We start from the raw sequence: 57,671 nt of genomic DNA, 5'->3' as shown, positions 1-57,671 counted from the left end.
TACAGCGCAGTTGCTCGCCGCACTGGAGGCGGAGCCACTGCTCTCCGGGCTCGCGGACGCAGACTGGGAGCTGCAAAGCCGCGGCAATACGGCGGCTGCGCTGGTTCAGAATCTCCAGGGGCCGCTCAACCTGACCACACGCAATGTAGTGCTGGAACAGTTCGGGGTCGAGCGGATGCTGTGCGAAGTGGTTGCCCAGGTCAATCAGGAAGCACTGGCGGCGGAGCTGCCGCAGCAGAGCAACTTCCAGGACCTGAGCGCCCGCGTCACGCTCGGCGAAGGCAAGGCACGGCTGGACCCCCTGCAGGCCGATCTCGCACACATGGCACTGCGCGGCACGGGGAACCTGCAGCTCGACAGCTACGCGTTCAACGCCGAGTTCCGCGCGCGCCTCTCACCGACGCTGGGCGAGCTTGATCCTGCCTGCCGGGTGAACGAACGCCTCACCGCCATCAGCTGGCCGGTGCTGTGCAGCGGTACACTGGACGACAGCCCCGCCAGCTGGTGCCGCGTCGACAGCAAGGAGATCATCGCGTCACTGACCCGCAACGAGCTCGAACGCAAAGCCAAGGAAGAAGGCGGGCGCTTCCTGCAGCGCCTGTTCAAGGGCAAGGACTGATTTCAGGCAGCGCGCAGTGCGCGTCCGAGGCGGCGGCTGCCCAGCACTTCGGTAAAGTCGCCGTCCTGCCACACAGGCTCACCGTGAATCAGCACCCGCGTCACCACGCCATCTGAGCGGTTTACCATCTGCTTGTGGTCAAACAACTCGCGGTGGATAAAGGCGCGGTGATCGTTGCTGTCCCAGCCCTGCAGCGCCGCCGGATCCAGCATGGTGATATCGGCCTGCGCACCGATCTCGAGGCTGCCGACGTCCAGGCCGAAAAATGCCGCGGGCTCGCGGGTCAGGCGCCGCACCATGGCGGCCACGGTACCGAGCCCCTCCGCCTGGGCCAGCTTCAGCGACATCAGGTTGCCGTCAAAGAATGCCATATTGGTCAGGTGGGCACCGGAATCGTTGAAGCCGGGCAGGGCACTGGGATGCAGCAGATAGCCCAGCGTGGCACGGTTGTCCTTGTTGCCGACATCCACCCACCAGCGGAACGACTTGTCGTATTCGCGCAGCAGATGCAGCATGAAATTGACCTCATCCTCCGTGGGTGAGGGAAATTTGGCGAAGGCCTCCCGCTCTGCCTCGGACCGGGCCTCGGCAGCCTGGCCGCGCTGCACGCGCCGCAAACGGTCGAACACCTGCTGCATGCTTTCGCCGTCCCAGTCCGCGACCGGCGCACCGTCGAAGATCATGCGCTCCAGGTCGCGAATCACCAGCTTGTCAGGGAGCCCCAGCTTTGCCTTGAGGCGCGCGAGATTGCGTCCCTTGCGGCCGTGCTCCCAATCGTGACGAAACTCCTCCACGAAGGCCGGATCGTCCAGCAGCGCGCGGCGGCCGGCGACATCGTCATACTCCTTCGCAATCAGTTTGCAGGTGGAAGGCAGCTCCTCGAATACCGGGCTGACGATACCGTCCGACCAGAGACGGAAATTGGTGCCCAGCGCCTGAAAATGGATGCGCCCCTTCAGCAATGAACTGTTGATCAGCTTCGCCAGCCCCAGAAACGCGTTCGAGGCCCTGGGCGCCAGCACGAACTCCATCACCGACAGCGCAGACGTTTTCAGTGGCTTGCCGAACAGGCGCCCGCTGCTGAACAGAAAATACAGCAGGCCCTTCACCCGGTTCTCGATCAACGGCGTGGTCTGCCATACCCTGCCGCGCCGACGCACAACACCCAGCAGGCGCTTGAGCTCGCTGTAACCCGCGAATTGTGTGGGAATGCGCTGGTCCGTGTGGGGCTCGTTGGCCAGGTAATGGAACGGCAGACCGTCGGTGCTCAAGCCCAGATAGCCCTGCTCCATGGCTGTGTCCAGCAGGTTTTCCATGCGGCTCAGCTCGGCCGCAGTGGGTTTGCGACTGATGCTGTCCTGCAGCCCCATCACTTCGACGCGCAGCATGGAGTGGGGCACAAAAGCACCAATATTCGGGCCGAGCGCCAGATTGTCAAAGTGATCCATGTAATCCCCGGTGTTGTCCCAGGTGATTGCCTCAACGCATTTGCTGAGGACTTTCTTCGGGATGTTCTCCACGCGGGTAAAACAGTCGACAATCGGGTTCTGTTCACCCTCCACCTGCTGTCCGAAGCAGGTACCCAGGCTGCAGTTGCCCACCAGCACAGTCGTGGTGCCGTGGCGGACCACCTCGGGCAGCCTTGGATCCAGATCCACCTCCAGGTCGAGGTGCGTGTGGATATCCAGCAGGCCCGGCATCAACCACTGGCCGCTGCCATCAATGACGCGCCCGGCCTCGGCCCGGGGCAGACCCGCCCCGCGCGCCGCTATCCTGCCGTCACGAATGGCGATATCCAGTACCTGCGGCGCGTCGCCGCTACCGTCAAATACCAATGCGTCAGTGATCAGGGTGTCCCAGGTTGTGCTCATGCGGTTCGCTCTCCATGGCTGTGTGCTGGTGTTATTGCATCAGGCCTCAATCTGCCATCCGCCGGCGGTGCAGTAAAGCGCTTCCGCACTGCGGTGGCAGGACCGCATCGGGCAGAATCGCGACTTGCCAATTTAATAAGCATACTTATAATAAACAAACCTACGAACAGCGGGAACCTGACGTGAGCCGCGCGCGCAACGACGCCACCGACCAGCTCAGCTTTGAACTGCACACCACGGCGCGCCTGCTGCGGCGCAATTATGACCGGCGCGCCCGCGCCCACGGCCTGACCCGTGCCAAGTGGCAGGTGCTGTGGTCGCTGTCGCGGGAACAGGGGGTAAAACAGGCCGAGCTCGCCGAGCGACTGGACGTTGCCCCCATCAGTCTCACCCGTCAGCTGGATGTGCTCGAGCAGGAGGGCCTGCTGGAGCGGCGCCGCGACGAACAGGATCGACGCTGCTTTCGCATCTACCTGACCGATGCGGCGCAGCCGGCACTGACCACGCTGCGCGAGCTGGCGGAATTGACCCGCGGTGAGGCGCTGGCGGGGCTCAGCCATGAAGAGATCGTGCAGCTGAAATCACTGCTGGAGCGCATTCGCCAGAACCTGGGCAGAGAGGAGTAGAACCACTGTGTCACTGCTATTGCAAAGACGTCTGCTGATGGGTGCAGGGCTGGTCGCCGGCGCGCTGGCGGTTGCCTGGTTCCTGCTCGGTGGGCAGGGCAGCATCAGCACCGAGAACGCCTACGTCAAAGCCAACAAGCTGGCGCTGTCCAGTGAGGTGAACGCCATCGTCAAGGCGGTGCTGGTACAGCCCAATCAGCCGGTCGAGGCAGGACAGCTGCTGGTACAGCTGGAGGACCAGCCGTTCCAGCTGGCGGTGGCGGAAGCCGAGGCACACCTCGCGCAGGTGAAAAACCAGATCATGGTGCGACGCGCCGACTACGCCGAAGTCGAGGCCGAACTGCGCCAGGCCGAGGAAGATGCGGCGTTTTACCAACGTCAGCTGGCGCGCAACCAGCGCATGGGGCCGTCGGCGATTTCCGAAGCCGACCTCGACGAGTCACGGCAAGAGCTGGCGCGCTCACAGGCCCGGATCGCCATCAACCGGCAGAAGCTGGCAGGCCTGCGTGCCGCACTGGGTGGCAACCCCGACACCCCTCTTGAGGCCCAGGCTGACATACAGGTCGCACAGGCGCAGCTGGATCGCGCCCGCTATCAACTGTCCCGCACCCGCATCACCGCACCCACCGCAGGCACCGTCGCCAACGAAGTGCCCCAACTGGGCGAAATGACCATGGCAGGCTTTGCCGTGGTCACCCTGATGGCGACCGACGACATCTGGATTGAAGCCAATCTCAAGGAAACGCAACTGACCCACGTGCGCCCCGGCCAGACCGCCGAGGTGACCATCGACGCCTACCCCGGGCAGGTACTGCGAGCACGGGTCGACACCCTGAGCCCGGCCAGTGGATCAGAATTCGCCATGATTCCGGCACAGAACGCCAGCGGCAACTGGGTCAAGGTCGTGCAGCGGATTCCCGTGCGCCTGCGACTGGAGAGCAGACCGCAGGACGCCGTGCTGCGGGCCGGCATGAGCGCCGAGGTGCGTATTGCGACGGAGAGTCCTGCACCGCTGGCCAGTGCAGGTGTGAGCCCCACTCCCGGCGCCGACCAGGTGGCTGCCAGCTCCCTGTGAGTCCGCGCACCGCAGCACCCTGGCTGGTGGCCGCCAGCGTCATGCCGGCCACCATTATCCAGGTGGTGGATACCACGATCGCCAATGTGGCACTGCCGCACATGCAGGGCAGCCTGGGCGCAAGCAGCGACCAGGTCATCTGGATCCTGACCTCGTACATTGTGACTGCGGCAATCATGACCCTTCCGGTGGGCTACATGGCTCAGCGCTTCGGCCGCCGCTCAGTGCTGCTCTGGTCGGTTGCCGGCTTCACACTCACGTCCATGCTCTGCGGCCAGGCCACCAGCCTGAATGAAATGGTCATCTGGCGCATTGCCCAGGGCGCCTTTGGAGCGTCACTGGCACCGCTGTCGCAGTCCATCCTGCTGGACACCTTCCCCAAGGAAAAACACGCCTCTGCCATGAGCATCTGGGGCATGGGCATCATGATAGGTCCGATCCTGGGCCCCACACTGGGTGGCTGGCTCACCGACAGCTACTCCTGGCGCTACGTTTTTTACATCAACGTGCCGCTGGGCGTCGCGTCGCTGATCGGCATTTACTGCTTCGTACCCAAAACCCCGACCCTGGAGAAGCGCTTCGACCTGCTCGGCTTCGGCCTGCTGGCAGTGGCGGTGGGCGCACTGCAATTGCTGCTGGACCGCGGCGAGCACGTGCTGTGGTTTGAGTCGCTGGAAATACAGCTGTACGCAGTGATGATCGGCCTTGGGCTGTACCTGTTCACCGTGCACACCCTCACCAGCGACCAGCGTTTTGTATCGCCGGCGCTGTTCCGGGACCGCAATTACGTGACCGGTGTGCTGTTCATTTTCCTGGTGGGCATTGTGCTGCTGGCCACCATGGCCCTGCTGCCGCCCTTTCTGCAGATCTGGAAGGGTTACCCGGCGGTTACCACGGGGCTGGTGCTGATGCCCCGCGGCGTGGGAACCATGCTCGGCATGATGGTGGTGGCGCGGCTGATGCGCCACTTCGACCCGCGCATACTGATCATCCTCGGCATGTGTACGGCCAGCGCGACGCTGGCGGAGATGGCGCGCTTCACCCTGGAAGTGGGGCAAACCACCCTGGCCATGACCGGCTTCGTGCAGGGACTCGGACTCGGGCTGGTGTTCATTCCCACCACCACCCTGGCCTATGCGACCCTTGCCCCGCAGCTGCGCGATGAGGGCGCGGCCCTGTTCAGCCTGTCACGCAACCTGGGCAGCAGTATCGGTGTCTCCCTGATCATGGCATTATTGAGCCGGAATATGTGGATCAACCAGCAGGAACTGGCCGCACGTCTGACGCTGGAAGCGGGCCTGCCACAGGGTCTCCGCGACCCGTCCGCACTGGCGGCCTTACCCGGTGAGCTGATCGCCACCGTCAGCCGGCAGGCTGCCGAGATCGCCTATGTGAATGACTTCCATCTGCTCATGTGGGTCAATCTGGCAGCCATCCCGATGGTACTTCTGCTGCGCGTTCCGAAAGACCTGCATGAGGCCAGCGCTCCGGCCACGGAGGCTTGAGCCCGGAGAGACGACCCCTGATGAACCGCACCGGCACCACCCCCGCCCTTGAGCATACCTTTGCCGACCTGCCCGAGCGCTTTTACCAGGCCCTTGCTCCCACACCAGTGGCGGCACCGCAGGCAATCCGCGTCAACGACGATCTCGCCCGACGCCTGGGCCTGGATCCCGACTGGCTGAACTCGGCTGCAGGCACTGAATGGCTGGCCGGGAACACCGTCGCAACCGCGTCACGCCCCCTGGCAGCGGCCTACGCAGGTCATCAGTTCGGCGGTTTCAATCCGCAGCTGGGCGATGGACGCGCCATACTGCTGGGCGAATTGCGGGATGCACAGGGCAGGCTTTTTGACCTGCAGCTGAAAGGTGCCGGCCCTACCCGCTGGTCGCGCGGCGGGGACGGGCGCTCGCCGCTGGGTCCGGTCCTGCGCGAGTATCTGGTCAGTGAGGCCATGGCCGCTCTGGGCGTGCCCACTTCCCGGGCGCTGGCCGCGGTCAGCAGCGGCGAGACCGTCATGCGCGACCGACCGCTGCCCGGGGCGATTCTGGCGCGGGTTGCCAGCAGCCACCTGCGCATTGGCAGCGTGGAGTATTTTTCGGCCCGCAAGGACACGGAAGCCCTGCAGCTTCTGGTCGACTACGCGCTGCAGCGGCATTTCCCGGCACAGGCCGACACGGACAATCCGGCGCTGGCCCTGCTCAACGCGGTGCTCCAGGCACAGGCACAACTGGTCTCCCAGTGGCAACTGCTGGGCTTTATTCACGGGGTGATGAACACCGACAACATGCTGCTCTGCGGGGAAACCATCGACTATGGACCCTGCGCGTTCATGGACGCCTTCAACCCGGATACTGTCTTCAGCTCCATTGACCACGCGGGTCGCTACGCCTACCGCAACCAGCCCGGCATCGCGCACTGGAACCTGGCTTCTCTGGCGCAGGCCCTGGTGCCCGTGCTGCACCGTGATCCGGAACAGGCGGTGGCACTGGCACAGGCCGCGGTCGACACGTTCAGCGACCACTTTCTTGCAGCGCACACCGAAGGCCTGAACGCGAAACTGGGGCTCACCGGGCAACAGGCGGATGACGCACAGCTCATCGAACAGCTCTACGCGCTGATGGCCGAGGAAGCCACCGACTTCACCCTCACCTTCCGCCGTTTGGCCGACCTGGCCCACCCAGAGCCCGGCAACCCGCAGGATATTGGCGACCTGTACACCCTGCCCCCGGCTTTCGATGCATGGCTGGCGCAGTGGCAGTCACGGCTGGCGCGCGAACCGGGCGACCCGCGAGCGCGGCAGGCGGCCATGTACCGGGCCAACCCGGTATTCATCCCGCGCAACCACTCGGTGGAAGCGGTACTGACTGCGGCCACGGATCACGGGGATTACGCACCCTTTCACACCCTGGTCGAGCGCCTCGCACGGCCGGGGCAATGGGACCCCGGGGACAGACACCTGGCCATGCCGCCCGAGGCCGGCCAGCGCGTGCACCAGACCTTCTGCGGCACCTGAGCGCCCTGCGGCCGCTGGCGGCCAAGGCGCGGGGGCACCGCGTTTCGACTCCGCTGGGGCAAGGCAGTATAATGCTGGCTTCACCCAGCCCACGCCTCGAGTGACGCCTTGAACACGCAATTTTTCGGCAAGACCCTTTCCGGTCCCTTCACGATCCCGTCCGGCATCGTGACCACCGCGACCTCGATCATCCAGTACGTGTTCGATCATATGCCGGAAGTCGGCGTGGTCACGACCAAGAGTATCGGCCTGGCACCGCGGCTCGGGAACCGGGAGCCGGTGCTGAGCCAGTACGCTCCGGGCTGTTTCGTGAACGCCGTGGGGCTGACCAACCCCGGCGCCCACGAGTCGGTGGCGCTGCTGGGGCAGCTGCGCGTGCCGGCGGATCGCTTTCTGCTCACCTCCATCTTTGGCGGCAGCCTGGAGGAATTCGTCGAAGTCGCGAAGTTACTCGCGCCGGTTTCCGACGGCCTGGAGCTGAACCTGTCCTGCCCCCACGCCAAGGGCTACGGTATGGCCATGGGGCAGGATCCGGAGATGGTGCGCGCCATCACCGCGGCGGTAAAGGCCGTGGTCGATATCCCCGTCATTCCGAAGCTGACTCCCAATACCCCGAATATCGCCGAGATTGCCCGGGCCGCTGCCGAGGGCGGGGCTGACGCACTCTGCGCCATCAACACCCTGGGGCCGGGCTACACGTCTTCACACGGCCACCCGGTGTTGAGCAACGGCGCCGGTGGCATGTCGGGCAAGGGGGTGCTGCCCATTGCCCTGAAATGTGTGCGCGAGGTGATCGCCGCGACCGGACTGCCCGTCATCGGCTGTGGGGGTGCGAGCAGCGCGGAGGACGTGCGCGCCTTTTTCGACGCCGGCGCCAGCGTGGTGGGCGTGGGTTCTGCGCTGGTGGGCATGACCACCGGCGACATGCAGGCGTACTTCAGCACCCTGCAGCGCGACCTGGACCACAACAGCGACCGGGCCGGAAGCCTGGTGCGCTATGACATCGACATGCAGTTCCGCCCGGTCTCGCTGGTCAGCAATGAGCGGGTGTGTGACGACATTGCCATTCTCACCTTCGACCGCAAGATCAACGTGCAGGCGGGGGAGTTCATTTTCCTGTGGATTCCGGGCCTGGGCGAGAAGCCGTTCTCGGCACTGACCGATGACCCCTTCTCTCTGGTGGTCATCGACCTGGGCGAGTTTACCCACGCGCTGATGGACCTGCCTGTGGGCACCGAAGCCTACGTGCGCGGGCCGCACGGCGTGCCGGTAGAGCCTCCGGAAGACGCGCGCATCATGGCAGTGGCAGGCGGGACAGGGCTGGCTGCCGTCTACCAGATTGCCCGGGATTTCGGCAACGCCGAGATATTTGTCGGGGCGCGCAGCGACGACAGGCTGTACTTCCTCGATGAATGCGCGCAGATTGCAGAGCTGCACGTGGCCACCGACGACGGCAGCGCCGGCTACCACGGCCGCGTCACCGAGTTACTGCGCGAGCGACTGAGTGGCATGCCCGCGGAAGACAGGGATGCGCTGGTGTTTTACAACTGCGGCCCTGAGCCCATGGTGCACGCCGCTGAGGCGGTACAGCGCGAGTTCTGCCAACCCGGGCAGATTTTCAGTGCCATCGACTACCTCACCAAGTGCGGGGTGGGCATCTGCGGAGCCTGCGCCGCGCCGGACGGCCGCCGCGGCTGTGTCGACGGCCCATTTCTATAGGAGCGAATTGTGTATCAGTACCAGACACTCACCACCCAGGTTGAGGATCGGGTTTGCACCCTCACCCTGAACCGTCCCGAGCAGTTGAACGCGTTCACCGTGGAGATGGCCAACGAGCTTATCGATTTTTTCACGCGCGCCAGCGACGATGACGACATCGGCGCCATTGTCGTGACCGGCGCCGGCCGCGCCTTTTGCGCCGGCATGGACCTGTCACCCGACGGCAACACCTTTGGCCTGAATGAAACGCTGACACCCACACTGGCAGACCTGCGCGAGCGCCCTGACGATCCAGAGATCGTCGACGGTGTGCGCGACACCGGCGGCCGGGTCACACTGGCGATTTTCGACTGCAAGAAGCCGGTGATCGGCGCCATCAACGGCGCTGCGGTAGGCATTGGCGCCACCATGACCCTGGCGATGGATATCCGCCTGGCCTCCGACCGTGCGCGCATCGGCTTTGTCTTCGGCAAGCTCGGCATTGTGCCAGAAGCCTGCTCAAGCTGGTTCCTGCCGCGTATCGTCGGTATTCAGCAAGCGCTGGAATGGGTCTACACCGCAGACATCTTCGATGCGCAGGAAGCCATGAGCGGCCGCCTGGTGAAGGCGGTCTATACGCCCGATGAGTTGCTGCCGGCGGCGCGCGCCCTGGCGCAGCGCATCATCACCAACCGCTCGCCGGTGGCCATCGCACTGGCCAGGCAAATGCTGTACCGGAATGCGGCAGCGGAACACCCGCGTGTGGCGCACGAAGTAGATTCCATCGCCATGTTCTATACCAGCCTGGAGGACGGCAAGGAGGGGGTCGCCAGTTTCCGGGAGAAACGCGACCCCAACTTCAGCGGCAAAGCGTCCGCCATGCCCGCCTTCTACCCCTGGTGGTAACGCAGGGCACTGCTGCGCCCCTGGGCCTGATCGTTGACGCCGATCAGGAGACCGTTGATGCACTCTCCGAGCTGCTTACCGCAAAGGGGTTTAGCACCCTGCACTGCGGCACTCTTGTCGAGGCCAGCGAGACCCTCGAGGCACATGCTGACGCTCTAGCGGTGGCCTTCATCGCCCTGGACCTGCCTGACGGAGAAGGCCTCGAATTGCTGGGCAAGAACAGCCTGCTTCGGGACCACACCGATGTCGCCCTGATACATCATGACGATGATCCCGCACGCACGCAGCGCGGTATCCGGGAGCAGGCGAGCTACTTCTTTCGCAAGCCACTGGACGCCGTATTCATCGGCGAAGTGCTTGAGGATATCGGCCGGGAATGCGCGCAGGAGGCGAGCGGGGACGCCGTTGATGACAGCGTGGCCATCGACCAGTTCGGCATGATGCGCGGCAACTCACCGGCGATGCGCAAACTGTACCGCGTAGTGAGGAAGGTGGCACCTTCCAGTGCAACGGTACTCGTGGTGGGTGAAAGCGGCACCGGCAAGGAACTCGCTGCCCAGACCCTGCACCAGATGTCCGGTTCGGAGGGTCCCTTCGTCGCCATGAACTGTGGGGCTATCGCCAGCGAACTGGCGGAAAGCGAGCTCTTCGGCCACGAGAAAGGCAGCTTCAGTGGTGCGGAGCGGCGCCATGCCGGCTACTTTGAAAGGGCAGAGGGCGGCACGCTGCTACTCGACGAGGTGGGGGAGATGCCGCTGGACCTGCAGGTCAAGCTGCTTCGCGTACTGGAAACGGGCAAGTTTCGTCGCGTCGGCGGCACCGAGGACCTGTCGATGAACGTGCGCTTTGTTGCAGCAACCAACCGGGATCCGGAGGCGGCGATTCAAGAGGGCTTGCTGCGTGAAGACCTCTATTTCCGTATTGCGCAGTTCTGCCTGCGCATGCCGCCGCTGCGCGAACGTGACCGGGATATCGCAGGTCTGGCGCACGCGTTCCTGAACGAACTCAACACGGAACACGGCACAGCGAAGCGTTTCTCACCGGATGCCATCGCCACCATTGAAGACTACGCCTGGCCGGGTAACGTGCGCGAGCTGAAAAGCGCCGTAGAGCGGGCTTTTATCCTCGCCGAAGACACGCTCGAGCCGCAGCACCTGCCCGAGGGCCAGATTGAGCAGGCCGGTGAATTCCTGCGCATATCCGTGGGAGAATCACTGCAGCAGACCGAGAAGCAGCAGATCCTCGCGACCATCGAGGCCTGCAAAGGCAACAAGAAGGCGGCTGCTGAAACGCTCGGCATCGCCTTGAAGACGCTGTACAACAAACTCAAGGAATACGAGAAGGATTAGGACACGCGGGCCGGCCCGGGCCCGTCACTCCCGGTTCTCGCGCAACAGTTGCTCTCCCCGAGCCGTCAACACGAAGCCCTGCCTGTGCTTCACCCGGAACATGGCTGCCCAGGGCATGAGTACCGTGCCCCGTTGCGGCAGCGTGATTCGCGCGAAGCGCACAATGCCCGCGGCGGGGTCGATCTGCAGCTCCGAGATCACCCCGACTTCAGAGCCACGGGCATCATACACTCCAGCGCCCAGCAGGTTTGCGGTTGGCGTCGCCTGGTCCATGCTTTCACCCTCTTGCTACGTCATCCGTTGGGGGATGCATAATCCACACCAATATGGATTCCGCGCGCAAATCCGCGTCATCACCACCGCAGGGAGCATCGCCCGCCTCAGCTGCACCACTGTTTTTGTAAAAAGGTGCAGGACCCCCGGTCATTTTTGCAAGTACAGGGCGTCACCTGAGACGCAGCGCATCAACTCACTCCTCGCCAGACCCAAGGTATACAGGGCTTTCAAGCGATCTGAGCGGCTTTGGCACGGTTCTCGCAACAACCCTCTTACAGCCGCTCAGCGTGTCTGCACAACTGGGCACCTGAAGGCGCAACGAGGAGAATTATCATGCTGTACTGGGCACTTATCTTTCTTGTGGTTGGTCTCGTCGCTGGCTTGCTTGGCGCCTCTGGCATTGCCGCCATCGCGAGCCAGATTGCATGGATACTGTTCGTCATCGGTATCGTGCTGCTGGTCATCCACCTGGTGACTGGTCGCAAGCCGCCGGCGCCATAACAGCTGCCAATCGGGGTCGCAAGGCCCCGACTTTTCATCGAACGCCGAGAAAACCCACGACCCACATTGGAGGTTCCACCATGTCACTACTCGACTCAGCTACCGAAATGATTGAGAAACGAATGGAGCAACTGAATCACAAGATCGAAGCAGAGCAGGCCGAGGCGGAACGTAAAATGGCCGAAGCCGAAAGCGAAAAAGCGCGGGCGGACATGCAAACCGAGCTCAAGGAGCGCACCCGAAAGCTGCAGGAGCAGATCGATGACGCGGGACAGAAACTCGCCGATGCGAAATCTGCCAGCGAATCGCGCTTGCAGGAGATCGTGGACAGTTTTAGGGGGAAGTAAGGGTGGTAGGACCAGGCGGATTCGAACCGCCGACCTCTACCATGTCAAGGTAGCGCTCTAACCAACTGAGCTATGGTCCTGTCGTGAGGGCCGCGATTATAAAGCTGCCGCGAGGATTCCTCAACCAGTTTCGCGGGCAAGGTTTTTGCCGCGACCGGGGCTTTCACTCCGCCAAGGGTGAACCGGGAAACGCGACTGTGGCGCCGCAAAACCGAATGCGTATACACTCCACTGTCCAGTCATTCGAATAACAGGACATTGGTATGTTTGATAACGAGCACCCGGCGCGGCGAGCAGCCCTGCTCTCGCGCGAGTACGTTCACAGCAAGAACAAGGCCGGATGGCTGGGCCTCTACGCTGAGGACGCGATCATCGAGGACCCTATTGGGGTCTCGCACATTGACCCGGCCGGCAAGGGGCACCGTGGGCCCGCGGCACGAGAAGCCTTCTGGGACAACTTCATAGCGCCGGTGGACATCCGCATCGAGATTCTTGAATCCTTTGCCGCGGGCAACGAGGTTGCCAACCTGGTCACGCTGACCATCACTATCGACGGCGGCGAAGGCAAAACCTTGCAGCAGAAGGTGCACGGTGTGTTCACCTATCACGTCGATGACGCCGGCAAGCTGCTGTCGCTGCGTGGTTACTGGGAGACCGATGACCCGCGCAATGCCCTGATGCAGGTCGCTGCGGATGGCACGTTGACCCCGCTTGCCTGAACGCTTCCCTCTCACAAGCGGGATGATATGCTTGAAGGCATAACAGGCGACTACACACTGGCGCGGCGGGGATCGGCATGGCAAGTGTTCAACAACTTCTCAGGGATATAGCGGCCGCGCCGGATGGTCCAGCCATTGCCGCCATATTCGATTTCGACGGCACGATTATCTCCGGCTACTCCGCAACCTCGTTCATCCGCGAACAGTTGCGGCGCGGCGACCTGCAAACCCGGGAGCTGCTGGAACTGGCCCAGGCCATGACCAGCTTCGGGCTGGGCAACCTCGGCTTTTCCGCCATGATGACCGTGACAACCCAGTTCCTGCGCGGCATCACCGAAGCCAGCTACGAAGATCTCGGGGAAACGCTGTACAACGACCAGCTCGCGCGTCGCATCTACCCGGAATCGCGCGCCCTGATCAATGCCCACCTGGCCAAGGGGCACACCGTCGCCGTGATTTCCTCGGCCACGCCATACCAGGTTGTGCCGGCCGCGCGCGACCTGGGCATTGAGCACGTCATGTGCACCGAACTGGAAGTCGAGGACGGGCTGTTCACCGGGCAGGTAATCCGGCCCACCTGCTTCGGCCAGGGCAAGGTAGATGCGGCAGAACGCCTCGCAGGCGAGCAGGGCGCCGACCTCGACCAGAGTTTCTTTTACAGTGACAGCCACGACGACCTCCTGCTGCTGGAACGTGTGGGCCTGCCGAGGGTCCTGAACCCGAACACGCGTCTGCTGGGCATCGCCCGGGACCGGCACTGGCCCGTCGCGCGCTTCTCCAGCCGCGGCCGCCCCTCGCTGTCGCTCTACCTGCGTTCAGCGGCGGCAACCGTGAGCCTGGTGCCGACCTTTCTCGCCGGCCTGCCGGTCTATGCACTGACCCGATCGAAACGCCAGTCGCTGAATTTCTCCCTGTCACTGTTCGCGGACACCGCGAGCGCACTGATTGGATTGGACCTCAACGTCAAAGGCAAGCAGCACCTGTGGTCGCACCGACCGGCGGTGTTCATCTTCAACCACCAGAGCAAGGCGGATGTGGTGGTGATCGCCAGCCTGCTGCGGGCCGACATGGCGGGGGTGGGTAAAAAGGAAATTCGCGATATGCCGGTGATCGGCCGGGTACTGGAAACCGCCGGTGTGGTGATGATTGATCGCGCCAACTCGGCGAGCGCCATCGAAGCGATGACACCGCTGGTTGAGGCGATGCGGGACGAAGGTAAATCGGTGGTGCTGGCACCGGAGGGCACGCGCAGCGTGTCACCGCGTCTCGGCCCTTTCAAAAAAGGTGCTTTCCACCTCGCCATGCAGGCCGGAGTCCCCATCATCCCCATCGTCATACGCAATGCCGGAGATGTCGCCCCGAAAGGCGAGTTCGTGTTCCGACCCGCCACGGTGGACGTTGAAGTGCTGGAGCCCATCGATACGTCCAATTGGCAGGTGAGTGATCTCAACGAGCACATCCGCGAGGTGCGCAACCGTATGCTGGCCGTCCTGGGACAGCCACTGGAGCCTGCCGAAAAAGCCGCCAGCGTCACTGCAAAGCGTCCAAACCCCGCAAAAACCAAAGCCAAAACCAAATCCAAAGCCAAGGCCAAAGCCGGCACAAAGACCCCCACAAAGAAGAAAGTCGCCACAGCAAAGAAAACCGCAGCGCGGAAAAAGACGGCGTCCACAGGGACGAAGGTGGCCGCCAAAGCGACGCCAAAGGCGGCAGCTGTACGCAAGCGCCCGCCTGAACCGAGGCCCAAGGCAAGGCCCAAGAGCCGGGCCGATACGGTGCGCGATCTGTGACCCTGGAGGGCAAGTTCGACCAGTGCCCATGGCCTCCGGGCAGCGGACCGGTACTCTTCCTGTTGGACACCAGCAACCGCTTTGAAGAAGCGTTGCTGCAGCGCTGGCTTGACCAGCATACCGAGACGGGCGCTGGCCGCGACTGCGAGGCACTCACTATCGACCTGGGGGACGACCGTCGGGGCATCGATACGCGCGAGCTGCGCGAACGCCTGTCGCTGCCGGACGAGGTCATCATTGCGCCCCTGCGGGTGGCCTGGACGCCACCGCTTGCCGCGATCAATTCGGGCCCCCAGCTACGGGACCTGATTCTGGGCGATCCGCGACGCCCAAGCCCCCGGCGCGCCCGACGCATCGCGGAAAAGGAGCCGGAGCGCATGCACCTGGTGTGCGGCGAGCCCGATTCGCTGGGCAACCTGCGACAGCGCTACAACACCAAGTATGCCCAGGAAAGCGCAGCCGACAGTGCGGCGTTCGGCACCTTTGTCGCACGGCAGGCCGCGGTGGTTCTGGATATCGCCGAGCGCCGCCTGCAGGGCGGCCGCTACAAGGTACCGCGCTATGTAGCGGAAAGCCTGCGCGCCAACCGCAGCTACAACGAAGCCCTGGAAAAGCTGGCGCAGGAACAGGGTACGACCCGCGAGGCCCTGCTGAAACAGGCAGAGGCCTACATGGAGGAAATGATTTCCATCCCCAGCACCTTCTGGCTGGATGTCTGGGCGCGTTTCTGCAGCTTCTGCCTGCGGCTGGGCTATGAGCGGGAAATCGTCTGCGACCCGCAAGCCATTGAGGCCATGCGACAGACCGTGCGCGACCACCCCTCCCTGCTGCTCTGGACGCATAAAACCTACCTCGACGGCATGGTGGTGCCCAAGGTTCTCTACGACAACGACTTCCCCATGCCGCACATGTTCGGCGGCGCCAATATCGCCTTCGCCGGGATGGGCTTTCTCATCCGTCGCTCGGGTGGCATCTTCATCAAGCGCAGCTTTGGCGACAACGCGCTGTACAAGCTCACGCTGCGTCATTACATCGGCTACCTGATGGAGAAGCGCTTTCCGATGAACTGGTCCTTCGAGGGCACGCGCTCCCGCCTGGGCAAGCTCATGCCACCGCGCTACGGGCTGCTCAAATATGCACTGGAAGCCTGCCACGCCACCGATGCGCGCGATATTCACATTATTCCCATCTCCATCAGCTACGACCTGATCCGCGATGTGGAGGAATACGCCACTGAACAAACCGGGCGCGGCAAGGGGGCCGAGTCGCTGCGCTGGTTTATCGGCTATGTGCGCAGCCTGGCGCGGCCCATGGGCAAGATCTATATGGACATCGGCACCCCGGTGGTTCTGCCGTCGGCGCCGGAACCGGATGACAGCCTCGCCCTGTCGAAAATCGCCTTTGAAGTGGCAGTCGAGGCCAATCGCGTCACCCCCATTACCTTCCCCTCGCTGGTGACCATGAGCCTGCTGGGTGCAGCACCCAAGGCGCTGACCGAAGCGGAGGTGGTGGAGGACCTGCGAGCGCTGCTGGACTGGGCGGAGGCGCGCTCCCTGCGCATATCCGCGGACTTCGACCGTGGCTACGCGGAGCAGATGGACGGTCTGCTCGGCATCATGATCAACGAGGGGATTGTCTCCCGCTACGACGAGGGCCCCGAGGATGTCTACGCCATCGCGCTCGAGCAACACCCTGTCGCGAGCTACTACCGGAACACCGTTATTCACTTCTTCGTCAACAAGGCGATTATTGAACTGGCGCTGGTAAAGTCCACAGAAGGCAAGGATGCAGACGCTCTCACAACATTCTGGGCCGAGGTGGACGAACTGCGGGACCTGTTCAAATTCGAGTTCTTCTACTCGCCTACGGCGGAATTCCACCAGGAGATCCGCGACGAGCTTGCCCGCTACCATCCCGACTGGGAATCACTGCCCGCGAGAACGCCCGGCGGCTTTACGCAGCTGCTGCTGGGCATGACACCGGTGGTGGCCCACGTCACGCTGCTGACCTATGTCGAGGCCTACTCTGTGGTCTCCGACCTGGCGGCGCGTATGGGCGACGCGCCACTGGACAGCCAGCAGTGTGTCACCGATGCCCTCACTCTGGGTCAGCAACTCTACCTGCAGCGACGCATCAGCAGTGCGTCGTCAATCGGCAAGCTGCTGTTCCGCAACGGCTACCAGATGCTTGAGCACCGTAAACTGACCGGCGGCGACGACCCCGAGCTGGGACCGCGCAGGCAGGCACTGGCGAGGCAGCTGCGTGCCTTGAAGCGGCGCCTGGAAGTTATCCGCGCGCTGGGCCTGACCGGACGCGACCGAAGCAAGGAATCCCTGCAATGAACAACCTGAAAGTCGGCCTGCTGGGCGGCGGCTCCTGGGGCACCACCGTGGCGGCGCTGGTGGCGCGCAATGCGCCCGCCATACTCTGGGCGCGCAACCCGGAAACGGTCAGGGAAATCAACGAGGAGCACAGCAACGCCACCTACCTGCCCGGTGCCAGGCTGCCCGAGAAACTGCAGGCGACCGCGGATATCGGCGAGGCGGTCGCCGGTGCAGACGTGATCGTGATGGGTATTCCCTCGCAGAATTTTCGCAGCGTGCTGCAGGAGGTACGCAGGCATATCCGGCCCTGGGTACCCGTAATCAGCCTGACCAAGGGCCTGGAACTGGACACCCGCATGCGCATGACCGAGATCATCGCGGAAGTGCTGCCCGGCCACCCCGTGGGTGTGCTTACCGGGCCCAACCTGGCGCGGGAAATCATGGCCGGGCAGGCCGCGGCCAGCGTCATTGCCATGGAAGATGCCATTATCGTGCGCGAGCTGCAGTGCCTGTTTTCCAGCGGCCTGTTCCGTGTCTACACCAACACGGATGTGGTGGGCTGCGAATTGGGCGGCGTGCTGAAGAACATCATCGCCATCGCCGTCGGCATGGGCGACGGCCTGGGCGCCGGGGACAACACCCGCGCCGCGCTGATTACCCGCGGTCTCGCCGAGATCACGCGCCTGGGCTGTGCCATGGGCGGCAAGGCGGAGACGTTTTCCGGCCTTGCGGGCATGGGCGACATGATTGCCACCTGCACCAGCGCGCAGAGCCGCAACCGCCACGTCGGCATGGAGCTGGGCCGCGGCAAGACGCTGGAAACCATCGCGGCGGACATGTTCATGGTCGCTGAGGGCGCGAAGAGCGCCCCCGCGGTGATGGCGCTGGCGCAGCAGTATGGCGTCGAAATGCCCATCGCCAGTGACGTGTACAAGGTGCTCAGCGGCGAGACATCGGCGCAGCGTATCTTCCGCGGCCTGCTGCGGGTGACCGCAGGTGCAGAATCCGAGCCGGGCTGAAGGGCTTTTCACGACCGCCCCTTTTTCCGGGCCCGGCTCTGGTGCAGAATGGCGCCAACGCAACATGACGGAAGCCCCCATGAAGAACCTGCCACTGGCCCTTGTCCTGCTCGCGCTCAGCGCACTAACCACCCAGGCGGCACATGCCGGCAAGTTCACGCATCTCAGCGGCAACCCCGACCTGCGCTCTGCCTCTGCGCTGGTTCTCGACGCGTCCGGCGAGGTCATCTACGGCAAGGACACCGACACCGTGCGGCCCATCGCCTCCATCACCAAGCTGATGACCGCCATGGTGACGCTGGATGCACAGCTGGATCTCGACCAGGCCATTACCATCACCAAGGACGATCGCGATGTGGTGCGCCAGACCGGCTCACGCCTTGACTACGGCGCAACCCTGAGCCGCAGGGACATGCTGTTGCTGGCGCTGATGTCATCGGAAAACCGGGCTGCCAGTGCCCTCGGCAGAACCTACCCCGGCGGCCTGGATGCCTTTGTGCAGGCGATGAACGACAAGGCGCAGCAGCTGGGCATGCGCAATAGCCGCTTCGCCGACCCCGCCGGGCTGCACGGCGAGAACCTGTCCACTGCGCGCGACCTGGCCATCATGGTGCGCGCTGCTGGCGAATACCCCCTGATCGCCGAGGCCAGCACCACACCCGGTATGGCCGTCTACCCCTTTGCCCGGCGCGGCCCCCTGAATTACAACAACACCAATCGCCTGCTGAAGAACCAGAACTGGCAGATCGGGCTCAGCAAGACGGGCTACCTCAACGAGGCCGGCCGCTGTCTTGTCATGCAGGCGACCATTGAGGGGGAGCCGGTGTCCATCGTGCTGTTGAACTCCTTTGGCAAGCTCACCCCCTTCGGCGATTCCAACCGGCTGCGCCGCTGGCTGCTCGCCGGTCGCTAGAACTTGACCCGGCAAGTCCGGGCTTGAAATACTGACGCGACGTTTGCCGCCCGCGAGGTTTGCCATGCTCAGTCGCCGTCAACTCCTGCTTGCCAGTGCCCTGCTCGCCGCGACACGGGGCGGCACTCTCCACGCCGCCGCGCCTGCGCCACGCGGCACAGCCCTGCGGCGCCCCATCCCCGCCTCCGGGGAAATGCTGCCTGTGATCGGCATGGGCACCTCCCGCACCTTCGATGTCGACGCCGGAGCGGATGCGGCGCAACCCCTCATGGCGGTGCTGGAGACGTTCTTTGCCAACGGTGGCCAGGTTATCGACTCATCCCCTATGTATGGCAAGGCGGAAACCCGCGTGGGCGACCTGCTGCGCTCGATGCCGGAACGTCCCCCCCTGTTTGCCGCAACGAAGGTATGGACCGATGGTCGCGAAGCGGGTATTGCCCAGATGGAAGAATCCGCCAGGCGCATGGCCGTGGAGCGGTTCGACCTGATTGCCGTGCACAACCTGGTCGACTGGCGCACCCAGCTGGACACCCTCAAGCGCTGGAAAGAGGAAGGCAAGGTCCGCTATATCGGGATCACCACCTCGCACGGACGCGATCACGCCGAATTTCTGCAGATCATGCGCGAGGAACCCCTGGATTTCGTGCAGTTCAGCTACAACATTGCCGACCGACGGGCGGAGGAAGCGCTGCTGCCCACCGCCGCAGACCGCGGCATTGCCACCATGATCAACCGCCCCTACCAGCGCGGCGACCTGTTTGCGGCAACCCGCGGTGCCCCGCTGCCCGCTGTGGCAACAGAGCTGGGCTGCAGCAGCTGGGGCCAGTTTTTCCTTAAATTCATTCTCGGCCATCCCGCGGTGACCTGCGTGATACCGGCCACCTCCAGCCCCAGACACATGCAGGACAACATGCAGGCGGGCTTCGGCGCCCTGCCCGATGCAGCGCAGCGAGAGGAAATGCTGCGGGTCTTTGCCGCGCTGCGAGCCAGCAGTTGACCCCCACACGCCGCCCGCTGCAACGCCTGCTGTCACTGGCCTGTGAGGTAGAAACCAGAGAAGTCACTGCCACCCTCGCGTCCTTTGTCCTGATACTGACGCTGATGGGGGCATACTACCTGCTACGCCCGGTCCGCGACGCAATGGCCAGCAACTGGAGCGATGCGGAAGTCAGCTGGCTGTGGACCTTCACCTTTGTTTTCAGTACAGCGGCGGTCTCGTTGTATGGCGCCGCTGTTGCGCGTATCCGCCTGCAGTACCTGGTACCCGGTGTCTACGGCTGCTTTGCCCTGAGTTTCGTACTCTTCTACCTCGCGGCCAGCGGTGACACGCGCAACACCCTGATCGACAAAGCGTTTTACGTCTGGGTCAGCGTGTTCAGCCTGTTTCATGTGTCCGTGTTCTGGAGCTTCATGTCCGACTGCTTCTCCCGCGGACAGTCCAAGCGGCTGTTCGGCTTCATTGGCGCCGGCGCGAGTATCGGTGCCCTCGGGGGGCCGGCCCTGGTCACCGTGCTGGCGGGTACAGGCGGCGTAGAACCCTTGCTGCTGATCGCGGCCCTTATGCTGGTACTCACGCTACCCGTTATTGCGCTGCTGCAACGGCAACAGCTCAAGGGCCTCGCGCAGGATTTTGTCAGCAGCGGCCGCGATGAGCTCGCGACCATCGGCGGCAACCCCTTTGCCGGCTTTGCTGCATTTCGCGACAACCGCTACCTGTGGGGCATCGCCCTGTTTCTGTTTCTCTACACCGCCATCAGCTCGTTTGTCTATTTTGAGCTGAAAAACCTGCTCGCGGACTACGACGAGGGCAGACGCGCACAGATCTGGGCTGCCATGGACCTTGCGGTAAACACCCTCACGGTGCTGATCGCGGCCTTTGCCACCGGCCGCATGGCGAATCATCTGGGCCTGCCTTTCACCCTTGCCAGCGTGCCCGTCGCCATCTGCGGCGGGATGCTGCTGCTCGCAGCTGCCCCCGCGGTTGCCGTGGTCGTGGTCGTGCAGGTGGTCCGGCGTGCAGGTAACTATGCCATTTCGCGCCCGGCCCGGGAGATGCTGTTCACCGCAGTGGACCGCGAAACCCGCTTCAAGGCGAAACCGGTGATCGATATTGTGGTCTACCGGGGAGGCGACATGCTCAACGCCTGGGCGTTTACCGCCCTCACCCAGGGGCTGGGCCTTGGCATGGCGGCGATTGCGCTGATCGGCGCAGGCATCGCCGCCTGCTGGGGCCTGACCGGCATTTACCTTGGACGCAGCTTTGAGCGTCAGTACAGCCCACGGTCCGGCGCACCAAATAGTTGAGCCAACCCGCACCGCGTGCACTCAGCGGGGCGGCTGCCCCTAGCCCCGGTGCCCGCGAGGGCTATACTGCCTGACACCAAGCGATTCTCGGAGGTCACCACCATGGCCACAGCGGCTGACTACAATCTCGGACCCAACACATTCCCCCGCGGCTGGTTTATTGTCGCGGAGAGCAAGGAGCTGGATGCGGGGCCCATGGCCGTGCGTTTCTTCGGCCAGGATCTCGCGCTGTACCGTGGCGAAAGCGGCAAGCCCGTGCTGCTGGACGCCTACTGCGCGCATATGGGCACCCACCTGACCGCCAGCACCAGTGCCATGATCGTGAAGAACGGCGAGCAGATTGAAGGCGACTCCATTCGCTGCCCCTACCACGGCTGGCGCTACAGCTGCGATGGCGATGTAGACGACATCCCCTACTCCGACGGCCCTTACCCCAAATCGGCGTCGATACGCTCCTACCCCGTGGTAGACAGCATGGGCTGCGTAATGGCCTGGTACGATCCGGACGGACGCGCACCCGACTACGACGCGCCCCTGCTCAAGCAGTGGGATGACCCGCAGTGGGTGCAGTGGGAACTGGATCACCTGGGCGAACTGGACATTCACCCGCAGGAAATCATCGACAATATGGCCGACTGCCGCCACCTGGGCCCCACCCACGGCGCACCCTGCGAGTACTTCGAGAACGAGCTCCGGGACCAGGTGTACATCCAGCGCCAGGGTGGTCCGATGCAGCTCTACAACACCTACCTGTATACCACCACCTGGTACACCGGGCCGGGTGTGCTGCTGTCCAAGCAGGTGTTCGGTGACGCCGTCATGTTCGAGCTGATCGCCAACACACCCGTGGACGATGGCAGGGTCAAGGCCTGGCACGCGGTGCTCTACCGCGGCTCCGAATCACCCGCCAGCGATGCCGACAAGGCCGCAGCCAAGCAGTTTCAGGCCAACGCCCTGGAGGCCTTCGCCGCCGACTTCAATGTGTGGAAGTTCAAGCGCCCCGCGCTGAAAATCATGCAGATGAAAACGGATGGTCCATTCAAGACCGGGCGCAAGTGGTACTCCCAGTTTTTCGCCACGCCGGAGCAGGCGGCGGAGATTCGCAAGGACGTGAACGGCACGCACTACACGCAGGGCCTGATCACACCGAAGGAAGCCGGCCACTCGATCGACGACGGCCTGCCCTTCTAGGCCTTCCGCAACGCGGAACCGGCACTCCCCCGGCGGGTCAAAACCCTCGCGGAAATCGGCTACACTGGCCGCCACACTGCGAGGGACCCGCCCATGAAACGACTGCTCATCCCGGCCGCCGCGGCCTGCCTGCTGACCGCCTGTGCCACCAGCCCCACGGGGCGCTCCCAGTTCATGCTGATTTCCCCCGAGTCAGCCATCGTGGAGTCGCGCACGGCCTATCTGAGCACGGTCTCCGACCTCGACAAGCAGAACAAGCTGTCCAGCGACAAGGCGCTGGCCAAGCGCGTTGCCGAAATTACCGGCAGGCTGGTCACCGTGGCGATGCAGGAATACCCACGTTCCGCAGACTGGGAGTGGAGCGTCGCGGTCATTGACGACCCGAAAACCGTCAACGCCTGGTGCATGGCGGGTGGCCGCATGGCGGTTTACACCGGCCTGTTTGAACAGCTCAAGCTGACCGATGCGGAATTCGCCCAGATCATGGGCCATGAAATCTCCCATGCACTGGCCAACCACACCGCCGAGCGCATGTCCCGAGCCATGGCGACCACGCTGGGCGTCGTCGCCGTCGGCGCCATGTCCGACCGGCCGGCAGTCGCGATGGGCGGGGCTGCCGTGGCTGCCAAGCTGGCGCTGGAGCTGCCCAACAGTCGCACCGCGGAGCTTGAAGCCGACCATCTGGGCATGGAAATCGCCGTGCGCGCCGGTTACGACCCGGATGCGGCGGTCACCCTGTGGGAGAAAATGGGGTCAGTGGGCGGCGGCGAACGGCCACCGGAGTTCCTCAGCACACACCCTGCCCCGGGCAACCGACAGGCCGCACTGGCCGCCATGGCGAACGAGGCGCGCCAGTTGAACCCGAGTGGCAGCAAGGCCAGGGTGCAGCCGATCCAGGTCCTTACCGCCGACGCCCAGTAAGCGCTTCAGTCAGCAGCGCGCACATAGGTCGCTTCCATCAGCTCATCGGCAAGCACTTCGCTCAGGTAACGTTCGGCGGCCGCACGCGTTGCGACCGAGCGCGAGAACTGCCGATCAAAGAAGCTGCCCACCACGACCCGGGTGAGCATCTGCTGGCGCAGCGGGTTCATCGCCTCCGGCAGAGGGTCCATGGTGCACAGCGCGGATTCCGCACCGTAATTGATGCCCATCTCGGGTGGCCCTATCAGGTCAAACCACGGTTCTTCTTCCGCCCCCGCCATGGAGCGTTGCACGATCCAGCAGCCTACCGCGTCCGGGTTGGAAAGCCAGCGCATGGCGGCCGCGGGGTCGGCAAAACCGGCATGGGAAGCACCGCGCAGCGTGACCAGCTCGCCACCGGGCACCTGCTCCGGCACCGGCCTGGCGTTGTCCTCCCAGGGCACAATGGCGTCGATATCACCCGCCAGCATCAGAAACGGCAGCGGGTGATGGCGATAGAACACATCGGTAAATACGAAGGTGGGTCCGGCAATCGACAAAGCCGCTGAAATACGGGAGTCGCGCATCTCCGGGTGGAAGGCCACCAGTGTCGAGGTCAGGCCACCCAGCGAAAGCCCGAGCGCGCCAATCCTCTCGGGGTCAACCTGCTGGTATAGGGCACTGCCCGGCGTCTCGGATGCCGCCAGCAGCTCGTCGATCAGGAAGCTGACATCGGCGGGCTGGTTTACCACATCCTGCACGCGCGGACCGCCGGGGGCGCGCAGGTTGGTCAGGGGATAGGTAGGCGCAATAACGATGTAGCCGTGGCTCGCCAGGTACGCCGCCAGCGACTCTGCCTCCTGACGCGAGGAGGAAAATCCGTGGCTGTAGACCAGCAGGGGATAAGGCGCCGACTCCCGGTTCTCGGGATACCACAGCGTGGTTTCCAGCCGGCGGTCGGCGGCGCCCGGATAGTCGCCATTGGCATCCGTGCGGCGCGAGGTGTCCACGTAGTCACGCTCCACCTTGACCACAGGCAGTGGGCCGGGCTGCAGCCGTGCAGCGCTTTCGGTGCCCGGCACGAAGGGCTCGGGCTGCTTGCCCGTGGCCAGTAGCCACAGCCCCCCGCCGACCAGCAGCGAGACTATCAGCAGAAATTTCAGCAAGGTTTTCATCGGATCATCGGTACCTGTTGTCTGGCGAGAATGGAGCCGCTTTCAGAAAGCGGGGATGTCGGTCTGGCTGCGCCCGAGGATCAGCGCATGCACATCGTGCGTGCCCTCGTAGGTGTTTACGACTTCCAGGTTCACCATGTGGCGCATCACTGGATACTCGTCGGAGATGCCGTTACCGCCGAGCATATCCCGCGCCTGGCGGGCGATGTGCAGGGCCTTGCCGCAGGAGTTCCGCTTGATCAGGGAGATGAGCTCCGGGGCAATCTGCCCCGCATCCAGCAGCTGGCCCGCACGGTAGCAGCCCTGCAGGCCAAGGCTGATCTCGGTCTGCATATCCGCCAGCTTGAGTTGCACCAGCTGCGTGGCGGCCAGCGGTCGACCAAACTGGGACCGCTCCAGCGTGTACTGCCGCGCGGTAAACCAGCAGGTCTCCGCCGCGCCGAGGGCGCCCCAGGCGATGCCGTAGCGAGCGTTGTTGAGGCAGCCAAAAGGCCCTTTCAATCCCTCCACGCCGGGCAGCAGCTGTGCCTCGCTCACGAACACGTCCTGCAGCACGATCTGGCCGGTGACAGATGCCCGCAGTGCGAGCTTGCCCGCAATCGCCGGCGTACTCAGCCCCTCCATGCCGCGCTCGAGAATAAAGCCGCGGATCTTGCCATCGTCGGTCTTGGCCCAGACCACAAACACATCCGCCACCGGGCTGTTGGTGATCCACATCTTCGCGCCATTGAGGAGGTAGCCGCCTTGCACACTGCGCGCCCGGGTGACCATGCTGCCCGGATCGGAACCGTGGTCCGGCTCGGTCAGGCCAAAGCAGCCGATCCACTCGCCGCTCGCCAGCTTCGGCAGGTAGGTCTCACGTTGCGCCTCGTTGCCGTAGGCGTGGATGGGATACATGACCAGGGAAGACTGTACGCTCATCATGGAGCGGTAGCCCGAATCCACGCGCTCCACCTCCCGCGCAATCAGGCCGTAACTGATGTAGTCGACCCCCGGGCAGCCGTAGCCGTCGATGGTGCTGCCCAGCAGGCCGAGCTCACCCATTTCACGGAAAATGGCCAGGTCGGTGTCTTCCTGCCGAAACGCCTCCTGCACGCGCGGCATCAGCCGCTCCTGGGCGTACTGCCGGGCGCTGTCGCGCACCATACGTTGCTCGTCAGAGAGTTGCTGCTCCAGCAGGAACGGATCTTCCCAATTGAGTCGCTGCCAGCGCTTTGCCTGTGCCATGGGACACCCCTAAAGCTGCTTGTGGGCGCCTACGATAGCAGCCCCGGGGGCATCGACAAAGTGGCGCCTGCGGCGCGCGGAACAGATTTCTCTACAAGAGGACGACGGAAGGGCATACAGCTAGATTGGAAGGGGGATGCATCGATGTGCGGGCGCCCCGCCCGGCGTGCCCGCATAGTCAGGCCTGCCTCAGTCGAGGAAGTCGACCTCGCCGGTGGCCACATCATACATGGCGCCGACCACGGTCAGCTTGCCCTGGTCAACCAGCCCTTTCAGGACCGGGCTGTCGCGGAGGATTTTCGCCACCGTCAGGGACACGTTCTTCTCAGCCACCTGGTTGACCCACTCGGTATTGCTGGAGTCACGCGGGCCACTGGCCGTTGGCACCGCTTCCACCGCCTCGTGGATGTGTGCGAGGTTGCTGGTCAGGTTGCCCATTTCCACGCCGTCACAGGCGCCCTTCACCGCGCCACATGCCGTGTGGCCCAACACCACGATCGCCTTGGAGCCGGCAACGGCCGCCGCGAACTCCATGCTGCCCAGCAGTTCCGGCGTTACCACGTTGCCGGCAATGCGCGGGCTGAAAATATCACCCAGACCCTGGTCAAACACCAGCTCCGGCGGTACGCGGGAGTCTATACAACCGAGCACAATGGAATGCGGATACTGGCCGGCAGCCGTTGCATCCACCTGGCCGGGAAGGTCACGCTTGAGCATGTCGCCGGAGACGAAGCGCTCGTTGCCCGCGCGCAGCATGGCCACGGCGTCCGCCGGGGTCAGCGCCGCCTGGGTGACCGCGGTTTGCGTGACCGGCGCCTCCAGAGCGTAGGCCACAGGAGCAAATGCGCCCACAGCGGCGGCCATTGCCAGAGCCTGGGAAAATGTCTTCAGTGCCTTCATGGATCGCTCCTTTCTGCAAAATTCGATGGGCGTAGCGTAACGACTGCATTACCTTCGATCTATTCGAATTTTAAGCGATTTTGGTTCACTTTTATCTGAAGATAGTCGCGCTTCACAGGGAGGTGTCATACTCGAGGGGGGTGACATGGCGGTCAAATTCCTGCATTTCCTGCTCTTTCATGAGCGTGAACACACGCTGGAACTCGGCGCCGAAGTACTCCGCGATAAACCCCGAACTGCGAAAACGTTCCACCGCCTCCGGCCAGTGCCGGGGCAGCGTCCGCGGCACCTGGTCATAGGCATTGCCGGTCACCGGTGGAGGCGGCTGCAGCGCGTGCTCCAGCCCATGCAGCATGCCGGCGAGTATCGCTGCGACGACCAGATGCGGGTGCGCATCGGCGCCGGCAAGTCGGTGCTCAATGCGCGTGGCGGCGGGTTGATCCGCCGGCACCCGCACCGACACCGTGCGGTTCTCATAGCCCCAGCAGGGTGCCTCGGGCGCATGGGTTCCGCGGCGGAACCGGCGATAGGAGTTCAGGTGCGGCGCAAACAGCAGCATGCAGTCCTCCATGCTGGCCAGGCAGCCCGCTATCGCCTGCCGCAACAGGGGCGTACCGGCAACCGTACCATCGTCGAACACATTGTTGCCCGCTGTATCCAGCACACTGCAATGTACGTGCATGCCATTGCCGGCGAGGTCGCCGAAGGGTTTCGCCATGAAGGTTGCCCGCAAGTCATGACTGCGGGCCACGCCCCGGATGAGGCGCTGCAGCATCACCGCCTGGTCACAGGCGCGCAGGGCGTCCGCACAGTGCAACAGGTTGATTTCGTACTGCGAGGGCGCCCCCTCCTTGATCAGCGTATCCACCGGCAGTTGCTGCACCGTGCAGGCATCCCGTATGGCGTGCATCAGCGGCGCCATGTCGGCCATGGTATCCAGACCATAGGTCTGCCCCGCGTGCAGCTGGCCGCCCACCCGGTCCGACTGCGTATGCCGCGGCCGCCCCAGGCTGTCGCTCTCGGGACCCAGCAGGTAAAACTCCATCTCGGTCGCCAGCACCGGCGTCAAGCCTCGCTGCGCGAAACGCTGGAGGATATTGCGCAGGATGAACCGGGCATCCAGCGCACCCGGGCTGCCGTCAGCCTCACGCATGGACATCAGCACCTGGCCCGTGGGCCGCGCCATCCAGGGCACGCGCGCCAGCGTGCCGACATCCGCCTCGCAGAAGCCATCGCCATCCCCGCCCGCAGCGATCCAGGCTTCGATATCACGCCCCCAGGCATCGAAGGCCACGGAGCTGGCAGGCAGTTTCAATTCACCGGCGACAACCTTGTGGATCTTGTCCCGGTTTATCCACTTGCCGCGCATGCCACCGCCGAGATCCGGCAGCATGACTTCAAACACTTCAATGTCCGGATTGCCCTGCAGAAAGTCCTGCAGGTACTGCTGCGAATTGTCCATCGGTTTGGTCTTCCTGTGTACTACACCCCGGGCCGCCACCGGCCTGGCCCGGCCGGTGTCCCCGGCAAAAACACCGGGAGGGGGTAGTGGATTCGCGGTGGCCCTGTGCCACACTGGGCTTACTCTACATTAAACTACGCTCCACGCCTGCGCGGCCATACCGGGCCCGGGCAGAGACACAGGACAGCTGGCATGCACAACGACGCTCTCAATCTGAAAGACCTCGACCGTTCGCACCACTTCCACCCGTTTACCGATCTGCGTGACTACGCGGCAAGCGGTGGACGCATCGTCAACCGCGCCGAGCACATCTACATTTATGACACCGACGGCAACAAGCTGCTGGATGGCATGTCCGGCCTCTGGTGCTGCAACCTGGGCTACAGCCAGCACCAGATTGTGGAGGCCATCTACCGGCAGCTGCAGGAGCTGCCCTTCTACAACAACTTTTTCCGCTGCTCCAACCAGCCCGCCGTTGAACTGGCCAGAGCCCTGGTCGAGATCACACCGGAGCGCTTCAACCACGTCTTTTTCACCAACTCCGGCTCGGAGGCCAACGACACCAACATCCGCCTGGTGCACCGCTACTACGACCTGCTCGGCAAACCGAACAAAAAACACTTCATCAGCCGCAAGAACGCCTACCACGGCTCCACCATCGCCGCCGGCTCCCTGGGCGGGATGAACGCCATGCACCAGCAGGTCTGGGGCCTGAACTACGTCCATCACATCAACCAGCCGCACTGGTTCACCGAGGGCGGCGACCTGTCGCCGGACGAGTTCGGCATCAAGGTGGCGCGCGAGCTGGAAGCGAAAATCGACGAACTCGGTGAAGAGAATGTCGCAGCCTTCATTGCCGAACCGGTGCAGGGCGCCGGGGGCGTGATTGTGCCGCCTGATACCTACTGGCCCGAAATCCAGCGCATCTGCGACGAGCGCGACATTCTGCTGATCGCCGACGAAGTGATCTGTGGCTTTGGCCGCACCGGGCAATGGTTCGGCAGCGACACCTACGGCATTCGACCGCATCTGATGACCTTCGCCAAGGCCATCACCAATGGCTATATCCCGCTGGGCGGCGTCATGATCAGCGACCAGATTGCCGATGTGCTGCTGGCGCATGGTGGCGAATTCACCCATGGGCTTACCTACTCCGGCCACCCGGCATCCTGCGCCGCGGGCATTGCCACCCTGCGTACACTGCGTGAAACCAACATCATCCAGACGGCAGCGGTACAGATCGCCCCGCACTTCCAGAGCCAGCTACAGACCCTGCAGAGTCATCCCATCGTCGGCCAGGTGCGAGGCCGGGGCATGTTCGCCGCTGTGGAACTGGTGCGCGACAAACACTCCCGGGAACGCCTGGCACCCGACAGCCAAGCTGCCGTGTACTGCCGCGACCGGGCCAACAGCAACGGCCTCATGGTGCGCCAGACAGGCGACGCCATGATCATGGCGCCGCCACTGGTCAGTCAGCGGGCGGAGATCGACACGCTGGTGGAAAAGCTGCTGCAGGCACTGGACGAAACCGCAGCGCACTACGGCGTGAAGTAGGCGCAGGCCCCAAGGGCACCGCCTGTCGCGCGGGCGGGACCCAGACGAACCGGTCCCGGGCGGCAGATGTCCGCGGCAGGCCTAACTATTCAGCCTGCCCCGTGGTGACCCCCGCCGGCACGCCGCTTAGACTGCGGCGTAACGACAATAAACCCGGGGAGGGCAACATGAGCACAGAACGCCAGAAACTGAACAAGACCACCATGGGCATCAAGGAAGGGCTCCCACTGGAAGCCACAGGCACCGATATCGAGGGCCTGCGCCGGAATATTCAACAGCTCATGGATCTGGAAGCCATCAAGCAGCTCAAGCACGCCTACTTCCGCTGCATCGACACCGCGAACCTGGAAGAACTGGCACCGCTGTTCCACAAAGATGTTGAGGTGCACTTCAAGGGCGGCACCTACGAGTGGAAGGTGAACGGCCGCGATGATTACCTGGCCAACATCGGCGGCGCCTTCAATGCGGGCACCATCGGACACCACAACGGCCACCAGCCTGAAATCCAGATTCTCAGCGCCAGCGAAGCGACCGGCATCTGGTATCTTGCAGACCACATGTGGCAGCTGGAATACAAGTCATTGACCACCGGCACCGCACTGTATTGGGATCGCTACGTCAAGGAGGACGGCCGCTGGCTGATCCGCGAGACCCGCTACGAGCGTCTCTACGAAATCAACGAACCGCTGGCTGCCGCTCCCAGCCTGAGTTCCCACTACCTGGGCGTGCACGGCAGCAAGCCGAGCCACTGACAGCAGGCTGATCCGGCGGCCGGGGAGCAGCGTAACAAGGCACCCATCACGTGGGACCACCCGCATGAGTAACCCCGTCGCCGACAGTCCGACAGCACCGTTACCCTTCGCCCGCCAGCTCACCGAGAAGGCGTGGTTCAATGCCCTATGGTTTCAGACCACCTGGTTTTGTGCGGTGCTCGGCCAGGATACCCTGCTGGCCGTCACCCTGGGGTTGATCGGACTGCATTTTGCCCTGGTGCCACTGCGAGGCCGCGAGCTCCGCCAGCTCTTTCTGCTGGGCGGCATTGGCATGGCGGTGGATGCCAGCCTCAGCGCACTGGGTGTGTTCCGCTTCACTGACGGTGTCCTCCTGCCCCTCTGGCTTTGTGGGCTGTGGCTGGCATTCGCCACTACGCTGGGTCGCAGCCTCGTGTTCTTCGCCAGCCGTCCATGGCTGACAGCCGCGGCCGGCGCACTCGTGCTTCCGTTCAATTACTATGCGGGCAGCCAGCTCGGGGCCGTGGAATTCGGCTGGCCGCTGTGGCAGAGCCTGCTCATGATGAGCGCCATCTGGTCGCTTACCCTGCCCGCGCTATACTACCTGCAGCAACGTCTCTTTCAGGCCAAGGAGTAACAGACCCATGAAACGCCTGTGCACGAGCCTTCTCTTCAGCCTTGCCTGCGCCCTCGCTCTACCGGCTGCGGTGTCTGCCAGCGACACTCCGCAACCCGGCAATCTGCAGCTGGTGGGCGAAGCGCGCCTCAACGTCATGTTCTGGTCGGTCTACGACTCCAGGCTGTACACCGCCAATGGCCGCTACGAGCCCGACCAGCGGCCATTGCGCCTGGAGATCCAGTATCTGCGCGACTTCGAGGCCAGGGCCCTGGTACAGCGTACCGGCGAAGAGTGGGATCACCTGCAACTGTCACATGAGCGCCGCGAGCAGTGGCTGCAACAGCTCGCCACACTGTGGCCGGATGTGGGCAAGAACGATGTGATAGCGCTGGAAATCGATGTCGATAACCGCAGCACGTTCTTTTTCAACAACGAAAAACTGGGCGTCATTGACGATGCTGACTTCGGGGAGCACTTCGTTGCCATCTGGCTCTCGCCCGATACCAGTCGCCCGGCCCTGCGCGAGGCCCTGATCGGCAGCCTTTAGGGTGGGCTCGCACCCAGTACCGGCAGGCGTTGTGCCAGCCCCTGCAACACAGCCTCCAGCGGCCCACGGTTGGCTTCAATGAGGGCCAGGGCACAAGCGCCCGTCCGCCGCCGCAGGTCGCTGTCGGCCAGCAGGGCCTGCACGGCGCTGGCCAGGCTGTTGGCGCCTGTCACTGGCACCAGGCCACCGGCCTCATCCAGCGCGGCGTAGATCGCTTCGAAGTTGAATACGTGGGGGCCTGCCAGCACCGGAAGGCCCCAGGCCGACGGTTCAAGCGGGTTGTGCCCACCGCGCTGAATCAGCGACCCTGCCACAAAGGCAATATCCGCCGCGCCATAAAGCAGCAGCAACTCACCCATCGTGTCACCCAGATACACCTGGGTGCCGGGCGCCAGCGCGTCATCTCCGCCTGCGGAGCGCCGGACCAGCGCAAAGCCACCGGCCTGTATCCGCTGGGCAACAGCCTCGAAACGTTCCGGGTGACGCGGCACCAGCATGAGCAGGGCCTCGGGCCAGCGCTCCAGTACCCGCCGGTGCGCGGCGAGAATCTGCTCGTCCTCCCCGTCGTGGGTACTGGCCGCTATCCACACCGGACGGGATTCGCCCAGCTGACGACGCAAGCGCTCCGCCGACGCGCGCGATACACTGTCGACCACCACATCGAACTTGATACTGCCGGTCACCGACACCCGCTCGCCGGAAGCGCCGATTTCCCGAAAACGCCGCGCATCGTCCGCACCCTGCGCGGCGATCCAGGCAAGCTGCGCTACCATGGGGTGGACCAGTCCGGCGATACGCCGGTAACCGCGGGCCGAGCGCTCCGACAGTCTGGCATTCACCAGCGCCACGGGAATTCCGCGCTCCTCTGTCAGGGCCACCATGTTCGGCCACAGCTCGGTTTCCATGATGATCAGGGCGGCTGGGCGCGCCCTGTCCAGGAAGCGTGACACCGCGCCCGGCGTGTCATACGGGGAAAACGCATACCGTATGCGGTCACCGAACAGGGCGCGGGCCCGCGCCGAGCCGGTGGCTGTCATGGCGGTCATGAGGATGCGGCAACCGGGGTGGCGCCGCAGCAGGGCATCCACCAGGGGCGCGGCGGCGATGGTCTCGCCCACGGACACCGCGTGTACCCAGATGACGGGGCCGGAGGACGGGGCCACCCAACCGAGACGCTCACGCCAGTTGCCGCGCAGGGTGGCATTACCCCGGCTTGCCCACCACAGCTGCAGCAACACGAGGGGCAGTGCAAGGCGAAACACAAAAGAGTACAGCGCGCGCAGCATGGCGATTCCGGAACACAGGACAGCCCGCATTCTACCCAATGCCCGCGCCCGCTGCCGCAGAACTATTCCCGCCTGACCCTGCAGGGCTGTTAAACTTCGGGCTCCGCTCGATGAATGAGAGTGTGCCACCCGGTGAGCACCCCACGGCAACGCATCCGCGACACGCGCTACGGCAGTTACCTGCACCCCCGCTGGTGGCCGACCTGGTTGTTGATCGGGCTGATGTGGCTGCTGTCACGGCTGCCGCTGCGGGCGCAGTGGTGGCTCGGCAAAGGCGTGGGAGAACTGGCCTACCGGGCCCTCCCGCGCCGCAGGCACATCGCCGAAGTCAACATTCGCCTGTGCTTTCCGGAACTGAGTGCGGAAGAGCAGGCGAGCCTGGTACGGCGTGCCTTTCATTCCAATGGCATCGGCATTCTGGAGATCGGCCTCGCCTGGTTTCGTGACCCGGCCGCGTTCCTGCCGCAGACACGGGTGCACGGCCTGGAGCACGTTGAACGGGCGCTGGCTCAGGGCAAAGGCATTCTGGCACTCGGTGGGCATTACAGTTCGCTGGATCTGTGCGGCACCCTGGTGACCGAATTTGTCGAAGCAGACGTCATGCAGCGCGACCACAACAATGCCCTGCTCAATGCCGTGATGACCCGCGCCCGTGAGCGCCGCTACGGGGTGGCGCTATCGGCCAAGGACCTGCGTGGCCTGTTGCGGCAGCTGCGGGCAAACCGCACGATATGGTACGCAACCGACCAGGATTATGGCCGCAAGGGCATCGTGTTCGCACCTTTCTTTGGCGTCGAAACCGCTTCCATTACGGCGACCTCTCGCATTGCGGAGCGCAGCGGCTGCGCGGTCATGCCCTTCAGCCACTTTCGCCGCAGCGACGGTGTGCCGGGCTACGACATCTACTTCCACCCACCGCTGGAGCACTTTCCCTCCGGTGACGACGAGGCCGATGCAAGGCTGGTCAACGCCACCATCGAACGCGAGGTGCGCCGCCATCCGGAGCAGTACCTGTGGATGCACAGACGCTTCAAGACCCGCCCCAGCCCCCGGGATGCCGACCCCTACCGCAGGGAGCGTTAGCGTGACGCGCTCGACGGTGATAGCTTTGCAACCTGTTGGCACTGTTTGAGCATACGCTTTATGGCATTGACCCGCGCAACCCTGCTGATCGCACTGATTCGTCTGCTCGCCCGGCTGAGCCTGGCCAGCGCGCAGCGGCTCGGTGCCCTGCTGGGCGGCCTCGTAAGCCGCTTGCCCAACCGTTCCAGCCGGGTGACGCAGATCAATCTTGCCATCGCCTACCCCGAGCTCGGCGAGCGCGAGCGCAAGGCCCTGGCGCGGCAGAGCCTCGAGCATACTGGCCGGGTGGCGCTGGAAATTCCGCTGATCTGGGAGTGGCCGGTGGAGCGCTGCCTGGAACTGGTGCAGGAGATCGAAGGGGAGGAACTGCTCACCGAGGCGAGGGCCGGCGGCAAGGGCCTGCTGCTGCTTGCCCCACATCTCGGGAACTGGGAGCTCTGTGGGCTGTACTTTTCTTCCCGCTACCGGATGGCTGCACTCTACAGTCCGCCGTCGCTACCCGGCTTCGAAGACTACATGACCGCGTGCCGGGGCCGCTTCGGCGGAGAGTATGTTCCTGGAGATCGCCGCGGACTCGCGCGACTGATCGGGCTGCTGCGCGAAGGCGAGGTTTCGGGCATCCTGCCCGACCAGAGCCCCCGTTCCGCCGGTAGCGCCTATGCCCCGTTTTTCGGCATGGAGGTGCGCACCATGACACTGGTGAGCAAACTGCTGCAAAAATCCGGCGCGGTGCCCCTGATGACCTGGTGCCAGCGCCTGCCGAACAGCCGTGGCTTTCGCCTGATCGTGCGGCGTTGTGAGGAGGGCATGGCAGACCCGGATCCCGTGGTGGCAACGAGCGCACTCAATCGCTCGGTGGAAGCCTGTGTGCGCGAGGCGCCCGAACAGTACCAGTGGGAATACAAACGCTTTCGTCATCGCCCGCCCGGCCAGCCGGACCCCTACCGCAAGGCGCCCTAACGCCGTGTGCTAAACTGGCCAACCCCACCCGACACGACGCCCGCATGCGCCACTACCTGTTCTTCGTCAACCAGCCCTACGCCTACTCCATCCTGCGTCCACTGCAGGCCGAAATCCGTCGCCGCGGCGATGAGGCGGCCTGGTTTGTTGCGGGCTGCAGCACTGCGCCGTTGCAGGCTGACGAACACCTGCTGCGGACACTGGAAGAAGCGCGCGCCTATCCCGCGGTGGCTACCTTTGTACCCGGCGACTGGGTGCCGCACTTTCTCCCCGGCATCAAGGTGGAGGTGTTCCATGGTCTGGCGCGCAACAAGCGCGGGCACGCCACGGAGGACGCCAGCGACCATTACACCATTCGCGGCTGGTTCGACCTCTATTGCACGCATGCCAGCAACGATACACAGAAATTCTCGGCGCTGGCGGCAGAGCATGGGCACTTCCGCGTTGCCCGCACCGGCTGGCCAAAACTGGATCCACTGTTCGCCTCGGGCACGCCTGCCGGGCAGCGCCTGCGTGCCAGCGACGAGCCTCCGGTAGTGTTCTACGCCTCCACCTTCAGCCGGGCCATCACCTCGGCACCTGCGCTGGAGGGTGTGATCGCCCGGTTGGCAGACTCCGGCAAGTGGCGCTTCATTGTGACCCTGCACCCGAAAATGGACCCGGAGATCGTCCAGCGCTATCGGGAGATGAGCGGACCCAACCTGCGCTTCGTAGAGAGCAACGCGGATCTGCTGCCGATTCTCCCCGAGGCTGATGTGATGCTCTGCGACACCTCCTCCATCATGTTCGAGTTCATGTTCCTCGACCGGCCGGTGGTGACCTACCGCAGCCGCATGGCCGGACCCTGGTTGCTGGATGTACAGGAGGTGGATGCCGTGGAGCCCGCGCTGGCGCAGGCGCTGGAGCGGCCACCCGCGCTGCTGGAGGCGGCCCGGGCACTGTGTACAGAACTGCACGCGTTTACCGATGGACATGCCAGCGCCAGGGTACTGGATGCGGTTGATGAGGCGCTCGCTGCCGGACCACCGCCCAAATCCAAACCACTGAACCTGTGGCGCAAGCTGAAGATGCGCCGCCGACTGCGCAAGGCGCTCGCCGCTACGGCTCAGTCAGTGCCGTAACGGGGGCGATTCCGGGTCCACAGGCCGGCGTATTTGTTGAAACTTACCTGGGCGTATAGGACGGCTGACAGAAAGCCTACCTGCCCGTCGAGAAAGCCCAGCCTCAACAGATACACGTGCACGAACGTCAACAGGCCGCGGGCCGTGGGGTAGACCAGCGAGCGCACCCGTTTACCCTGCCGGTGCTTTTCCTGCGCGCCCAGCCAGGCGTACTGGGCGCCCTTCTGCAGCGCATGACCGAAGTCACGGTGGGTGAAGTGCACCAGCCGCCCGCGCAAGGTGCGCACGCGGCGGTCCGCCGGCAACAGGATTTTTTCGTGCACCAGGGCATCGGAAAAACGCACCCCGTCGCGCCGGAAAAGGCGCAGTGGTGCACGACCGCTACGCCCAAAATCCAGCCGGGTGCCATAGATGGTCACCGCCCAGGGCAGACAGTAGGCATCCGCAGACGGCGCCGCCAGCACGTGGTTGATCTCCGCCGCCAGCCCGGGACTCACCCGCTCGTCCGCATCAATCGATAGCACCCAGTCGCCGCTGGCACGCGCCAGCGCCCGCTGTTTCTGGATGCCGAAACCGGGCCAGTCCGTCTCGACCACGTGAGGCGTAAATTCGCGTGCGATAGCCACCGTCCGGTCGGCGCTACCACTGTCGACCACGATGATCTCATCGGCTATTGCGGCCACGGAGGCAAGGCAGGCGCCGATATGCTCCTCTTCGTTCTTGGTGATCACAATTACCGACAGGCTTACAGCGCGCTGGCGCGTGCAGGCGCGCCGCAACTCGGTCACCAGTACCGCGCCGCAGACCGCCAGCGCGAGCAGGTAAAAGGTGATGAACACGCTGCGCGAGAACACGGCTTCGGTGAGCCCGAAGACGGCGTACCCCGCGGGCAGCAGCACGCCAATTGAGGCGATAAAGGCCACCGCCGGCTCCGGCGCGCGCAGATGGCGGGCAAAGACCCGCAGTGGAATCAGCAGCAGCAACAGCCAGCTCAGGCCGCCGAGCAGCCCACGGGTCGCCAGGTTTTGCAACAGATCGTTGTGGGCATGGCTGGTACAGCAATTGAGCACAAATTGCGGCTGGTCCAGCGCGCCCGCCGCGGCCGCCGCCCGCACCGCATCGTGATAGGCATTCAGCCCCCCGCCAAACCAGGGCTGGGCGACAAACTCAGCCCAGGCAATCTGCCATATGGCCAGACGGGAGGCGGTCTGCACGTCGAAATCGCCCGCCTGCAGCCTGATCACGGTTTCCAGAAAACGTGCGTTGCCAACCACGGTCAGCGTCAGAAACACCAGGCCGGCCAGCACCGCCAGGACACGCTGAGGCGGGCGCATCTGTGGCAACAGCACAGCCAGCAACACGGGCAGCGCCAGCACATTGCTCCGGGTCTGGGTAAGCAGTGCAGCCGCCAGCGCGAGACCCGCCAGCACCAGTGCCAGGCTCGCATAACCCCTGTGCTGCAAGCGCTGCCAGTACAGCGCGGCTGACAGCAACACCGCCGCTGCCAGCAGCGAGAGATTGCCAAGCGTAATGGGGTTGAGCCAGAGCCCTGCGCGCATGGATTCCCCCGGCGAAGGGGGTGCCGCGAAAAGCAGGCTGGCCACGGTGTGCACCGCAGCACCCAGTGCCATCAGCGCAAAGCCGGCAAATACACCACGGGCACTCAGGCCCGACCAGCTGAGGGACAGCACCAGGGGCCAGAAGAGCAGCAGACGAGCGGGGCCGTCCAGCTCCTTGAGACCACGATAATCAAAACCACTTGCCGCCCAGTAGAGCAGGAAAATCCCCACCGGGAACCAGCAGGCAAAATGCAGGAGACGGAGTTCGCGCGGCTGTTCCCACCCGCCGGCGTGAAGTTCCCGGCGCAACGCAGGCAGCGCAGCGGCCAGCGCAAGCAGGATGACGGCGGCGGACAACAGGCTGGAATAAAGCAGAGACCCGGCAAAACCGGCGACCGCCAGGCCTGCCAGCACCTGTTGGCCTCGTGCCGATGAAATCATTGTGTATACTCTCGTCGATCTGCGTAGCCACTGTGGCGAACGCCGACCCACCGGGGCCGCCAGCCGCGCCGCTACTATAGCGCAGGTGTTCCCGCGGATTCCAACGCCGAGACAGGACCCGGCCCGATGAAAGCGCTTTGTATCACAGACTGTGCAGACCGCCCGGAAACGGAGCTGTTCATTCGGCTCGCCCATCGCATGGAACGCTTTGCGATCATGAGCAATCCGGCCGGCCGCTATCACAGCCTGCTGGTGGACGCAGGGCTCGAGGTGATTCCCCTGAAAATCCGCGGCCGCTTCGATCGCGAGGCAACAGCCCTGATCCGGGATACCGTGTACGCCGGCGACTACGACATTGTGCATGCGTTCAATTCACGCGCTGTGACCTGTATGTTGCGCGCCGCAGGCGGGCACCGCGCCCGCCTGCTCGCCTACCGGGGCGTCACGACCGGTGTCGGCTATGGCAAGCCGGAAGCCTGGCTGACCTTCCTCAACCCGCGCCTGGACGGGATCCTGTGCGTCGCCGATGCCATACGGGATGCGCTGCTGGCCGTGCGCCTGCTCTGGTTGCACCTGCCGCCCGAAAAGCTGAAAACGATCCACAAGGGTCATGAACTTGACTGGTATAACGTGGAGCCGGCGGCGCTGACGGAGTTTGGCGTGCCTGTGGATGCCATAACCCTGTGCTGCATCAGCCGCAACAGCGCCAAAAAAGGCGCATTGACCCTGCTTGATGCCTTTGACGCACTACCCACCGAGTTGAACAGCCATCTGCTGCTGATCGGCTCTGTGGACAGCAATGCCAGAGTGCGCGAGCGCGCCGCCCGCTGCCGGCACCCCGAGCGCGTGCACTTTACCGGCTACCGGACTGATGTCACACAGATACTCAGCGCCGCCGATCTGCTGGTGTCAGCCTCGGAAAGCGGCGAAGGCCTGCCGCGGGTTGTCATCGAAGCGATGGCGGTGAACACCCCCGTTGTCGCCACTGACGCCGGCGGCACTCGGGAGCTCGTGCTGCACGGTGAAACCGGCCTGCTGGTACCGCAGCGCAGCCCCGCAGCACTGAGCGCGGCAATCCGTGACGCCCTGCAGGATACTGCGGCTGCGGCACAGCGCGCGAAGAATGCGCGGCGCCGCATCGCAGAGGCATTCAATGCCGAGCAGACCGCGGTAAACACCTACGCCTGGTATCAGGAGCGGCTGGCCTCTGCCCCGTAATAGTCTTTATACCAGTCAACAAAACGCGTCACGCCCTCGGCAACTCCTGTGCGCGGCGCATAGCCTGTCAGTTCGCGCAACGCGCTGACATCGGCATAGGTTTCGGCAACGTCACCGGGTTGCATGGGCAGCATGATCTTCTCCGCCCTGCGCCCCAGGCGCTGTTCCAGCAATTCGATGAACTCCAGCAAATGCACCGGGCGCTCACAACCGATGTTGAAAATACGATACGGGGCGCTGGAGGTGGCAGGATCGGCAGCCAGGGCATCCCAATCGGGGTTGGGCGCCGGAGGCCTGGCCAGCACGCCCAGAATCCCGTCGACGATGTCCTCGATAAAGGTGAAGTCGCGCCGGTGTTGTCCGTGGTTGAAGACCTCCAGCGGCTCCCCCGCCAGAATCTTGCGGCAGAAAATCATCGGCGCCATGTCTGGACGACCCCAGGGGCCATAGACCGTGAAGAAGCGCAGCCCCGTCGTGGGTAACTGGTAGAGATGGCTGTAGGAGTGCGCCATCAACTCATTGGCCTTTTTCGTGGCGGCGTACAGCGACACCGGGTGGTCCACGCTGTGGCTGACACTGAAGGGCTGACGCGCATTGCTGCCGTAAACGGAGCTGCTACTGGCGTAGACCAGGTGCTCCACCGGAAAATGCCGGCAACATTCGAGCATATTGCCGAACGCCACCAGGTTGGAGGTCAGGTAGGCCTCGGGGTGCGTCAGTGAGTAGCGCACACCCGCCTGCGCGGCCAGGTGAATGACAGCGTCCGGACGGAAATGGCTGAACCAGTCCCGCAGCCGGGCCGCATCAGACAGGCAGAACACGGCCTCGCTGAAACCCGGTTGAGCCCGCAGGCGCGCGAGACGCGCCTGCTTCAGCGTGACGTCGTAATAGTCATTGAGGTTGTCGATGCCGGCCACCTCGTGTCCCTGCGCCAGCAACTGCAACGCCGTTTCGCACCCGATAAAGCCGGCTGCGCCGGTGACCAATACCTTCATTGCCTCTCCTGATCTGGCTTCATGGCAGCATAGCCCTGCATTAACGCTGCCCACAGTGCACGCCGCTGCGCTGCCGGGAGCGCATGGCAACGCTTCGCAACCGAACGCTGCAAGCGATCGAGATTGGCCTGCTGCCAGCGTTGCGCGGGGTGACGCAGCCTGCAGCGGTCAAAATCGATCAACCAGATGCCCTCAGGGGCATGCAGCACGTTGTCGCAGTTCAAGTCCACGTGGTCCAGGCCCGCTGCATGAAATCTGGCCAAAAGCGCACCGAGCCGCTGCCACAGCTCCGGGTCCCCCACTGCAGGGGACACCGGCAACGGCACCGCCCCGGGTATGCGGCGCAGCAGGATGGCCGCGCGACAGGTGAACAGACCGTCGCGCTCTGCCAGCGCAGCGATAGGTTCCGGCACAGGCAGGTGCATGTCACGCAAGCGCTGCAGCAGGCGGAACTCGCGCAGCGAACGGCAGCGATTGAAGCCCGTAAACAGGTAACTGCGGTGCATGATCCGCGCCATCATACCGCCGCGCAGATACTGCCGGAGCACCAGTTCGCCGGCGTCAGCCTGTACAAAAAACGCCCCGCCGCGACCACCGACCGCCACCGGGCGCGCGCGCTCACCCCAGAACTGCGGCTCCAGCCACGCGGCCTGCACACCGTCTACGGCCGGGTTGCACAGCAACAGGGAGCGATGCCCGGAAACAATGTGCTCTGTCACGCCGCTCACGGCACGTCAACGTCCTCAGTGCGAGCCGTCACCGGCGGCAGCGGTAAAGACCCCGGCGGGAGACTCGGATAGAATGCATGCAGTGTAGCAATGATGATGCATCAAGCTCTACCGCCGCTGGAACCCGCGATGTCACAAACGCCACTTCAATCGATTTGCTTGCTGCGCCTGTCAGCCCTGGGCGATGTGACCCATGTGATACCTGTCGTCTTGAGCCTGCAGGAGCAGCTTCCGGGCGTGGGTATCACCTGGATTATCGGCAAGCTCGAAGCGCGCCTGGTGGGTGACCTGCCGGGGGTGACGTTCATCGTGTTCGACAAGCGCGCCGGCTGGCGCGGCTACCGCGACCTGTACAGGACGCTGCGCGGCCAGCGTTTTGATGCCCTGCTGCACATGCAGTTGGCCGCCCGCGCCAACCTTGTTTCCCTGCTGGTGCGGGCACGCCTGCGGGTCGGGTACGACCGTGCGCGCAGCAAGGACGGCCACGGCCTGTGCATCAACCGGCGCATCGCGCCGGCACCCAGGCAACATGTACGCGATTGCCTGGCCAGTTTTCTGCAACCGCTGGGATTACAACCCGCAGCTCCGCGCTGGCACATCCCGCTGGACGAGAAAGACCATGCCTTCGCGCGGCGCCACCTGGCTGCCGACCGGCGCACCCTGGTGATCAGCCCCTGCTCCAGCCATGCCCTGCGCAACTGGCCCGTAAGCCATTACGCCGCGCTCGCCGATTACGCTGCGGGGACCCACGGCATGCAGGTCATTCTCGTGGGCAGCCCGGCGGCCCATGAGCAGGAAACCTGCGCGGCCATAGCCGCTGCCATGCAGCAACCCGTCGAGAATATCTGCGGCCAGGACACGCTGAAACAGCTCGCCGCACTGCTGGCCGGTGCCGACCTGCTGGTCGCGCCGGACACAGGGCCCGCGCATATCGCCAGCAGCGTGGGCACCGATGTGCTGGGACTGTTTGCCGCCAGTAACCCACAGCGTTCCGGCCCCTACAACTCACTGCACTGGTGCGTGGATCGCTACCCCGATGCACTGCGCCGCTTCCGCCAGCAGAGCGTTGATGAAGCCCGCTGGGGCGCGAAGGTGGAGGTGCCGGGAGCCATGGAGCTGGTGACGGTTGCGGACGCCACCGGAAAGCTGGACCAGTGGCTGGCGGCGCAGAAACCGGCGACCGCGGAGTCAGGCCGCCGCCGCTAGGCCGTGTAGTCCTGATACGACTTCTCTTCAACAAAGCGCGAGCCCAGCGCCAGGTTGATGGACTTTTTCAGGGCGGCCCGTTTGTCGTTGGTGAAGTACACCGAGCGCGCCAGCTCGATGAACGTGGCGCCGAAATCCTGGGCGCGCTCACAGTCCCGGATGTCATCCTCGATTACCCAGAGCGCTTCATTGACCGCCTTGAGCTGCGCCCGCAACTCGGCAATCGCCGACTCATCCGGCACAGCGGCCGCCCAAATGCCGTTCAGGGCGTCCAGTTCCGTTTTCACATTGGCGTTCTTGTCCGGGTCACTGATGCGCTCCGACTTGATTTCCAGAATGGTGATCTTGTCCAGCACCTCGCCAAAGGAAACGGGAACGGTAATAACATCGGTCATGTGAACACTCGCTTGCGGGGGAAAAGGCACGCGGCCCCGAGGCAACGTGCATGACGCTATTCTATGCCAAGCGCGCCGTCCTGCCGACCCCGAAGAACCTCAAAACGCTGAGTTCGACACCAGGCTCCGCAGCCGTACATCCACGGTGACCTGCAGTGAGGTCAGCGCGAGGGCCGCTGCCCGCCCCGCCGGTGGGGCACGGTGCATGTGGGGCGTCATCGCCAGCAGATCGGCGATCGCCGCGCTGCTGTGCAGCCGCACCTGAAAGCGCAGCGACTCCTCCGCCTGCAACTGAAAACCCGCGTGCGTGCGCGGCGCTGCCGAGGTCTTTTGCTTCAGGGTGGGGTAGATGACCTCACGCAGCTCCTGCAAATGCGCCGGACCCGCCTCCGCAAGCAGCAGCTCACCGGCCGGCTTCAACACACGAGCGAACTCGGCAAAGACAGGAAAACCAAACAGGCACAACAGCCTGTCCACGCTGTTTCCGGCGACGGGCAGGCGGGCGTTGCTCGCCACCATCCAGGCTGAGCGCCGATCCTGCCGCGCCGCTTCCTGCACGGCCCATTTGGAAATGTCCACGCCGCCCAGCCTGAGTGGCTGGCTGGCACCGGCGGCCCTTGCCAGTTCGCGCAGGTAGAAGCCCTCGCCGCAACCGGCATCGATGCAGCTCAGCGGGTCGACCCGTGGCATGGATCCCAGCACAGTGCGCGCGACCGCGGCCGCCAGCGGGCCATAGTGGCCCGCGTTGAGGAAACGCGCACGGGCGGCAACCATCTCCCGACTGTCGCCCGGGTCCCGGGAGCGCTTGTTCTGTACCGCGAGGAGATTGACGTATCCGCGCCTGGCGATGTCAAAGCTGTGACCACTGGGACAGCGCCAACTGCCATCGCTGACCGCAAGCGGCTGACTGTCCAGGGGGCATATCAGCTCGGTGAACGGTGTAATCAACGTGCAGCGGTGGTCACACAGCCACGCTCGGTCCCAGCTTGGGGTTTGGCCCATACTGGTTGTCGCCGGGCTCGCTGTCGAAGACCATGAAGATCAGCAACACGAGCCCACCGATGACCGGGATAAAGGCCAGCAGCAACCACCAGCCTGTGCGACCGGTATCGTGCAGGCGCCGCACCGCGACCGCGATGGCGGGGATCAGCACCGCCAACCAGTAGATGCCGCCGAGAAGCCCCACCCCCATCTCATCGTTGAAAGTGCCGGTGATCGTGTCGACGATGCCCAGGGCAATACTCGCCAGAATGTTGAACAGCACGAAAAACCAGTATTCCTTGCGACGCGCGCGCCCGTTGAACATCGCATACTTGTTTTTCAATACATCGAGATACCAATTCATCCCATTCCCCTTACTGTTATCCGGATTCCTGTCCTGCGACCCAGTGTCCGCCCCCAGTCAGTTTAGACCAGATTCTCCGCGAGGTATTCCGCAAGACGCTGCTCTGCCTCGTCGCCGAAGAGAATTTCCGCTGCACGGCGCAACCCGGGCGCTTCGGCAATCTCCTCCCGACGCAACACCAGCTCGATCTTGGAACGCCGGCGCATGAAATCCTCCAGTTTCACCACCATCTCGCGCTGCGCCGTCATCTCCATTTCGCAGCGCGTGTACTCGGCACGGCCGATCAACAGGCGGGCGCAACTGCGGTCGGCGCGGATGCGTTCCAGCAGGTGAAAGGCCGCCTGGCCATAGCGACGCCAGAAGCGCTCGCTCAGGGGCTCCGAGGAGGTGGGTGCGGTCAACTCATCCAGCTGCATCAGCCGCGCCTGACGCAAATACTCTTCGTGCACGCCGGGCGGCGGCTCGCCATACCAGGTGGCCTGAGGCTCTGGCACGTCGATACCCAGCCTGGACAACTCCGCGACCACCTCGTCGCCCACATTCAGGCAGTCGGTAAGCTTGCCGCCGAGAATACTGAGGTGTTGTCGTTCGCGATCCACTTCCAGCACATGTTTGCGGGAAAGCTGCACCCAGTCGGCCCCGTTGCCATCGCCCGCGACCGCCAGCGGCCGCACACCACAGCGCTCGGCAATGATGCTCTCGCGGGTCAGCGGCGGGTCCATATCCAGCAGCGCATTGATATTCGAAAGCACGAAATCGCGGTCTTCGTCGGTCACTCCGACCTCCGGCGATTCCACCCGCGTGTCCGTGGTCCCCACGCAGGTCCGCGACCCCATGGGGATCAGGAAAAACAGCCGGCCGTCGCTGGCAAAGAAGGTGAGCACGCGCTTGTTGTCGGTGACCCGATCGACAATCAGGTGGATACCCTTGGAGAACACATGGTGGTGCCTGGTCCGCACGCCGGCGGCCTCGTTCAGTCCGTCCAGCCACGGCCCTGCCGCGTTGACCAGCGCACGGGCGGCGATGGTAAAGGTCTCGCCACTGACCGCATCGCGTGCCTGCACCAGCCAGCGCCCGCCTTCGCGGCGCAGGGACGTGGCGGCCACGTAATTGGCCGCGACACAGCCATAGTCCAGTGCCTTGCGCACAAAGCCGAAGACAAAGCGGGCATCGTTGTCGTAGAGATAGCAGTCGGAGTACTCCAGGCCACCTGCTGCCTGCCGCGTGTCGATCACCGGCTCTGCAGCCTCAAGTTTGCGAGCGCTTACATATCTTGGTGGTCTTGTTTTGAAGCGCCCCATCACCCAGTACAGCACACTCCCGAGAAAGATGACGAAGGGTGGCCAGCGAAAGCCCTTCTGGATGGTGGTGAAGAAGCGGATTTCCTTCACGGTGGAGGGGTAGGCGCGCATGAGTTCGTTGCGCGAGCGGCACAGCTTGTTCACCAGCAGGAATTCGTAGCTCTCGAGGTACTTGATGCCACCCCAGGCGAGATTGGAAGACTGGGAGCTGACGCCGCTGGCGAAGTCCTCAGCCTCGATCAGGGCCACGTTGACACCGCGCCCGGCCAGCGCAGCGGCCGACACGGCGCCGTTGATGCCGCCGCCGATGACCAGCACATCAAACTCCTGCCCCGCCAGTTTGGCGAGATTTGTCTGGCGCAGCGACATGGTTACCTCATGACCTGACAGAACTCTCGGTGATGGCAACGCACACCTTTTCCTGGTGTGGAAAGGCGCGTGCCACAGCCAGCATACGCCAGCTGTGCGCTGCAGACCAAACATCTACACCACCGCGATTAGACAGAGACGCGAGGCACAGACATACTCTGCTGCCAAAGCCGTCGGGAGCTTTCCCCCGGCGCAGCGCGGCATGTGGAATCGGATGATCAAGGACAGGCAGGTATGACGGCAAAAGACTGGCAACGCATTGAGCTCAGCGCATTCGGGGGCCCGGAAAACCTGCACCTGGTCACCGAGCACACGCTTCCCGAGCCCGGCCCGGGACAGATCCGGGTCAAGGTACTGGCCGCCGGCACCGGGTTCACCGATACCATCGTGCGCCAGGGTCAGTACGTGGACGTGAAGGACAAGCCGCCCTTTACCCCCGGATACGACTGGGTGGGCGTCGTCGACGCACTCGGCAGCGGCGTCAGCGGCCTGCAGCCGGGTGACACGGTCGCGGACATGCCGGCAATCGGTGGCTATACGCAATACCTGTGCGTGGACGCAAGCAGTGTGGTGCCCTGCCCCGCCGGCCTCGACCCGTTCAAGGCCGTGTGCATGATGCTGTCCTACACCACCGCCTGGCAGATGCTGACGCGCGAATGCGACCTGAAACCGGGCGATGCCATCCTGGTACACGCAGCCGGTGGCGCTGTGGGAACGGCGCTGCTGGAGCTGGCCCGCGAGCTGAAGCTCACGGTCTACGGTACCGCATCCGGCAGCAAGCACGACCTGGTGCGCAGCTTCGGCGCCACGCCCATCGACTACCGCAACAAGGACTTTGTCGCTGAAACCCTCCGCCTCACCGAGGGCAAGGGCGTACAGGCCGTGTTTGACACCATCGGCGGCAAGTCCTGGGCGCGCTCTTACCGCTGCGTGGCGCGGGGTGGCCGCCTGGTCGGCTTTGGCGCGCTGCAGGTAACCACCGGCGAGGAGAGCGTACCCAGCCTGCTGTGGGGCTTTGCCAAACTGCTTGGCCTGTGGCGCCTGCGTCCGGACGGGCGCAAGAGCAGCTTCTACAACATCCTCAGCCGACGACGCAAACTGCCGGAGGAGTTCCGCAACGACGTCGCGACCCTGATGAAGTGGCTGGGGGAAGGACGCCTGCACCCCGCCGTCGCAGAAGTACGGCCACTGCACGACGCAGCCGAGGTGCACCGGCTGATTGACGCTGGCGCAGTGCCCGGGAAGATCGTGCTGGACTGTCAGGCCTGAGCCCCACATCCAACAAATAACCAATATAAAACAGGGAGTTAGCCACCATGAAATACAATATCGACCCGGAACTGCGGCCGATCCTCGATCTGCTGCCGCCTTTCGATCTCGCGGACCCCGCCACCATGCGCGCCACCATGGACGCCATGGTCGGCCCGGCCAACGCGGCGCTGGACACCCGCGGCACCACCATCAGCGATCACGTGGCTCCCGGTCTGGCTGGTGCACCGGAGGTCCCTGTGCGGGTCTATCGGCCGGAGAGCGCCACCGCTGCACTGCCGGGGCTACTCTACCTGCACGGCGGCGGTTTTGTGTTTGGCAATCTGGAGAGCGAACACGCGACCTGCCTCGCTATCAGCCGGCAGTTGGGCATTGTCGTGGTGTCCGTTGATTATCGGCTCTCCCCGGAGACCGCCTTCCCGGGCCCGCTGGACGACTGTTATGCCGCCCTGCTGTGGACGCAGGCCAACGCAGCGACGCTGGGCATCGACCTGCGGCGGCTCGGCGTCATGGGGCAGAGTGCCGGGGGTTGCCTGGCGGCCGCATGCGCGCTGCGCGCCCGCGATGAGAACGGGCCGGCACTGTGCTACCAGTTTCTTTCCATTCCGGTGCTAGACGATCGCCTCGATACGCCGAGCATGCAGGCCTTCACCGACACCCCTATCTGGCACCTGGCCAATGCCGAACAGAGCTGGGACTACTACCTGGGCAGCGCGCTGCAGCGCGGCTCGACGGAGGTCCCCGCGCTGGCCGCCCCGGCGCGCGCAGCGAGCCTCCAGGGGCTGCCGCCCGCCTGCGTCACCGTCATGGAGTTCGACCCGCTGCGGGATGAGGCGCTGATCTATGCCCAGCGCCTGCTGGCGGCGGGCGTCTCCACGGAGATTCACTGCTACCCGGGGACCTTCCACGGTTCCAGCATGGTGGTCGATGCGGCGCTCAGCAAACGCGGTGTGGCAGATATGCTGGCCGCCTTGGGCCGCGGTCTCTGCGTCGAGTCACGACAGTAGCCACCCGGGGGCAAACACAGCATGGAGACAAGCAGGCTCTACCAGCCGCCCCTGATGCCGCAGCTGCTGATTGAGGGGCTGAACCGCCACCACGACCAGCCCTGCCTGTACCTTGGCGACAAGGTGGCGACCTACCGCGAAGTGCGCGAGCGCACCAGTCAACTGGTGCAGGCGCTGCAGTCTGTTGGCCTTGGCAAGGGCAGCCGTATTGCGGTCATCTCGGGCAACCGCCCGGAAGTGCTGGCCAATATCGCAGCCATGCAGCTCAACGGCTGCATCGGCACGCCCCTGCATCCGCTGGGGTCACTTGATGATCACGCCTACGTGCTTGAAGCCGCGGAAATCGATGCGCTGGTTTACGATCCGGCCACCTTCGACGAGCACGCAGCCCGACTGCAGGCGCGGGTCCCGGGTGTCAAGCACCTGCTGGCCTTCGGCCCGAGCGCCCACGGCAGGGATTACCTGGCACTGGCTGACGGCTTCACACCGCAGCCCCTGGTCGCCCCCGACGTCAGCCCGGAGGATATAGCCTCCATCAACTTCACCGGCGGCACCACCGGGCGACCCAAGGGGGTGATGAGCAGCTACCGCGTGACCAGCTACATGACACAGGTACAGCTGGCCGAATGGGAATTCCCCGACGATCTGCGCATGCTGATCGCCACACCGCTCTCCCACGCCGCAGCCGCTTTTTTCATACCCGTTCTGCAAAAAGGTGGCGCATTCTACGTGATGCAGGGCTTCAGCCCGGACGCGTTTTTCGACACGGTGCAGAAGCACCGCATCACGGCGACCATGCTGGTGCCGGTGATGCTGTATTTCCTGCTGGACTCCCCGCGCGCCCAGAGCGCTGACATGTCCAGTATGCAGACCATCTTCTATGGCGCATCGCCGATGAGTCCTGCACGTTTGCAGCAGGCGATCGCGCTGTGGGGGCAGGTGTTCTACCAGTTTTTCGGCCAGTCAGAGGCACCCATGGTGGTGGCCAACATGCGGCGCAAGGAGCACGACCTGAGCCGACCCCAGCGGCTGGGTGCCTGTGGGCGACCCTCCCCCTGGGTGCCGCTGGCGCTGCTGGACGCTGACGGCAAACCGGTTGCAGCCGGTGAGGCTGGCGAGATCTGCGTGCGCGGCCCGCTGGTCATGAGTGGTTACAAGGACATGCCGGAGGCCACTGCCGAGGCTTTCGCCGGCGGCTGGCTGCACACCGGCGATATCGGACGCCTGGACGACGAGGGCTTTCTGTACATTGTCGATCGCACCAAGGACATGATCGTCACCGGGGGCTTCAACGTCTACCCGCGGGAGGTGGAGGACGTGCTGAGCCGGCATCCGGCCGTGCAGCAGGTGGCCGTGATCGGCGTGCCTGACGCCCAGTGGGGTGAGTCGGTAAAGGCAGTGGTGGTGGTCAAACCCGGTGTCGCTGCCGATGATGCGCTTGCCGCGGACCTGAAGCAGACGGTGAAAGACGCCAAGGGGTCGGTGCAGGCACCGAAGAGCGTGGACTACCTCGATGCCATTCCCCTCACGCCCGTGGGCAAACCGGACAAGAAGGCCCTGCGTGCCCGCTACTGGAGCAAGGAAGCCCGAGGGGTCAGCTGAGCCGGAGCCCGCAGGGGTGATCAGGCGAGTCCTCGCCACCTGCGGCGACTGACAACACCGGTGGCAATGCCCGTGCCCAGCAGGGTGATGGCCATGCCCGCCAGCACCTGCAGGGTAATGGGCTCCTGCAACAGCAGGAAACCCCAGACCAGGGCACTCACCGGCACCAGCATGGTCACCGTCGACGCCGCCGTTGCACCCGCGCTGGAGAGCAGTGCAAAGAACAGCAACAGCGCGGCCGCGGTACTCACCGCGCCCAGACCAATGGCTGCGCCCCAGGCCGTGGCACTGACCGGTTCCGCGGGCCAGAGCAACACGCCCGGCAACAGCAGAATCACGGCACTGGTGGCGCAGCTACCCGCCGCCAGCACCCGCGTCGGCAGATGCCCCAGCCGGGTACGCGAGTAATTGCCCGCGAAGCCATAACAGAGCGTCGCGGCGAGTGCCGAGAGAATGAACCAGCCGTCGCCGCCGGCACTGAAGCCCAGGCGACCGGCCGAGAGCACGGCGACTCCCGCAAAAGCCAAAGCCAGCCCCAGCACCTGCTGGCGCAGAATGGGCGTGGCGAACAAGGCCGCCCCCATCAGCGCCGTGCAAATCGGCGTCGCGGCATTGATCAGGGAGGTCACACCCGCCTCCAGACGCAGGGTCGCCAGTGCCAGAAAGGTGTAGGGCAGCGCTGCATTGGTCAGCCCCAGCAGGAACAGGGGGCCCGCGTGGCTGCGTATCAGCTGCAGGTAGTCGCGTCGCCAGAGCAGCGGCAACAACAGCAGGGCGCCCAGCAGCATGCGCACAAGAATCAGGGGCAGAGCGCCGAATTCTGGTGCCGCCACACGCAGGAAGATGAACGAGAATCCCCACAATGACGAGAGCAGCAGCAGGCGCAGCGTATCGGTGGGTGACATCGCAGATCCGCCGAAAAAAGCCGGCAGGATACGGCAGGCCGGTACGGATGGAAAGCACGCCGCGCCGGCAGGGCAGCGGCTTCCACCCGACGCAGGACCCGCGCCATGCTGGACTTTCCCGCCCGCAACGCCGAACATAGCCGACCTGCCACTCTAGCCTGGAAACCCGGATGCTCGTCGCCAACCCTGAAAACTACGCCGGCCTCACCTACCCCTGGACCCGTGCCGTCAATCCGGAATCGGGGGTGCCGCAGCAGGTTGCCGAGGGCGTTTACTGGGTGCGTTTCCCCATGCCCATGGGGCTGGACCACATCAACATCTGGCTGCTGGAGGACGGCGATGGCTGGGTGGTGGTCGACACCTGCCTCGATCTGCCCCGTTCACGGGAGATCTGGGAGAGCCTGTTCACCGGCTTCCTCAGCGGCAAACGCGTTACCCGCGTCATCTGTACCCACATGCACCCGGATCATGTGGGCCTCGCGGGCTGGCTGACCGAGCGCTTCGACTGCCAATTGCTGATGACCCGGGAAGAGTTTCTGATGTGTCGCTCCTTGGTCAGCGACACCGGCAAACCGGCGCCGGAAGTGGCGATTCGCTACTTCAAGGCAGCGGGGTACACGGAAGAACAGATCGACAATTACCGCCGGGCCTTCGGTGGTTTCGGCCGCGCGGTCTACCGCCTGCCGGACAGTTTCCACCGCCTCAAGGACCGCGAGACGCTCACCATCGGGGGCCGCTACTGGCAGGTCATCGTGGGCAGCGGTCACTCGCCGGAGCACGCCTGCCTGTACTGCCCGGCGCTGAAACTGCTGATCTCCGGCGACCAGGTGCTGCCCCGTATCACACCCAACGTCAGTGTATTCCCCACCGAGCCCGAGAGCGACCCGCTGCAGGAATGGCTGCAGTCCTGTGCCCGCATTCGCGAACTGCTGCCAGAGGACCTGCTGGTGCTGCCGGCCCATGAAGCGCCATTCTACGGCCTGCATGTGCGCCTGACGCAGTTGATTGAGACCCACAAGAAGGAGCTCAACCAGCTTTACGACCACCTCGCCGAGCCGAAGCGTGTGGTGGACTGCTTCCCCGCGCTGTTCAAGCGCGAGATTACCGAACACCATCTCAGCCTCGCCACGGGTGAAACCATCGCCCACCTGAATTGCCTGCGCCGCCGCCGCCAGATCGATTTCCGCACGGATGACCACGGCGTGCGCTGGTACTTCCAGCTGCCTGAATCCGTCGCCTTTGACTGAGCGGCGGGAGCGCACTGTCCGCACTATGCTGCAAACCTTCAGAGTCTGGGCTACGCGAGCCTACTACCGCCGGGCCAACGCCCGGGCCTGGCGTGGCCAGTTCACCGATGCGCCCTTCAGCACGCTGCAGTTGCCGGGGCCGGGCGGACAGCTGCAGACGCGCGTGTACAGCAGCAAACAGGGCCGCGACAAACCGCTGATCATCTACTTCCACGGCGGTGGCTGGGTGATCGGCGACCTCGCAACCCATCATCCGTTTTGTCAGCAGCTGCGCGCGCATACAGGCTGTACCGTGGTGGCAGTGGACTACCGACTGGCGCCGGAACACCCCTGTCCTGCGGCACTGGACGACTGCCTCGCGGCCACCCGCTGGCTGGCCGGTCACGTCGAAAGTATTGGCCCCACGAATGGCAACTTTGTGCTTGCCGGTGACAGCGCCGGCGGTCATCTCGCCGCCTGCACCGCGCTGGCGGTGGATGCGGCGCTTCGCTCCCGGCTCGCCGGCGCACTCCTCATCTACCCCGTGGTCGACCATTACAGCCATCCCTACCCGTCCTACACAGAGCGCGCGCGCGGGCAAACCCTGACCAGCGCAGTCATGCGCTGGTTCTGGGATACCTGGCTGGAAGGTAGAGGCGCTGACGCGGCGGGCGCCGCCGGTGCGGTGATTGCCGGGCGCCCCGAACTGAGCTCCCTGCCACCCTGCCTGCTGGTGACTGCGGAGCGCGACCCGTTGCGGGACGAGGGACGCGCACTGGGAACTGCACTGCAACACGCGGGGGTCGATCTGACGCAACACCACTACGCCAGCGCGGAGCACGGCTTTGCCTGCTCACAGGGGCCGAACCCCGATTTCCAGCATTTCATGACGCTCACGCGCCAGTGGCTGGACAGCTTGACCACCGGCGCGCGCTGAGCGCGGACGCGCTAGCGGGCAGTAATGGCGCGCAGGATGTCCAGCGTGGCATCGCGCTCGAGCAGCTTGGGCACCGGGTAACCTTCACATTCTTTCAGGGCGAGGTCCGCCAGGTACCCGTAGTCCTCGGCACGAATGCGGTCGGAGGTTTCACCAATACCGACGTCGGCGCGCAGTTGCACCACGGCATCGATGAATTGGCCCGCGAGCCGGTCGGGCGCCTGCCCTGACTCCCCCACACCGGCGAGCACAGCGAGCTCCGCGAGTTCGTTGACCGATTCCCGCCGACAGAAATTCAGCACATGCGGCAGCACCAGTGAGTTGGCCAGACCGTGTGGTATCCCGTACTTGCCGCCGATCTGGTGAGCGATGGCGTGCACGTTGCCCACATTGACCTGGTTGATGGCGATGCCCGCATAGTACGCGGCGAGGGCCATGGCATCGCGCGCTTCGCGGTTGCTGCCATCGGCCACGGCATCGCGCAGATGGGCGAAGATGAGCTGCACCGCCATGCTCGCATGTTGCTTGCGCGTTCCGCGGTCCCACACACAAATGTAGGCCTCGATGGCATGGGTCAGCGCGTCCATGCCGGTTGCCGCGGTGATCGGCGCAGGCATGCCAAGCATCAGGTCGGAGTCGAGGGCGACCGCGGCCGGCAGCAAGGTGGCCCCGGAGATCACCCCTTTCTCATGGGTGACCGTGTCGGAGATGACTGCGCCCATGGTGGCCTCGGAACCCGTACCCGACGTGGTGGGAATGGCATACAGCGCGGGCACCTCGTGCTTGACCTTGCCAAAACCCACCCAGGTCTTCGGATCCTCGTCACTGGTGGCGGAGGCGGCGATGATCTTGGCCGCATCAATCGATGAGCCGCCGCCAATGGCCAGCACCGCATCGCAACCGTGCTCCAGCATCAACGCCCTGCCCGCCGCCACCTGGGCGTAGGTCGGGTTGGGCTCGACGCCGTCGTACACCACTGTCGGCAGGGCCGCCTCGGCGAGCGCTGCGGTCGCCTGGTCGACAATGCCCAGTTCGCGCAGGGGCTTGTCCGTCACAATCAGCAGTTTGCGCACGCCGCTGCGGGCGATATGCCGGCACAGCTGCGCCGCGCTGCCGCCACCCAGATACACCATGTACGCCGGCGAGGGCGCAAGCCCGGCGAGGGTCTTCATCAAAAACAGGGTGAGGGCGTGTTTCATCTTGCGCAGCGACATTCGGAACTCCGGAGCAGTGTGCGTTGTACTTATAAGGGGAAGGGCTCAGCAGCTGATTATGGTCAACTCAGCCGTGAGATACCATACCGACGAGGTGTCGATTGCCGGCCACCCGCACGGTATCGCGCCCGGAAGCCTTGGCGTCGTACAGGGCCTGGTCTGCGCGCAGCAGCAGATCCTCCTTGTCGTCTTCGACGTGGAACTCGGCAATGCCGAAGCTTGCGGTGATCACAATCATCTGGCCGCGCTCCAGCAGTGGTCTGTCCAGCAGTGTCTGTCGCACACGCGCGACCATACGACCGGCATCCTCGGCACTGGAATCGCCCATCATCACGGCGAACTCCTCACCGCCGATGCGCCCGATGGCATCTTCACTGCGCACGCATTCGCGCAGGATCTGCGTGAAATGGGCCAGCGCCCGGTCACCCACGGCGTGCCCGTAACGGTCATTGATGCGCTTGAAGAAATCGATGTCCGCCAGCACGACGGCCAGGGGACGCTGATAACGGCGCGCGCTGGACATGAGCAGGTCTGCGGCGATCAGGAAGCCGCGCCGGTTCGAGACCTGGGTGAGCTGGTCAGTGATCGCCTGCAGCCGCAACCGATTGGAGAGGTCAGTGGCGAGCAGGAATATCACCGTCACGCCCATCGCCACGAAGAAGGTGGGCATCAGGGCAAAGTTGACGAGGTTGTAGGTGTCGCGCAGCGCGGCCGGTGCCTCGACCCCGAACTGCAGGGCAATGCCGGTGGCCAGCCCCTGGGCCAGTCCGAAGAGCAGGTGGACACCCGCCGCAACACGCTGGGCGAGCCGCGGCTCTGGACCGTGGCGCAGGAGAATCCAGGCGATATGCAGGAACGCCAGGCAGGCCAGCCCGGGGCCCAGGGCGACACGCACGTCGTCGCGTTTCAGCAGCACGGTAAACAGGATTTGCAGCAGCGCAACGGCCAGGACAAGGGCGGCCAGCAGGCGCGCGGGCGTCGGCAACTCCAGGCGCACACGATGACCCAGCGCTGCCGTGACCACCAGCAGACAGGACACGACATTCACCAGCACCCACCACCACGCGTAGGATGGGAACAGGTCACGGGTCAGATTCAGCCCGTATTGCAGCGCCGCCAGCAGAAACGCGGCACTCCAGATCAGTGCATGTCGCGGCCGCTCGAACAGGCGCCAACCCAGGAAGCAGGCACCGGCAAACACCAGGCTGACGACCACCAGGGTCAACTGCAGAGCCTGGACTGCACTCAAGGCCACTGTGACAACTCCCTGTCCTGCGCGAAAGGCCCATGATTACCCGTTGGGAGCTACCGCGCAAGCCAATCCAGAACGGTCCCGGCTGCGCCGCCGCGTGCAGGGCGTGGCGCGCCGGACCCGGGGGGGACCACAGGTGAATCGATTAAATCGATCAGTTCTTCCGTTTTTTTTAAGTATGCCAATAGGCCACCCCGCGTTAAGGTGTCAGTCCGGATGTTGCTTCCTGCGGCATTCGCCACGTCTGACTTGCTCAACCACAGGAGGTTGCAATGCATACTAAAAAGATGCCTTTGCTGGCAGCGGTGGCACTCGCAGTGTCATCCACTATCGCCAGCGCCCAGCAGGCACCCATGTCCAACCAATTCTGGTGGCCGGAGAAACTGAACCTCTCGCCCCTGCGGCAGCACGCGGCCGAATCCGACCCGATGGGTGAGGCCTTCGACTACGCGGCTGCATTCAATGAGCTGGACCTCGACGCGGTCAAGAAGGATATCGAGGCCGTACTGACCACCTCGCAGGACTGGTGGCCGGCCGACTACGGCAACTACGGTCCGTTCTTCATCCGCATGGCCTGGCACGCAGCGGGCACCTACCGCATCGCCGACGGCCGCGGTGGCGCCGGCGGTGGCCAGCAACGTTTCGAGCCGCTGAACAGCTGGCCCGACAACGTCAGCCTCGACAAGGCCCGCCGTCTGTTGTGGCCGATCAAACAGAAGTACGGCCGCAGCATCTCCTGGGCCGACCTGATGACCCTCACCGGAAACGTCGCCATGGAGTCCATGGGCTTCAAGACCTTCGGCTTTGCCGGCGGCCGTGAAGACGACTGGGAACCGGACCTGGTCTACTGGGGGCCGGAGAACGAGTTTCTTGCCGATGAACGCTACAGCGGCGACCGCAAGCTGGCCAACCCGCTGGCTGCGGTGCAGATGGGCCTGATCTACGTGAACCCCGAAGGCCCCAACGGCAACCCCGACCCGTTGCTGGCCGCCAAGGACATCCGCGAAACCTTTGGTCGCATGGCCATGAACGATGAGGAAACCGTTGCGCTGATCGCCGGCGGCCACACCTTCGGCAAGGCGCACGGTGCGCACAAGCCGGATGAGTGCGTGGGCCCCGAACCCGCGGCTGCCCCACTGGAAGAGCAGGGCCTGGGCTGGAAGAATTCCTGCGGCAAGGGCAATGCCGAAGACACCGTGACCAGCGGCCTTGAAGGTGCCTGGACGGCAGCGCCCACACAGTGGAGCATGATGTACCTGAGCAATCTGTTCGCCTTCGAGTGGGAACAGACCCGCAGCCCTGCCGGCGCCATCCAGTGGGTGCCCAAGGACGGCCAGGCCGCCAACACCGTGCCGGATGCCCACATCCCGGGCAAGGCGCACCAGCCCATCATGTTCACCACCGACCTGTCGCTGAAGTTTGATCCGGCGTATCGCAAGATTTCCCAGAACTTCCTGGAAAACCCCAAGGCCTTCGAGGACGCCTTTGCCCGTGCCTGGTTCAAGCTGACCCACCGGGACATGGGCCCGCGGGCGCGCTACCTGGGTGACGACGTGCCGGAAGAAACGCTTATCTGGCAGGACCCTGTCCCCGAGGTCACGCACGAGCTGGTCGATGCCAAGGACATCGGCAAGCTGAAGGACGCGATTCTGGAAACGGGCCTGACCGGGCCGCAACTGGTACGCGCAGCCTGGGCTTCCGCCTCATCTTTCCGCGGCTCTGACATGCGCGGTGGCGCCAACGGTGCACGGGTTCGCCTCGCACCGCAGAAAGACTGGCCGGTCAACGATCCGGCTGAGCTGGCGAAGGTGCTGGCTGCCCTGGAATCAGTGCAGAGCGAGTTCAATGCAGCACAGCGTCGGGGCAAGAAGCAGGTCTCACTGGCTGACCTGATCGTGCTGGGTGGTGCCGCAGCCATTGAGCAGGCGGCGAAAGAGGCCGGGGTCAAGATCGAAGTCCCCTTCGTGCCTGGGCGCACCGATGCGACAGCGGAGATGACCGATGCGGCTTCCTTCGCACCGCTTGAGCCGAAGGCTGACGGCTTCCGCAACTATTACAGTGCAGAAGCCTACCGCTCACCGGCTGACCAGCTGGTCGATCGCGCCAACCTGCTGACACTGACGGTGCCGGAAATGACCGTGCTGGTGGGCGGTATGCGTGCACTGGATGCCAACACGGGCGGAGCGGATCACGGCGTCTTCACCAGCCGCCCCGGCACGCTCAGCAATGACTTCTTCGTCAACCTGCTGGACATGGGCACCGTGTGGTCCAAGTCTGAAAGCACTGCGGGCATCTACGAAGGTCGCGATCGCGCCTCGGGCGAACTGAAGTGGACTGCCACACCGGTTGACCTGGTGTTCGGTTCCAACTCGGAGCTGCGGGCCATCGCGGAAGTGTACGCAGCGGACGATGCGAAGGAGAAATTCGTACGTGACTTCGTTGCGGCATGGACCAAGGTCATGACACTGGACCGCTTTGACATCTGATCGCGCGGATTAGCCGCGGCAAGCAGTGGCCAGCCCCTTGCGGGGCTGGCCATTTTTTTGGTTCATCGCGGGTTAGCGGGAATTTGGTAGAGGCGAACGGTCAATCG

General features: G+C 64.3%; 51 protein-coding genes and 1 tRNA gene (1 of these 52 running past the window's edge). 34 read left to right on the top strand and 18 right to left on the bottom strand.

Annotation, left to right across the window (positions count from 1 at the left end; genetic code table 11):
- Window positions 1-619, top strand: partial view of an AsmA family protein gene (locus AACZ17_RS15390; protein ID WP_290745510.1) — the end only. The gene continues 1,226 nt to the left of window position 1, outside the view; the window shows 619 of its 1,845 coding nt (coding positions 1,227-1,845); its start codon lies beyond the left edge, outside the window; it ends in the stop codon at window positions 617-619.
- 2 nt (window positions 620-621) lie between these two features.
- Here AACZ17_RS15390 and AACZ17_RS15385 read toward each other — a convergent pair whose 3' ends face one another.
- Window positions 622-2,490, bottom strand: coding sequence for an amidohydrolase family protein (locus AACZ17_RS15385; protein ID WP_290745513.1), 1,869 nt, complete (start codon window positions 2,488-2,490; stop codon window positions 622-624).
- Between the two features lie 182 nt (window positions 2,491-2,672).
- Here AACZ17_RS15385 and AACZ17_RS15380 point away from each other — a divergent pair, with 182 nt between their 5' ends.
- The 7 genes from AACZ17_RS15380 (at window position 2,673) to AACZ17_RS15350 (ending at window position 11,160) form a co-directional block, all read left to right on the top strand.
- Window positions 2,673-3,116 carry a MarR family transcriptional regulator gene (locus AACZ17_RS15380; protein WP_290745516.1) on the top strand — a complete coding sequence of 148 codons (444 nt, stop codon included), beginning with the start codon at window positions 2,673-2,675 and terminating at the stop codon, window positions 3,114-3,116.
- 7 nt (window positions 3,117-3,123) lie between these two features.
- Complete coding sequence (locus tag AACZ17_RS15375) at window positions 3,124-4,191, top strand: HlyD family secretion protein (protein ID WP_290745519.1); 1,068 nt, start codon at window positions 3,124-3,126, stop codon at window positions 4,189-4,191.
- Window positions 4,188-5,696 carry a DHA2 family efflux MFS transporter permease subunit gene (locus AACZ17_RS15370; protein WP_290745522.1) on the top strand — a complete coding sequence of 503 codons (1,509 nt, stop codon included), beginning with the start codon at window positions 4,188-4,190 and terminating at the stop codon, window positions 5,694-5,696. The genes AACZ17_RS15375 and AACZ17_RS15370 overlap by 4 nt, the downstream gene beginning before the upstream one ends.
- Before the next feature lie 20 nt (window positions 5,697-5,716).
- Window positions 5,717-7,207: a YdiU family protein gene (locus AACZ17_RS15365; RefSeq protein WP_290745525.1), complete on the top strand. Its 1,491-nt coding sequence runs from the start codon at window positions 5,717-5,719 to the stop codon at window positions 7,205-7,207.
- Window positions 7,208-7,315: 108 nt separating this feature from the next.
- A complete protein-coding gene (locus AACZ17_RS15360; protein WP_290745528.1) occupies window positions 7,316-8,926 on the top strand; it encodes a tRNA-dihydrouridine synthase in 1,611 nt (536 codons plus the stop codon).
- Window positions 8,927-8,935: 9 nt separating this feature from the next.
- Window positions 8,936-9,811, top strand: a complete 876-nt coding sequence (locus tag AACZ17_RS15355) for a crotonase/enoyl-CoA hydratase family protein (RefSeq protein WP_290745531.1) — start codon at window positions 8,936-8,938, stop codon at window positions 9,809-9,811.
- Window positions 9,805-11,160 (top strand): sigma-54 dependent transcriptional regulator, encoded by a 1,356-nt coding sequence (locus AACZ17_RS15350; RefSeq protein ID WP_290745533.1) that lies wholly within the window; start codon window positions 9,805-9,807, stop codon window positions 11,158-11,160. The genes AACZ17_RS15355 and AACZ17_RS15350 overlap by 7 nt, the downstream gene beginning before the upstream one ends.
- A 24-nt stretch (window positions 11,161-11,184) precedes the next feature.
- Here the strand turns inward: AACZ17_RS15350 and AACZ17_RS15345 are convergent, their stop codons facing one another.
- Entirely contained in the window at window positions 11,185-11,433 is a 249-nt protein-coding gene (locus AACZ17_RS15345) for a PRC-barrel domain-containing protein (protein ID WP_290745536.1), read from the bottom strand.
- Window positions 11,434-11,769: 336 nt separating this feature from the next.
- Here AACZ17_RS15345 and AACZ17_RS15340 point away from each other — a divergent pair, with 336 nt between their 5' ends.
- On the top strand, window positions 11,770-11,937 hold the full coding sequence (locus AACZ17_RS15340; protein WP_290745539.1) for a DUF1328 domain-containing protein: 168 nt from the start codon (window positions 11,770-11,772) through the stop codon (window positions 11,935-11,937).
- 80 nt (window positions 11,938-12,017) lie between these two features.
- A complete protein-coding gene (locus AACZ17_RS15335; protein WP_290745542.1) occupies window positions 12,018-12,284 on the top strand; it encodes a hypothetical protein in 267 nt (88 codons plus the stop codon).
- A gap of 3 nt (window positions 12,285-12,287) precedes the next feature.
- Here AACZ17_RS15335 and AACZ17_RS15330 read toward each other — a convergent pair.
- Window positions 12,288-12,364: transfer RNA gene (locus tag AACZ17_RS15330), tRNA-Val, on the bottom strand.
- A gap of 183 nt (window positions 12,365-12,547) precedes the next feature.
- Between AACZ17_RS15330 and AACZ17_RS15325 the strand changes: the two genes are divergently transcribed.
- From AACZ17_RS15325 to AACZ17_RS15285, 9 genes are all read left to right on the top strand, one after another.
- Entirely contained in the window at window positions 12,548-13,003 is a 456-nt protein-coding gene (locus AACZ17_RS15325) for a nuclear transport factor 2 family protein (protein ID WP_290745545.1), read from the top strand.
- Window positions 13,004-13,080: 77 nt separating this feature from the next.
- Window positions 13,081-14,793: an HAD-IB family hydrolase gene (locus AACZ17_RS15320; RefSeq protein WP_290745548.1), complete on the top strand. Its 1,713-nt coding sequence runs from the start codon at window positions 13,081-13,083 to the stop codon at window positions 14,791-14,793.
- Complete coding sequence (locus AACZ17_RS15315; protein WP_290745552.1) at window positions 14,790-17,135, top strand: glycerol-3-phosphate 1-O-acyltransferase; 2,346 nt, start codon at window positions 14,790-14,792, stop codon at window positions 17,133-17,135. Before AACZ17_RS15320 ends, AACZ17_RS15315 begins: the two co-directional genes overlap by 4 nt.
- Entirely contained in the window at window positions 17,132-18,136 is a 1,005-nt protein-coding gene (locus AACZ17_RS15310) for an NAD(P)H-dependent glycerol-3-phosphate dehydrogenase (RefSeq protein ID WP_290745555.1), read from the top strand. Before AACZ17_RS15315 ends, AACZ17_RS15310 begins: the two co-directional genes overlap by 4 nt.
- Window positions 18,137-18,215: 79 nt before the next feature.
- Window positions 18,216-19,049: a D-alanyl-D-alanine endopeptidase gene (gene pbpG / locus AACZ17_RS15305; RefSeq protein ID WP_290745558.1), complete on the top strand. Its 834-nt coding sequence runs from the start codon at window positions 18,216-18,218 to the stop codon at window positions 19,047-19,049.
- Between the two features lie 64 nt (window positions 19,050-19,113).
- Window positions 19,114-20,046 carry an aldo/keto reductase gene (locus tag AACZ17_RS15300; protein ID WP_290745561.1) on the top strand — a complete coding sequence of 311 codons (933 nt, stop codon included), beginning with the start codon at window positions 19,114-19,116 and terminating at the stop codon, window positions 20,044-20,046.
- Window positions 20,043-21,353: an MFS transporter gene (locus tag AACZ17_RS15295; protein WP_290745564.1), complete on the top strand. Its 1,311-nt coding sequence runs from the start codon at window positions 20,043-20,045 to the stop codon at window positions 21,351-21,353. The genes AACZ17_RS15300 and AACZ17_RS15295 overlap by 4 nt, the downstream gene beginning before the upstream one ends.
- A 102-nt stretch (window positions 21,354-21,455) precedes the next feature.
- Window positions 21,456-22,544: a Rieske 2Fe-2S domain-containing protein gene (locus AACZ17_RS15290; protein WP_290745567.1), complete on the top strand. Its 1,089-nt coding sequence runs from the start codon at window positions 21,456-21,458 to the stop codon at window positions 22,542-22,544.
- A gap of 93 nt (window positions 22,545-22,637) precedes the next feature.
- The gene (locus AACZ17_RS15285; protein WP_290745570.1) at window positions 22,638-23,465 is read left to right on the top strand and encodes a M48 family metallopeptidase; all 828 of its coding nucleotides are present in this window, start codon (window positions 22,638-22,640) and stop codon (window positions 23,463-23,465) included.
- 5 nt (window positions 23,466-23,470) lie between these two features.
- Here AACZ17_RS15285 and AACZ17_RS15280 read toward each other — a convergent pair whose 3' ends face one another.
- From AACZ17_RS15280 to AACZ17_RS15265, 4 genes are all read right to left on the bottom strand, one after another.
- Complete coding sequence (locus AACZ17_RS15280) at window positions 23,471-24,619, bottom strand: CocE/NonD family hydrolase (protein ID WP_290745571.1); 1,149 nt, start codon at window positions 24,617-24,619, stop codon at window positions 23,471-23,473.
- 42 nt (window positions 24,620-24,661) lie between these two features.
- Window positions 24,662-25,846 carry an acyl-CoA dehydrogenase gene (locus tag AACZ17_RS15275; RefSeq protein ID WP_290745574.1) on the bottom strand — a complete coding sequence of 395 codons (1,185 nt, stop codon included), beginning with the start codon at window positions 25,844-25,846 and terminating at the stop codon, window positions 24,662-24,664.
- Between the two features lie 189 nt (window positions 25,847-26,035).
- Window positions 26,036-26,746, bottom strand: a complete 711-nt coding sequence (locus AACZ17_RS15270; protein ID WP_290745578.1) for a carbonic anhydrase family protein — start codon at window positions 26,744-26,746, stop codon at window positions 26,036-26,038.
- A gap of 112 nt (window positions 26,747-26,858) precedes the next feature.
- A complete protein-coding gene (locus tag AACZ17_RS15265) occupies window positions 26,859-28,208 on the bottom strand; it encodes a glutamine synthetase family protein (protein ID WP_290745581.1) in 1,350 nt (449 codons plus the stop codon).
- A 192-nt stretch (window positions 28,209-28,400) separates the two neighbouring features.
- Between AACZ17_RS15265 and AACZ17_RS15260 the strand changes: the two genes are divergently transcribed.
- From AACZ17_RS15260 to AACZ17_RS15245, 4 genes are all read left to right on the top strand, one after another.
- Window positions 28,401-29,762, top strand: coding sequence for an aminotransferase (locus AACZ17_RS15260; RefSeq protein WP_290745584.1), 1,362 nt, complete (start codon window positions 28,401-28,403; stop codon window positions 29,760-29,762).
- A 167-nt stretch (window positions 29,763-29,929) separates the two neighbouring features.
- Complete coding sequence (locus AACZ17_RS15255; protein ID WP_290745586.1) at window positions 29,930-30,514, top strand: nuclear transport factor 2 family protein; 585 nt, start codon at window positions 29,930-29,932, stop codon at window positions 30,512-30,514.
- 64 nt (window positions 30,515-30,578) lie between these two features.
- Entirely contained in the window at window positions 30,579-31,130 is a 552-nt protein-coding gene (locus AACZ17_RS15250) for a DUF2878 domain-containing protein (RefSeq protein ID WP_290745588.1), read from the top strand.
- Between the two features lie 7 nt (window positions 31,131-31,137).
- On the top strand, window positions 31,138-31,659 hold the full coding sequence (locus AACZ17_RS15245) for a chalcone isomerase family protein (protein ID WP_290745590.1): 522 nt from the start codon (window positions 31,138-31,140) through the stop codon (window positions 31,657-31,659).
- Here the strand turns inward: AACZ17_RS15245 and waaA are convergent.
- The gene (gene waaA / locus AACZ17_RS15240; protein ID WP_290745592.1) at window positions 31,656-32,945 is read right to left on the bottom strand and encodes a lipid IV(A) 3-deoxy-D-manno-octulosonic acid transferase; all 1,290 of its coding nucleotides are present in this window, start codon (window positions 32,943-32,945) and stop codon (window positions 31,656-31,658) included. The genes AACZ17_RS15245 and waaA overlap by 4 nt on opposite strands.
- A gap of 132 nt (window positions 32,946-33,077) precedes the next feature.
- On the opposite strand from waaA, the gene lpxL reads away from it, so the two are divergent.
- From lpxL to AACZ17_RS15225, 3 genes are read left to right on the top strand one after another with little or no spacing between them, the layout of a single operon-like run.
- Window positions 33,078-34,028: an LpxL/LpxP family Kdo(2)-lipid IV(A) lauroyl/palmitoleoyl acyltransferase gene (gene lpxL / locus AACZ17_RS15235; protein ID WP_290745594.1), complete on the top strand. Its 951-nt coding sequence runs from the start codon at window positions 33,078-33,080 to the stop codon at window positions 34,026-34,028.
- Between the two features lie 60 nt (window positions 34,029-34,088).
- On the top strand, window positions 34,089-34,988 hold the full coding sequence (locus AACZ17_RS15230; protein WP_290745596.1) for a lysophospholipid acyltransferase family protein: 900 nt from the start codon (window positions 34,089-34,091) through the stop codon (window positions 34,986-34,988).
- A gap of 44 nt (window positions 34,989-35,032) precedes the next feature.
- Entirely contained in the window at window positions 35,033-36,109 is a 1,077-nt protein-coding gene (locus tag AACZ17_RS15225) for a CDP-glycerol glycerophosphotransferase family protein (protein ID WP_290745599.1), read from the top strand.
- Here the strand turns inward: AACZ17_RS15225 and AACZ17_RS15220 are convergent.
- The gene (locus AACZ17_RS15220; RefSeq protein ID WP_290745602.1) at window positions 36,094-38,109 is read right to left on the bottom strand and encodes a glycosyltransferase; all 2,016 of its coding nucleotides are present in this window, start codon (window positions 38,107-38,109) and stop codon (window positions 36,094-36,096) included. The genes AACZ17_RS15225 and AACZ17_RS15220 overlap by 16 nt on opposite strands.
- A 126-nt stretch (window positions 38,110-38,235) precedes the next feature.
- Here AACZ17_RS15220 and AACZ17_RS15215 point away from each other — a divergent pair, with 126 nt between their 5' ends.
- On the top strand, window positions 38,236-39,327 hold the full coding sequence (locus AACZ17_RS15215) for a glycosyltransferase (RefSeq protein WP_290745605.1): 1,092 nt from the start codon (window positions 38,236-38,238) through the stop codon (window positions 39,325-39,327).
- Here the strand turns inward: AACZ17_RS15215 and AACZ17_RS15210 are convergent.
- Entirely contained in the window at window positions 39,300-40,322 is a 1,023-nt protein-coding gene (locus AACZ17_RS15210; protein WP_290745608.1) for an NAD-dependent epimerase, read from the bottom strand. The genes AACZ17_RS15215 and AACZ17_RS15210 overlap by 28 nt on opposite strands.
- Entirely contained in the window at window positions 40,319-41,050 is a 732-nt protein-coding gene (locus tag AACZ17_RS15205) for a 3-deoxy-D-manno-octulosonic acid kinase (protein WP_290745611.1), read from the bottom strand. Before AACZ17_RS15205 ends, AACZ17_RS15210 begins: the two co-directional genes overlap by 4 nt.
- A gap of 90 nt (window positions 41,051-41,140) precedes the next feature.
- On the opposite strand from AACZ17_RS15205, the gene AACZ17_RS15200 reads away from it, so the two are divergent.
- On the top strand, window positions 41,141-42,256 hold the full coding sequence (locus AACZ17_RS15200) for a glycosyltransferase family 9 protein (RefSeq protein ID WP_339638743.1): 1,116 nt from the start codon (window positions 41,141-41,143) through the stop codon (window positions 42,254-42,256).
- On the opposite strand, the gene AACZ17_RS15195 is transcribed toward AACZ17_RS15200, so the two are convergent.
- From AACZ17_RS15195 to AACZ17_RS15180, 4 genes are all read right to left on the bottom strand, one after another.
- Window positions 42,253-42,651: a DUF6165 family protein gene (locus tag AACZ17_RS15195; protein WP_290745616.1), complete on the bottom strand. Its 399-nt coding sequence runs from the start codon at window positions 42,649-42,651 to the stop codon at window positions 42,253-42,255. The genes AACZ17_RS15200 and AACZ17_RS15195 overlap by 4 nt on opposite strands.
- Before the next feature lie 99 nt (window positions 42,652-42,750).
- Window positions 42,751-43,653, bottom strand: coding sequence for a putative RNA methyltransferase (locus AACZ17_RS15190; RefSeq protein ID WP_290745619.1), 903 nt, complete (start codon window positions 43,651-43,653; stop codon window positions 42,751-42,753).
- Window positions 43,613-43,996: a DUF805 domain-containing protein gene (locus tag AACZ17_RS15185; protein ID WP_290745622.1), complete on the bottom strand. Its 384-nt coding sequence runs from the start codon at window positions 43,994-43,996 to the stop codon at window positions 43,613-43,615. The genes AACZ17_RS15190 and AACZ17_RS15185 overlap by 41 nt, the downstream gene beginning before the upstream one ends.
- A gap of 62 nt (window positions 43,997-44,058) precedes the next feature.
- Window positions 44,059-45,666 (bottom strand): glycerol-3-phosphate dehydrogenase/oxidase, encoded by a 1,608-nt coding sequence (locus AACZ17_RS15180; protein ID WP_290745625.1) that lies wholly within the window; start codon window positions 45,664-45,666, stop codon window positions 44,059-44,061.
- A 234-nt stretch (window positions 45,667-45,900) separates the two neighbouring features.
- On the opposite strand from AACZ17_RS15180, the gene AACZ17_RS15175 reads away from it, so the two are divergent.
- From AACZ17_RS15175 to AACZ17_RS15165, 3 genes are read left to right on the top strand one after another with little or no spacing between them, the layout of a single operon-like run.
- Window positions 45,901-46,935: a medium chain dehydrogenase/reductase family protein gene (locus tag AACZ17_RS15175; protein WP_290745627.1), complete on the top strand. Its 1,035-nt coding sequence runs from the start codon at window positions 45,901-45,903 to the stop codon at window positions 46,933-46,935.
- Window positions 46,936-46,982: 47 nt separating this feature from the next.
- Window positions 46,983-47,942 carry an alpha/beta hydrolase gene (locus AACZ17_RS15170; RefSeq protein WP_290745630.1) on the top strand — a complete coding sequence of 320 codons (960 nt, stop codon included), beginning with the start codon at window positions 46,983-46,985 and terminating at the stop codon, window positions 47,940-47,942.
- A gap of 21 nt (window positions 47,943-47,963) precedes the next feature.
- Window positions 47,964-49,544: an AMP-binding protein gene (locus AACZ17_RS15165; RefSeq protein WP_290745632.1), complete on the top strand. Its 1,581-nt coding sequence runs from the start codon at window positions 47,964-47,966 to the stop codon at window positions 49,542-49,544.
- Between the two features lie 20 nt (window positions 49,545-49,564).
- Here AACZ17_RS15165 and AACZ17_RS15160 read toward each other — a convergent pair whose 3' ends face one another.
- Window positions 49,565-50,449, bottom strand: a complete 885-nt coding sequence (locus tag AACZ17_RS15160; protein WP_290745635.1) for a DMT family transporter — start codon at window positions 50,447-50,449, stop codon at window positions 49,565-49,567.
- A gap of 170 nt (window positions 50,450-50,619) precedes the next feature.
- Here AACZ17_RS15160 and AACZ17_RS15155 point away from each other — a divergent pair, with 170 nt between their 5' ends.
- Window positions 50,620-51,696: an MBL fold metallo-hydrolase gene (locus AACZ17_RS15155; protein ID WP_290745638.1), complete on the top strand. Its 1,077-nt coding sequence runs from the start codon at window positions 50,620-50,622 to the stop codon at window positions 51,694-51,696.
- A 25-nt stretch (window positions 51,697-51,721) separates the two neighbouring features.
- On the top strand, window positions 51,722-52,612 hold the full coding sequence (locus tag AACZ17_RS15150) for an alpha/beta hydrolase (protein ID WP_290745641.1): 891 nt from the start codon (window positions 51,722-51,724) through the stop codon (window positions 52,610-52,612).
- Window positions 52,613-52,623: 11 nt separating this feature from the next.
- On the opposite strand, the gene AACZ17_RS15145 is transcribed toward AACZ17_RS15150, so the two are convergent.
- Together AACZ17_RS15145 and AACZ17_RS15140 are read right to left on the bottom strand one after the other, a co-directional pair.
- Window positions 52,624-53,826 carry an iron-containing alcohol dehydrogenase gene (locus tag AACZ17_RS15145; RefSeq protein ID WP_290745644.1) on the bottom strand — a complete coding sequence of 401 codons (1,203 nt, stop codon included), beginning with the start codon at window positions 53,824-53,826 and terminating at the stop codon, window positions 52,624-52,626.
- Between the two features lie 67 nt (window positions 53,827-53,893).
- The gene (locus tag AACZ17_RS15140) at window positions 53,894-55,081 is read right to left on the bottom strand and encodes a GGDEF domain-containing protein (protein ID WP_290745647.1); all 1,188 of its coding nucleotides are present in this window, start codon (window positions 55,079-55,081) and stop codon (window positions 53,894-53,896) included.
- Between the two features lie 269 nt (window positions 55,082-55,350).
- Between AACZ17_RS15140 and katG the strand changes: the two genes are divergently transcribed.
- Window positions 55,351-57,564, top strand: coding sequence for a catalase/peroxidase HPI (gene katG, locus AACZ17_RS15135; protein ID WP_290745650.1), 2,214 nt, complete (start codon window positions 55,351-55,353; stop codon window positions 57,562-57,564).
- Window positions 57,565-57,671: the final 107 nt, after the last annotated feature.

The organism is uncultured Haliea sp. (genome assembly GCF_963973825.1).
GTDB lineage: Bacteria > Pseudomonadota > Gammaproteobacteria > Pseudomonadales > Halieaceae > Haliea.
The sequence above is the reverse complement of the archived record's forward strand: the minus strand, read 5'-3'. Positions and strand labels throughout refer to the sequence as shown.

Bases quoted from the DNA above. Each gene is read 5' to 3' on its own strand.
- AACZ17_RS15175 (WP_290745627.1), top strand. From the start codon at position 45,901: ATGACGGCAAAAGACTGGCAACGCATTGAGCTCAGCGCATTCGGGGGC.
- AACZ17_RS15385 (WP_290745513.1), bottom strand. From the start codon at position 2,490: ATGAGCACAACCTGGGACACCCTGATCACTGACGCATTGGTATTTGAC.
- AACZ17_RS15320 (WP_290745548.1), top strand. From the start codon at position 13,081: ATGGCAAGTGTTCAACAACTTCTCAGGGATATAGCGGCCGCGCCGGAT.
- AACZ17_RS15270 (WP_290745578.1), bottom strand. From the start codon at position 26,746: ATGAAGGCACTGAAGACATTTTCCCAGGCTCTGGCAATGGCCGCCGCT.
- AACZ17_RS15195 (WP_290745616.1), bottom strand. From the start codon at position 42,651: ATGACCGATGTTATTACCGTTCCCGTTTCCTTTGGCGAGGTGCTGGAC.
- AACZ17_RS15300 (WP_290745561.1), top strand. From the start codon at position 19,114: ATGCTCAGTCGCCGTCAACTCCTGCTTGCCAGTGCCCTGCTCGCCGCG.
- AACZ17_RS15260 (WP_290745584.1), top strand. From the start codon at position 28,401: ATGCACAACGACGCTCTCAATCTGAAAGACCTCGACCGTTCGCACCAC.
- AACZ17_RS15200 (WP_339638743.1), top strand. From the start codon at position 41,141: ATGATGATGCATCAAGCTCTACCGCCGCTGGAACCCGCGATGTCACAA.
- AACZ17_RS15280 (WP_290745571.1), bottom strand. From the start codon at position 24,619: ATGAAAACCTTGCTGAAATTTCTGCTGATAGTCTCGCTGCTGGTCGGC.
- AACZ17_RS15265 (WP_290745581.1), bottom strand. From the start codon at position 28,208: ATGGACAATTCGCAGCAGTACCTGCAGGACTTTCTGCAGGGCAATCCG.
- AACZ17_RS15250 (WP_290745588.1), top strand. From the start codon at position 30,579: ATGAGTAACCCCGTCGCCGACAGTCCGACAGCACCGTTACCCTTCGCC.
- AACZ17_RS15145 (WP_290745644.1), bottom strand. From the start codon at position 53,826: ATGTCGCTGCGCAAGATGAAACACGCCCTCACCCTGTTTTTGATGAAG.
- AACZ17_RS15340 (WP_290745539.1), top strand. From the start codon at position 11,770: ATGCTGTACTGGGCACTTATCTTTCTTGTGGTTGGTCTCGTCGCTGGC.
- AACZ17_RS15210 (WP_290745608.1), bottom strand. From the start codon at position 40,322: ATGAAGGTATTGGTCACCGGCGCAGCCGGCTTTATCGGGTGCGAAACG.
- AACZ17_RS15345 (WP_290745536.1), bottom strand. From the start codon at position 11,433: ATGGACCAGGCGACGCCAACCGCAAACCTGCTGGGCGCTGGAGTGTAT.
- AACZ17_RS15335 (WP_290745542.1), top strand. From the start codon at position 12,018: ATGTCACTACTCGACTCAGCTACCGAAATGATTGAGAAACGAATGGAG.
- waaA (WP_290745592.1), bottom strand. From the start codon at position 32,945: ATGCTGCGCGCGCTGTACTCTTTTGTGTTTCGCCTTGCACTGCCCCTC.
- pbpG (WP_290745558.1), top strand. From the start codon at position 18,216: ATGAAGAACCTGCCACTGGCCCTTGTCCTGCTCGCGCTCAGCGCACTA.
- AACZ17_RS15170 (WP_290745630.1), top strand. From the start codon at position 46,983: ATGAAATACAATATCGACCCGGAACTGCGGCCGATCCTCGATCTGCTG.
- AACZ17_RS15325 (WP_290745545.1), top strand. From the start codon at position 12,548: ATGTTTGATAACGAGCACCCGGCGCGGCGAGCAGCCCTGCTCTCGCGC.
- AACZ17_RS15185 (WP_290745622.1), bottom strand. From the start codon at position 43,996: ATGAATTGGTATCTCGATGTATTGAAAAACAAGTATGCGATGTTCAAC.
- AACZ17_RS15165 (WP_290745632.1), top strand. From the start codon at position 47,964: ATGGAGACAAGCAGGCTCTACCAGCCGCCCCTGATGCCGCAGCTGCTG.
- AACZ17_RS15190 (WP_290745619.1), bottom strand. From the start codon at position 43,653: ATGGGCCAAACCCCAAGCTGGGACCGAGCGTGGCTGTGTGACCACCGC.
- AACZ17_RS15220 (WP_290745602.1), bottom strand. From the start codon at position 38,109: ATGATTTCATCGGCACGAGGCCAACAGGTGCTGGCAGGCCTGGCGGTC.
- AACZ17_RS15230 (WP_290745596.1), top strand. From the start codon at position 34,089: ATGGCATTGACCCGCGCAACCCTGCTGATCGCACTGATTCGTCTGCTC.
- AACZ17_RS15365 (WP_290745525.1), top strand. From the start codon at position 5,717: ATGAACCGCACCGGCACCACCCCCGCCCTTGAGCATACCTTTGCCGAC.
- AACZ17_RS15310 (WP_290745555.1), top strand. From the start codon at position 17,132: ATGAACAACCTGAAAGTCGGCCTGCTGGGCGGCGGCTCCTGGGGCACC.
- AACZ17_RS15160 (WP_290745635.1), bottom strand. From the start codon at position 50,449: ATGTCACCCACCGATACGCTGCGCCTGCTGCTGCTCTCGTCATTGTGG.
- AACZ17_RS15275 (WP_290745574.1), bottom strand. From the start codon at position 25,846: ATGGCACAGGCAAAGCGCTGGCAGCGACTCAATTGGGAAGATCCGTTC.
- AACZ17_RS15180 (WP_290745625.1), bottom strand. From the start codon at position 45,666: ATGTCGCTGCGCCAGACAAATCTCGCCAAACTGGCGGGGCAGGAGTTT.
- AACZ17_RS15150 (WP_290745641.1), top strand. From the start codon at position 51,722: ATGCTGCAAACCTTCAGAGTCTGGGCTACGCGAGCCTACTACCGCCGG.
- katG (WP_290745650.1), top strand. From the start codon at position 55,351: ATGCATACTAAAAAGATGCCTTTGCTGGCAGCGGTGGCACTCGCAGTG.
- AACZ17_RS15290 (WP_290745567.1), top strand. From the start codon at position 21,456: ATGGCCACAGCGGCTGACTACAATCTCGGACCCAACACATTCCCCCGC.
- AACZ17_RS15225 (WP_290745599.1), top strand. From the start codon at position 35,033: ATGCGCCACTACCTGTTCTTCGTCAACCAGCCCTACGCCTACTCCATC.
- AACZ17_RS15155 (WP_290745638.1), top strand. From the start codon at position 50,620: ATGCTCGTCGCCAACCCTGAAAACTACGCCGGCCTCACCTACCCCTGG.
- AACZ17_RS15285 (WP_290745570.1), top strand. From the start codon at position 22,638: ATGAAACGACTGCTCATCCCGGCCGCCGCGGCCTGCCTGCTGACCGCC.
- AACZ17_RS15245 (WP_290745590.1), top strand. From the start codon at position 31,138: ATGAAACGCCTGTGCACGAGCCTTCTCTTCAGCCTTGCCTGCGCCCTC.
- AACZ17_RS15255 (WP_290745586.1), top strand. From the start codon at position 29,930: ATGAGCACAGAACGCCAGAAACTGAACAAGACCACCATGGGCATCAAG.
- AACZ17_RS15215 (WP_290745605.1), top strand. From the start codon at position 38,236: ATGAAAGCGCTTTGTATCACAGACTGTGCAGACCGCCCGGAAACGGAG.